Origin of the sequence: Burkholderia sp. HAN2018, from assembly GCF_024704855.1 — a bacterium.
Lineage (GTDB): Bacteria > Pseudomonadota > Gammaproteobacteria > Burkholderiales > Burkholderiaceae > Burkholderia > Burkholderia cepacia.
The window spans coordinates 1-55330 of the sequence record NZ_QOBB01000040.1; the positions used below are offsets into that span (position 1 = coordinate 1).

Here is a 55330-nt window from a genome sequence, read left to right on the forward strand (position 1 = left end):
GGCCGCGCAACGCGCGGACGCGCCGTCGGTCGCGCGCGCCGCGCACTGACTGCCGCGCGGCGCGGCGCGCATTACGCGCGTGCGCTGCTCATCCACACGTGCGGGATGCCGTCCTCGTCGTGCACGTCCGAGCTCGGCGCGAAGCCGAATGCCCCGTAAAAACGCTGCAAGTGAGCCTGCGCATGCAGGCTCACCGGCGTATCCGGCCACTGCGCGCGAATATGCTCGAGCGCGCGCGACAGCAGCCCGTTGCCCAGGCCGGCGCCGCGAAACGCGGCGGTCGTCAGCACGCGGCCGATGCGGACATCGGTGTTCTGCGCATCCGGCAACAGCACGCGCAGATAGCCGGCGAGGCGCCCGGCCGGATCGAATGCAGCCAGGTGCCACGCGGCCTGGTCCGCGTCGTCGATGTCGCGATACACGCAATTCTGCTCGACGACGAACACGGCGCTGCGGGCTTCGAGGATCGAATAGACTTCGCGCGCCGTCAGCGCGTCGAAGGATTTCCAGCGCCAGTCGAGATCGGCGGCGCTCGGGGATGCGGCGGATGCGTTCATGGTCGGTCCTGATTCGGGCGCGCCGGCCGGCGCGCGGCAATCGTCGATTATGCCCCGAAGCGCACGCGCCGCGCGACCGGCTGCCCGCCCCCGAAAAAAAGGCCCCGCATTGCGCGGGGCCTGTCCGTCATGCCGGCATCTGGCCGAAGCGGCCGTTGTTGAAGTCCTCGATCGCGGTGCGGATCTCCGCTTGCGAGTTCATCACGAACGGCCCGTATCCGACGACGGGCTCGTCGATCGGTTCGCCGCTCAGGATCAGCAGCTTCGCGTCGCCGTTCGCTTCGATCTCGACGTCGCTACCGTCGCGACCGAGCTGCACGAACTGCGCTTCGCGGGCGACCGTCTCGCCGTTCACCTGCACGGTACCGCTCAGCACGACCACCGCGAGCGTGCGCCCTTCGGCGACCGGGAACCGCGCATGGCCGCCGGCCACGAGCCGCACGTCCCATACGTCGATCGGCGTATGCGTGCGGGCCGGGCCGCGCCGCCCGTCGAGCTCGCCCGCGATGATCCGCGCACGCCCCGCGCCGTCAGGCAGCTCGACCACGGGGATGTCGGCATCCAGCAGCGTCTGGTAGCCGGGCGCCCCCATCTTGTCCTTGGCGGGCAGGTTCACCCACAGCTGGACCATCTCGAGCGGGCCGCCACGCTTGGTGAACCCCTCCGAGTGGAATTCCTCGTGCAGGATCCCGCTCGCGGCCGTCATCCACTGCACGTCACCCGGGCCGATCACGCCGCCCGCGCCGGTCGAGTCGCGGTGCGCGACCTCGCCGTCATAGACGATCGTCACCGTCTCGAACCCGCGGTGCGGATGCTGGCCGACACCGCGCGGCGCCGAGGCCGAGCCCGGCTCGAACGTGGCCGGGCCGGCATAGTCGAGCAGCAGGAACGGGCTCAGATGCGCGCCGTGAGACTGGTAGCTGAACATCGAACGCACCGGGAAACCGTCGCCGACCCAATGGCCGCGCGGCGCACTGTACACACCCTGGATCTTCTTCATTGCCTTCTCCGAATTGCGGCGAAACACGTGTTTCGCATCCTGGACAGGAATATAGAGGTGGAACGATCGATCCGGTAGACTGCCAAAATCGCACTCAGCGTTCCATTTCATGAACGATAAAGCGCGGGATCTGAACGATCTCTATTATTTCGTGCAGGTCGTCGAACACGGCGGCTTCGCACCGGCCGGGCGTGCGCTGGACATGCCGAAATCGAAGCTGAGCCGCCGCATCGCGCTGCTCGAGGCGCGGCTCGGGATGCGGCTGATCCAGCGCTCGACGCGCCGCTTCACCGTTACCGACGTCGGCCAGACCTACTACGCGCATTGCCGCGCGATGCTCGTCGAGGCCGATGCGGCCGACGAGGCGATCGCGCTGCTGCACGAGGAGCCGCGCGGCATCGTGCGCGTCAGTTGCCCGATCGTGCTGCTCGATTCGCTCGTCGGCGAGATGATCGCCGCGTTCATGGTCGCGTGCCCGCGCGTCGAGATTCATCTGGAAGCGACCAACCGGCGCGTCGACGTGGTCGGCGAAGGGATCGACGTCGCGATCCGCGTACGCCCGCCGCCGCTCGAGGACAGCGATCTCGCGCTGCGCGTGCTGGCCGAGCGCGGCCAGTGCCTCGTCGCGAGCCCCGCACTGCTGCGCGAGCATGGCGCACCGGCCGTTCCCGCCGATCTCGCGCGCCTGCCGAGCCTCGATCACGGCGTCCCGCAGTCCACGCACGTGTGGCGGCTGCGCGGGCCCGACGGCGCGCATGCGGAAATCCACCACCTGCCGCGCTTTGTGACCGGCGGCATGCTCGCGTTGCGCGCAGCGGCCGTCGCGGGTGTCGGCATCGTGCAGTTGCCGACGATGATGGTGCGCGACGAGGTCGCGCGCGGCGCGCTGGTAACCGTGCTGCCCGACTGGGCACCGCGCCGCGAGATCGTGCATGCGGTGTTCGCGTCGCGCCGGGGGTTGCTGCCTGCGGTGCGCGCGCTGCTCGATTTTCTGGCCGCGCGGTTTGCCGAACTCGAACCCGACTGAGCTCGCCGCGTCACGCGCAACCGCGCGCTGCAAACCGTGCGTGCGTGCCGTAGACTGCGGTACGCGCATCGCGCATTCCACAACCCTGATCGCTTTTCCGCCATGTTCACGCTGTCCAACGACCCCAACGCCTCCAAGGCCGATCAATACGCGACGCTCGTCGAGCAAGCACGCGCGCTCGTCGAATCCGAACGCGACCTGACCGCGAACGCGGCCAACTTCGCCGCGCTGGTCTACCACTCGCTCGACCGTCTCAACTGGGCCGGCTTCTACTTCTTCGACGGGACGGAGCTCGTGGTCGGGCCGTTCCAGGGCAAGCCCGCCTGCGTGCGGATCGCGCTCGGCAAGGGCGTGTGCGGCACGGCTGCGCAGACGCGCGAGACGCAGGTCGTGCGCGACGTGCATGACTTCCCCGGCCATATCGCGTGCGACGCCGCGTCGGAATCGGAAATCGTCGTGCCGCTGGTGGCCGGCGACGGCACGCTGATCGGCGTGTGGGACGTCGACAGCCCGGTAGCCGCGCGCTTCGACGAAGAAGACCGCCAGGGGATGGAGGCGCTCTGCCGCGTATTCGTCGAATCCGCCTGGCAGAAGGCGCGCGGTTGAGCAACGGCTGAGCCGCGTTCATCCACCGCGCGGCGCGCGGCAGGTCGCCGCGTTCACGCATGAATCGCGCCGCATGACCTCGAACGAAACGGGCTCCGCAAAGGAGCCCGTTTCACTGTGCCGCCGCACCGCCCTTCGCGGCGCACTTTACGCGTCAGGCAGCATGCGTGCCGGACAGCGCCGGGAACGCTTGCGGCTTCACATCCTCGGTCAGCACCTCGAAGCCCGTTTCCGTCACCACGACCATGTGCTCCCATTGGGCCGACAACGAATGGTCCTTCGTGACGACCGTCCAACCGTCCGCCAGCATGCGCGTGTCGCGCTTGCCCGCGTTGAGCATCGGCTCGATCGTGAAGATCATCCCCGGCCGCAGCGGTACACCGGTGCCCGGGCGGCCGTAGTGAAGCACCTGCGGCTCGTCGTGATAGACGTCGCCGATGCCGTGCCCGCAGTACTCGCGAACCACGCTGAATCCTTCGCGATGCGCGACCTGCTGGATCGCGTAGCCGACGTCGCCAAGCGTGGCACCCGGGCGTACCGCGCGGATGCCCGCATGCATCGCCTCATAGGTCGTCGCGACGAGGCGCCGCGCGAGTTCGTTCGGTTCGCCGACGTAATACATGCGGCTCGTATCGCCAAACCAGCCGTCCTTGATCACCGCGATGTCGAGGTTCACGATGTCGCCGTCGCGCAACGGCCGCGACGTCGGGATACCGTGACACACCACGTGGTTGACCGACGTGCACAGCGTCTTCGGATAACCGTGGTAGCCGATGTTCGCCGGGATCGCCCCGAGCACGTCGACGATGTATTCGCGGCAGCGTGCGTCCAGTTCGTCGGTGGTGACGCCCGGCTTCACGTGCTCGGTGATCATCGTCAGCACCTGTGACGCCAGCTTCGCGGCTTCGCGCGACTTGGCGATTTCCGCCATGCCGCGGATCGGGATGTCTCGCTTCGCCATTACGCCACCTGCTCGATGCCGTGTTCGACCGGTTCCGCCGGCCCCGCGTCGCCGCCCCGTGCTTCGGCCTCGATCAGCATCCGGCAGATGTCGCCGTAGGACAGCGCCGGATTGAGTTCCGCCAGCATCCCGACGCGCAGCCAGTGCTCGGCCTGTGCGTTGATCGAGCGGCTCAGCGCCGTGCTGGTCGAGCGCAGCCGCTCGTGCATGTGCTCGGAAATCTTGATGATGCCCATATATCCCCAATTAAACGAAACGTAGCCGGTTCGTATATTACGCCGCGGTCGGCTGGCGGGCAAGCCATGCGGATTCCGTTGATACGTCCGCCAGCCCGTCACCAGCGTTGACACTGAATTCCAGTTTGCTGGAAAATAAATCCACCATGAAAGAATCCGTCACCGCCGCTGCCGACGACACCGGCATCAACGAACGCATCGCCCGGCGCGTGCGCGACCTGCGCACCGTACGAGGCTACACGCTCGATGCACTGGCTGCGCGCTCCGGCGTCAGCCGTTCGATGATCTCGCTCATCGAACGTGCATCGGCCAGCCCGACGGCCGTCGTGCTCGACAAGCTGGCAGCCGGTCTCGGCGTGTCGCTGGCCGGGCTGTTCGGCGGCGACCACGACGACGCGCCCGCGCAGCCGCTGGCACGCCGCGCGCAGCAGGCCGAATGGCGGGATCCGGCGTCCGGTTATGTGCGCCGCAACCTCTCCCCGGCTGGCTGGCCGTCGCCGATCCAGCTCGTCGAGGTGGATTTCCCGCCCGGTGCGCGCGTCGCGTACGACAGTGGCGGGCGCGAAAGCGCGTTGCATCAGCAGGTGTGGATCATCAGCGGCCGCGTCGACGTCACGCTCGGCGAAACGCTTCACGAACTTCACGAAGGCGACTGCCTGGCCATGCGGCTCGACCAGCCGCTGATTTTCAGCAATCCGTCGCCGCACGCCGCGCGTTATGTCGTCGTGATCTGCGACGCGTCCGCCGCCGGTATGCGCACCCTCTGATGAACGCGTCGTCGCAGCAGCCGTGCGCGCGACCCACTTACTGCCCACAGGAGTCCGTATGAATTCCCCGAAACAGCGCGACGACGTGCGCCTGACCGATTGCAGCGAGGCCGAGCATGCGCCGGCCATTCTCGAGATCCTGAACGACGCGATCGCGAACTCGACCGCGCTGTACGACTACAAGCCGCGTCCGCCGGAAGCGATGGTCGCGTGGTTCGCGGCGAAACGCGCAGGCGGCTTCCCGGTCATCGGCGCGGTCGACGCGTCGGGCACGCTGCTCGGCTTCGCGAGCTGGGGCACGTTCCGCGCGTTTCCCGCGTTCAAGTACACGGTCGAACACAGCGTGTACGTGCATCGCGACCAGCGTGGCCGCGGGCTTGGCGAAGTGCTGCTGCGCGAAGTCGTCCGGCGCGCGCGGGAAGCGGAAGTACACGTACTGGTCGGCTGCATCGATGCGGCCAATGCGGGGAGCATCGCACTGCATGCGAAGCTGGGATTCGTGCACTCGGGCACGATCAAGGAAGCGGGCTTCAAGTTCGGCCGCTGGCTCGATGCGGCGTTCTATCAGTTGACGCTCGACACGCCTGCGCAACCGGTGGACGGCTGAGCGGATGTCGCGATGGACGAGCGGCATCGCATGGCCGAAGCCTGCTCGCAGCGGGCTTTCGTATTTCTGGACGCCAGATCCCGCCACCGGAGTTGCAAAGCAACTTGCAGTGCCGAACGACGCAGTCATGTCTGCTCGCGTGGGGCATTCAAATAGACTTGGGCCAAGCGACGCTACCGTGTGACAAAAGAGACTTTGCCGGCGCATATGCTCGTCATCCGACATCAGGTCGTCGCCTCCTATCTGCGATGCGCATATCGCGAGCAACGAAGAAACAATCGCTCCTGGGTTCGCACGCTGCCATCCGAAGCGACACCAATCCCGGTAAAAATTGACCGATCAAACAGAATGTTACTGTTGGTTTCAAAGATGCCCCAATAGTAGGCTGGAGTGCCGCTATTCTTCTGTCACCCACAATAACGATCCCAACTTGGGGGGTGACATGAACAACATCATCAAAGGCGCCCTTTGCGCCGCCTTCGTACCATTCATCCTCGCCGGTTGCGGCGGCGGCGACGACGGTGGCGGCACGCAAACCGGTACGCTGCACGTCGCGATGACGGATGCGCCATCCTGTGGCTTCGACCATGTGTACATCACCGTCTCGCAAGTCCGCGTCAACGCAAACGCGAACGCCGCAGACAACGACGCCGGCTGGTCGACCGTATCCCTCGCTACACCGCAGAAAATCGATCTGCTGTCGCTGACCAACGGCGTGCTCGCCGATCTCGGGCAGACCGCCCTGCCCGCCGGCCAGTATCAGCAAGTCCGCCTGGTTCTCGCACAGAATCAAGGTAACAACCTCGCGAACTCGGTCGTCCCGACCGGCGGCAGCGAACAGGCGCTCGCCACGCCGAGCGCGACGCAAAGTGGCTACAAGATCATCCACCCGTTCACGGTCCAGCCCAACACGCTCGTCGATCTCGTGCTCGACTTCAACGCATGCAAGTCGATCGTCCAGCGCGGCAACGGCTCGTATGCGCTGAAACCCGTCGTCACTGCGGTCCCGACAGTTGTGAGCGGCGCGATCTCCGGTTACGTCGCCTCGGCCGAAGCCGGCGCGACGGTCTATGCCGAGCAAGGCGGCAAGGTCGTCCGCGGCACAGTGGCCGACAGCACCGGCAAGTTCGTGCTGTCGCCGCTGATCCAGAGCTCGACGCAAGGCAATTACGATGTCGTGATCGTGCAGAACAACTTCGCGTCGGGTATCGTGCGCTCCGTCCCGGTCGTCGTGAACACGACCACGGCGGTGTCGGCGTCGACCGCACCGATCACGCTGCCGGCGTCGACGATGAGCACCGTCAGCGGTGCGGTGACTGCCAGCGCCAATGCATTCGTGCGGGCGCTGCAGACGATCGACGCGAATGCCTACGAGATCACGTCGATCAACGCGAACCTGGATACGGGCGCCTATGCGCTCAACGTACCCACTGCCGCGCCGATCGTCGGCACTTACTCGGGTTCGCTACCGGTCGCGCTCGCCGCATCGCCGGCCGCCGCCGCACAATATACGATCGAAGCGGACGCAGCGTCGGGGGCAACGCAATCGACGAACGTCAACGCAACGACCAGCCAGTCGAACGTCAATTTCAGCTTCTGACGCGTCGGCAGCGCACCGAAAGGGCCGTTGGGCCCTTTCATCAATAACGGGAGAACGAAGTGAAAAAAGGGGTTATCGCGTTGCTTGCAGCGGCGAGCATGGTCGGCACGCTCAGTGGGTGCGTCGCATACGTTCCGGGTGCGCCGGTAGTTGTTGCACCGCAGGGTGGCCCGGGGAACGGATTCTGCCCACCGGGACAGGCGAAGAAAGGCAATTGCTGATTGCACAGGGGCCCGCATTCAGCGGGCCTGTCCAGACTTTGTTTGCGAATTACAGGCCATGGGAACTGGTTGCTGCGCCCCCAACCGGCGTATCGGCTCCGTTTCGTCAAGAGCACCGATGTCCGCAAGACACTCAACGAACCGGACGTAGAGTTCATCCTGTACTAGGCCGTTTGATCGCATCCATTCCATGGCTGCGTTTGGGTTCAGTAGCAAGACATGATGGAACTGCCCAGACGGCCCAGGCTTGGTTCGGATGAAATTCAGTTCGCGTAGCCCACTCATCCTGCGACGCCAGGTGTCGACAGCGCACTCGCCGGTGAATCCGACCTCTGCCGCCAAGGTCAAGGGATCGGCAATTGACAGCACTGGATAATTCCACGCCCTTGCCCACAGGCAGAAAAGTGTTTGACCTGCTGGCTGTCTCTTTGACTGGGCGTCGACGGCTTGCATCGCAATCGGTAGCGTACGAGGAATAGTGACGAACCCAACGTTTCGATGTGGGTGCCAAAGCCAAATTTCAGGTATGCCGGGAAAATGAAGATCCAGCAGTTGCTGGGCACGGTCAGCCATTTTCAGACGACGAGGAATTGTATGTTGAATGTTCGCCATGGTCGTCCCCTGGATGCCGCTTATTTGTCTGATGTTTTAATTGGGATCGCCTGCCAGACCACAAGTTTCGATGCTGCGTTTGGCCTCGCAACGACGCAACTTCGTCCGGACGCGCCCCCTTTTCCGTGGCAGTGGAGAGCGACCGCACCACGTTTCGGACGCCCTCCCGAGACGCATGCAAGTTGAATCGTCGGGTGATCGTGAATGGGCAACGACTATCGTTCCCAACGCAACTGATGAAGCGAACAACGTGCCAGCCTCACGACTGCACCGCCCGAACAGTGCTCGGCGATGCCGAGCATCAAGTACGGGCGAGTCCTGGCAAATGCGTTGCAGCGTCGATACACCGTGCGGGTGGTCAATGGGACGAAATCGGCGAAAAGTGTCGAGACTGACGATGTGAGAGGCGCCGCATCACAACGGTTCCGCGCTCGCCAAATGCCTTTACTGGAACTCGGCGAGTGTGCCAGTACGTCACCGAATAATGATTCGAACATGCAACACCGGCGCTGCATGCATGGCACCGCCCAAGTTACTTTGGCTCTGCGGCCATCTGTTCCGCCGGATAGAGCTGCAGCATCATGCGCGCAGCTTCCGCATTCTTCTTGTGCAACCGTTCGTGATAGTCAAAAGAAAAAGCCCTGATTTCTCAGGGCTTTTTCTTTTCTTACTTGGAGGCGCGAGCCGGAGTCGAACCGGCCTAAACGGCTTTGCAGGCCGCTGCATAACCGCTTTGCTATCGCGCCAAAAGCGGACTGTCCGGATGCCGTGAGGCAAGAGACAGATTTTTTATTCGAGGACCGGAGGTCCATCAAATAAAAAGGGAAGCGTGGCTTCCCCATTACTTGGAGCGGGAGACGAGTCTCGAACTCGCGACCTCAACCTTGGCAAGGTTGCGCTCTACCAACTGAGCTACTCCCGCATTGTCCTGCATCTGCAGCGCTTCGCCGTACCACACGCTGCCAGAAAAATCTGGAGCGGGAGACGAGTCTCGAACTCGCGACCTCAACCTTGGCAAGGTTGCGCTCTACCAACTGAGCTACTCCCGCATGTGTCCTGCATCTGCAGCGCTTTGCCGTACTACACGCTGCCAGAAAAAATCTGGAGCGGGAGACGAGTCTCGAACTCGCGACCTCAACCTTGGCAAGGTTGCGCTCTACCAACTGAGCTACTCCCGCATGTTGCTGCGCTACTGCTTCCCCGTCACACACTTACTTCGTCGTGCAGCGGAGAAGCGAGATTATGTCGAAGGCACATTCGTGTGTCAAGGGCTTTTCCAGCCCTTTTTCCAAAAAACCTGCTCGACCGAACGCGTGACACGCATCACGCGCCGCCGCGCTCGCGAATTTGCGGCCACGCGAGCTTCATGTAGTACAGCATCGACCAGATCGTCAGCACCGCCGCGAGATACATCAGCCACTCGCCCCACACGCGCGTATCGATCGTGGCGATGCCGAGCGGCAGCGGCCCGTAGAACAGCAGCATCGGAATCGCGACCATCTGGCATGCGGTCTTGAACTTGCCGAGCTGATTCACCGCCACGCTCTTCGACGCGCCGATCTGAGCCATCCATTCGCGCAGCGCCGAAATCGCGATCTCGCGGCCGACGATCACGAGCGCGATCGCCGCATCGACGCGCGAAATCTGCACGAGGATCAGCAGCGCCGCCGTCACCATCAGCTTGTCCGCCACCGGATCGAGAAAGGCGCCGAACGACGACGTCTGGTTCCACTTGCGGGCTAGAAACCCGTCGAACCAGTCGGTCAGCGCGGCGAGAATGAAGATCGCCGCCGCCGCGAGATTGCGGTGCGCGCCGCCCATCACCGTGTCCGGCAGATAGAACACGCCGACGACGAGCGGAATCAGCACGATCCGTACCCACGTCAGGAAAATCGGGAAATTGAACGGCATGGCATGCGGGACAGTAAAGGATTCGCAATTGTGCCGTGTCGACCGGCCTGCCACAAGAACGCTGGCAAGGCAGCCGGCCGCACGGCCGCGTCAGTGAAGCTGCTTGTAGATCTGCTCGGCGAGCGCATGCGAGATGCCCTCGACGCTCGCGAGTTCCTCGACGCTCGCGGCAACGACACCGCGCAACCCGCCGAACCGCGCGAGCAGCCGCTGCCGGCGCTTCGCGCCCACGCCCTCGAGCTCCTCGAGCCGTGACGTCTGGCGCGCCTTCGCCCGCTTCGCGCGCATGCCGGTGATCGCGAAGCGGTGCGCCTCGTCGCGAATCTGTGCGACGAGCATCAGGGCGGCGCTCTCCTTGCCGAGCTCGAGCGGCGTGCGGCCGTCCGCGAACACGAGCGTCTCGAGGCCGACCTTGCGCCCCTCGCCCTTCGCGACGCCGACCAGCATCGACGTATCGAGGCCGAGCTCGGTGAACACCTGGCGCGCGATTTCGACCTGACCCTTGCCGCCGTCGATCAGCACGATGTTCGGCAGCAGGCTCGACGCCTCGGCCTGGCGCGTCGACTCGCCGTCGATGCCGGCCGCTTCGTCGACAGCCGCCGCCTGGGCCGCCTGCTCGACCATCTTCTCGTAGCGGCGCGTGAGCACCTGCCGCATCGCCGCGTAGTCGTCGCCCGGCGTAATCCCGGTGATGTTGTAGCGGCGGTACTCGCCCGACTGCATCTTGTGATGGTGGTAGACGACGCACGACGCCTGCGTCGCCTCGCCCATCGTATGACTGATGTCGAAGCATTCGATCCGCAGCGTCGCGAGATCGTCGCATTCGTAGCTGAGCGTCTCCGCGAGCGCACGCGTGCGCGCCTGCTGCGAGCCCTGCTCGGACAGCAGCCGCATGAGCGCGATCTGCGCATTCTGCTCGGCCATCGACAGCCACGCGCGCCGCTGCCCCTGCGGCTGCCGCACCAGCGACACCTTGTGGCCGGCCTGCTCGGACAGCAATTCGAGCAGGTCGCGGCTCGCGGGCGCATGGCTCACGACCAGCACGGGCGGCACGCGATTGCCGAGATAGTGCTGAGCGATGAACGCGTCGAGCACCTCGGCCTCGACCGACGCCGCCGCGTCGCCGCGCGTGCGACCGGTTTCTTCGGCGGGCAGGTCGGGTAATGCTTCGGCCGGTGCAGCGGCCACCTCCGCCAGTTCGGACTCGTCGCCGAGACCGCCTTCGGCGAGCGTCAGCGCGCTTTCGACGTGCGTCGGGAAATACGCCTTGTCGCCGAGATGCCGGCCGCCGCGCACCATCGCAAGGTTCACGCACACGCGCCCGCCCTGCGCGACCACCGCCAGGATGTCGACGTCGCTGTCGCTGCCGACCTCGATCGCCTGCTGGTGCAGCACCGTCGCGAGCGAGCTCATCTGGTTGCGCACGGCCGCCGCCTGCTCGAATTTCAGCTCGGACGCGAACGCGTGCATCTTCTGCTCGAGCTCCTTCATCACTTCGGACTGCCGGCCAAGCAGGAAACGCGCGGCGTTCGACACGTCGATCGCGTAATCCTCGTCGGAGATCGCGCCGACGCACGGCGCCGTGCAGCGCCCGATCTGATGCAGCAGGCACGGCCGCGTGCGGTTGTTGAAGACCGAATCCTCGCAAGTGCGCAACTGGAACACGCGCTGCAGGATCTGGATGCTCTCGCGCACGGCCCAGGCGCTCGGGAACGGCCCGAAATACTGGTTCTGCTTGTCGACCGAGCCGCGGTAATAGGCCATGCGCGGAAAGCGGTGCGCGGTGAGCTTCAGGTACGGATACGACTTGTCGTCGCGAAACAGGATGTTGTAGCGCGGCGCGAGCGCCTTGATCAGGTTGTTCTCGAGCAGCAGCGCTTCGGCCTCCGAACGCGTGACGGTCGTCTCGATGCGCGCGATGCGCGTGACCATCATCGCGATGCGCGGCGACAGCTGCGTCTTCGTGAAATAGCTCGATACGCGCTTCTTCAGGTCGCGCGCCTTGCCGACATAGAGCACGGCGCCCGTCGTGTCGTAATAGCGATAGACGCCCGGCATGTGCGGCAACTGCGCAAGGATCTTCTTCGGTTCGAACGGGGTATCGGGAGCTTCAGGGGATGTCATGCGTGATCCGGGCGCCTTGTAACGCGGAACGGGTCTATTAGAATCGCCAGTTTAGAGCATTCACCGGCCCGCTTCGATGCCACGCACCACCGCTGCCCCCCTGCCCGCCGCGCCGGGCGAACCGATCGCCTGCGACCTCTTCTGTACCGTGATCGACAATTTCGGCGACATCGGCGTCTGCTGGCGCCTCGCGCGCCAGCTCGCGCACGAGCACGGCTGGCAGGTTCGCCTGTTCATCGACGACCTGCGCACGTTCTCGCGCCTGCTGCCCGGGGTCGATCCCGACGCGGGTCGGCAGACGGTCGACACGATCGTGGTCGAGCACTGGCATGCGGAAGTCGGCGACGCGCTGGAGATCGCCGATGTCGTGATCGAAGCGTTCGCGTGCGAGTTGCCCGGCGCGTATCTCGCGGCGATGGCGCGCCGCACGCGCCGCCCGGTGTGGATCAACCTCGAATACCTGAGCGCCGAGGACTGGGTCGCCGACTTCCATCTGCGCCCGTCGCCGCATCCGCGCTACCCGCTGCTGAAGACGTTCTTCTTCCCCGGCCTGTCGGCCGGCACCGGCGGCGTCCTGAAGGAGCACGACCTCGATTCGCGCCGCACGGCCTTTGAAGCCGACGCGGCAGCGCGCGACGCATGGTGGCGGCGCGCGACCGGCGGCGCGCCGCCGGCCGCCGGCACGACGGTCGTCAGCCTGTTCGCGTACGAGAATCCGGCCGTCGACGCGCTGCTCGCGCAGTGGCGCGACGGCCCGTCGCCGGTCGTCGCGCTCGTGCCGGCCGGCCGCGTGTCGCCTGCCGTCGCGCGTTTTTTCGGGGTCGAGTCGTTCGACGCGGGCACGCATGCGCACAGCGGCAACCTGACGGCTCACGGGCTCGCGTTCGTCCCCCAGGCTGACTACGATCCATTGCTGTGGGTGGCCGACATCAATTTCGTGCGCGGCGAGGATTCGTTCGTCCGCGCGCAGTGGGCACGCAAGCCGTTCGTGTGGCACATCTATCCGCAGGCCGACGACGTGCACCTGCCGAAGCTCGACGCCGCGCTCGCGCACCTGTCGGCCGGCCTCGCCGACGCGCCGCGCGCGGCGCTCGAGCGGTTCTGGCATGCCTGGAACGGCGCCGGCACGCCCGACTGGGCGGATTTCTGGCAGCACCGCGCCGCACTGGACGCCAACGCGGCCCGCTGGGCCGATGCGCTCGCGGCCGTCGGCGATCTCACGGGAAAGCTGGCGGAATACGCAAAATCTCAGTTAAAATAAGCGGTTATCCGACGGCCGACCGCGCAAGCGCTTGCTTTTGGCGCCCACCGGAACGCGTCTGCTTGGCGCCTCACCCGTTGTGCAACGCTCAGGCACCTATTTATTTGATTTGATCAGGACAGTTTTTTATGAAAACCGCACAGGAACTCCGCGTAGGCAACGTCGTGCAGATCGGCAGCGACGCATGGGTCATCGCCAAGGCTGAATACAACAAGTCGGGCCGTAACTCCGCCGTCGTCAAGATGAAGATGAAGAACCTGCTGACGAATGCAGGCCAGGAAGCGGTCTACAAGGCTGACGACAAGTTCGACGTCGTCGTACTCGACCGCAAGGAAGTGACGTACTCGTACTTCGCCGACCCGATGTACGTGTTCATGGACGCCGACTACAACCAGTTCGAAGTCGAAGCCGAAATGATGGGCGAAGCGCTGAACTACCTCGAAGACGGCATGGCTTGCGAAGTCGTGTTCTACAACGAGAAGGCGATCTCGGTCGAACTGCCGACGGTCCTCGTTCGCGAGATCACCTACACGGAACCGGCAGTCAAGGGCGACACGTCGTCGGGCAAGGTGCTGAAGAACGCCAAGCTCGCAACGGGCTTCGAACTGCAAGTGCCGCTGTTCTGCAACACCGGCGACAAGATCGAAATCGATACGCGCACGAACGAATACCGCAGCCGCGCGTAATCGCCGGCGATGCCCGCATCGAACAAAGCGCCCTTCGGGGCGCTTTTTGTTTGTCCGGCGCCAACAAGCGAGCGCGGGCCAGGCTCATGTAAAGCACAAAAGCCACCGGTAAAGATATTCAATTTGTATCATCGGTAACTGTTTTATAGCGCCGGAGAAATAATGCTCGTTACGCGTTCAGCGGGGCATAAAATCAGTCTTTAATCTGACATGCGGCTGCGGCCCCGATGACCGACAGCCCGCCTCTCTTGACTCGACTCGCGTCCACCATGCCACACGCCCTGATTGTCGAAGACGATCCCAACAGTCTGTCCGGCCTCACCGCGCTGCTCGCCGCGGACGGCTTCTCGGTCGACACGGCCACGTCGCTCGCCGAAGCGCGCACGGCGCTCGGCCGTTCGATTCCCGATGTCGTGCTCGTCGACCTGAACCTGCCGGACGGCAGCGGGTTCGACCTGCTCCAGCACCTGCCGCAGCAACAGCCGAACGGCTCGCTGCCCGTCATCGTGCTGACGGGCAATGCGACGGTCGAGAGCGCCATCGAGGGCCTGCGTCACGGCATCTGGGACTACCTGCTGAAGCCGATCAACATTCCGCGCCTGCGCAGTCTGCTCGCGCGGATTCCCCGCCCCTACGAACTGATCGACGAAGTGCAGTCGTTGCGCGCATCGCTACGCCATCTCGGCCGCTTCGGCGCGCTGGTCGGCCGCAGCGACGCGATGCAGCACGTGTACGACATGATCGAGCACAACGCGCGCACCGAAACGGCCGTCCTGTTCTCCGGCGAAGCCGGTACCGGCAAGAAGCTGGCCGCGCGCACGCTGCACGACCTGAGCCGGCGCCGCAAGGGGCCGTTCGTGTCGTTCGACTGCAGGACGATCGCGCAGGCCGGTCGGCACGGCGCATCGCTCGACAGCGTACTGTTCGGCCATGAGCGCGGCGCGTTCGACGGCGCCGAGCGCCGCGAATCGGGCCTGTTCGAGCAGGCCGGCGGCGGCACGCTGTTCCTCGACGAAATCACCGCGCTGCCGCTCGTGCTGCAGGAAGCGCTGCTGCATGCACTCGATTCGCAGAACTTCATGCGGATCGGCGGCACGAGTTCGATCACGAGCGATTTCCGGCTGATCGCGACCACGCGCCGCCCGGCACGCGAAGCGGTCGCGAACGGTACGCTGCGCGAGGATCTGTGGTTGCGCCTCGACGCGGCGTCGATCACGATGCCGCCGCTGCGCGAGCGCGACGGCGATGCACTCGCGATCGGCGACGCGCTGATCGACGAGTTGAACCGCGAAGCGCGCGCAACCGGCCGCAGCACGACCGACAAGCGCGCGGCACCGGGCTTCGTGCGCGAATGCCTGTCCTACGAATGGCCGGGCAACGTGCGCGAACTGCAGGAACGCGTGCGCTTCGCGTACGACGCATCGGGCGATTTCATCGAGACGCTGCGCGCGGGCGAGCCGAGTTTCTCGGCCGGCGCCGCGCTGAACGGCAGCAGCGTGCAGATCAAGGTCGGCACGCCGTTGTCTGACGTCGAGGATCTGCTGATCCGCGCGACCCTCGATGCGGTCGGCGGTACGCGCCACCGCGCGGCTACGCTGCTCGGCATCAGCCCGAAGACGCTGTACAACAAGCTGCAGCGGATGAAGGTGAACTGAGCGGGCGCGTCGATGCTTGCAGGCACTGGCGGAATCAGACCGTTAGTTGCACCAAGAGAATCACCGTCCCGGCCCGCTTGACTCGTGACGCTACCCGGTTCGCACCTGCAGTAACCCATGAAAAAGCCGCGCAACTGCGCGGCTTTTTGTTTCGGCGACCGGGGAATGGCACACGTCGCGCCATCCCCTCCCCGTTCATGCCAGTGCGCTGCTCAACAGCGCCTGCGCCTGCAGGTATTCGGGCTGCGCGATCAGCTTGTCCCACTTGGGTGCCTTGCCGCGCGCGCGCATCCGCTTGAGGCGTCGCACCGACTCGTCCGTTGCCCGCGCTTTCAACCCGTTCAGCACGACCTCGGCCGCGTCCGGCTGGTTGCAGACGAGCACCATGTCGCAACCGGCAGCGAGCGCGGCGTCGGCCGCCTGCGTGAGCGTGCCGCCTTCGCGCGCGGCTTCCATCGACAGGTCGTCGCTGAAGATCGCGCCGGTGAAGCCGAGCCGCCCGCGCAGGATGTCCTGCAGCCACACGCGCGAGAAACCGGCCGGCCGCTTGTCGACCTGCGTGTAGATCACGTGCGCGGGAATCACCGCGGACAGCGACAAGCCGAGCCAGTCGTAAGGCGCGACGTCCTGCTTGAGGATCGCATCGAGCGTGCGGTCGTCGGTCGGCAGCGCCACGTGCGAGTCGGCCTCCGCGAAACCGTGCCCCGGGAAATGCTTGCCGCAGTTCGCCATCCCGGCGAGCGACAGCCCGTGGTTCAGGCTCTTCGCGAGCAGCGTGACGACGCGCGCATCGCGATGGAACGCGCGATCGCCGATCACTTTCGAGTGCCCGTAATCGAGGTCAAGCACGGGGGTGAAACTCATGTCGATCCCGCATGCGCGCAATTCCGCGGCCAGGATATAGCCGACGGCCGTCGCGACCTTCGTCGCGAGCAGCACGTCGCGATCCCACAGCTCGCCGAGGCGCCGCATCGCGGGCAGCACGGTGAAGCCGTCGGTGCGGAAACGCTGCACGCGCCCGCCTTCGTGATCGACGGCGATCAGGATGTCTTCGCGCACCGCGCGGATCGAGTCGGTCAGCGCGGTCAGTTGCGCACGGTTCTGGAAGTGCCGCGCGAACAGGATCACGCCGCCGGTATTCGGATGCGCGAGGCGCCGCGCATCGTCGCGCGACAGGGCCGTGCCGACGACGTCGAGCATGACCGGGCCGGGAGTCGTTTTCATCGAATCGGGAATTCCGTCAGGAGGAGGTTCGGGAAACAGGGGCAGGCGCGGCGTCCGTCTCGGCGATCACGAACGACACCGCGTAGTCGCGCTCGTCGCTGACCGTCACGCGTGCCGTGATGCCGCGGGCGGCAAGCCAGTCGGCCAGCTCGCCCGACGCGACCACGTACGGCTCGCCGCTCGGGTGATTGAGGGTCTGCAGCGCACGCCACGTCATCGGCCAGTGCATGCCGAGCCCGATCGCCTTCGAGAACGCTTCCTTCGCGGAAAAGCGCGTCGCGAGGAACGCGATGCCGCGCGCCTCGGAGCGGGCGCGGCGCGCATGGAACACGCGCAGCTCGTCGGGGCCCAGCACCTTCTCGGCAAACCGGCCGCCCGTGCGTTCGAGCACGGCCGCGACGCGGCTCACCTGTGCGATGTCGGTACCGATGCCGTAGATCGCCATGTCAGTACGCGCCGGTGTGGCCCGGCTGAGCCGGGTCAGGCATGACGTGCGATGCGCAGCGGCCTTTCATCTTCAACGCGCGCCGCCATGCAGCGCGGCAACGCGTGCAGCGACCATGATCGCCTTCATTTCGCGCACCGCATTGTCCCAGCCCGCGAAAATCGCGTGCGCGACGATCGCATGGCCGATGTTCAGCTCGACGATGCCGTCGATCGCGGCGATCTGCTGCACGTTCGTGTAGTGCAGCCCGTGACCGGCATTGACCTTCAGGCCAAGCTGCGCACCGGCCTGTACGCCCGCGACGATGCGCTCGTATTCGCGCTGCTGCTCGGCTTCGTCGTGCGCTTCGGCATAACGGCCCGTATGCAGCTCGATCACCGGCGCGCCTGCTTCGTGCGCGGCACGGATCTGCGTCTCGTCCGGGTCGATGAACAGCGACACGCGCACGCCCACGTCGGCAAGCTGCTTGCACGCCGCACGCACGGCCTCGAAGCGGCCGGCGACATCGAGACCGCCTTCGGTCGTCAGTTCCTCGCGCTTCTCGGGCACGAGGCACGCGTCGTGCGGGCGCACTTCGCAGGCGATATCGAGCATCTCGGCCGTCACCGCGCATTCGAGATTCATGCGCGTCTTCAGCAGCGGGCGCAGCTTGCGCACATCCGCATCGACGATGTGGCGACGATCCTCGCGCAGATGCAGCGTGATCGCGTCGGCGCCGGCTTCCTCGGCGGCGAGCGCGGCGCGGATCGGATCGGGATAGGTCGTGCCGCGCGCATTGCGCAGCGTCGCGACGTGGTCGATGTTCACGCCGAGGTCGATGGCGGTGGGCGTTGTCAGGAAGAAGCTCATAGGTTTTGCAGGTCGATCAGGATCTGACGCGTGGCAAGCGGCGTACCGCCGAGATAGGTGTTCAGCAGGAAGCGCATCAGCGTCTTGCTTTGCGCAACCGTCTGGGCTCGATGGTAATCGTCCTGCTCCATGTCGAGCAACGTCTGCCCGGAAATGACCGGCCAGTGCGACGGTACTTCGTCGTCCGCGTTGCGCACGCCACGCTCGGGATCGAACACGTAGCGGCGGTCAGGCTCGACCGCGCGGCGCGCGACCGTGCGGTTCAGCGCCATCGCGTAGCCGGTCTCGCGCAACAGCACGCGCTCGAACGAGCGCAGTACCTGCACCGCGGGCTCGCCGTGGGCGAGGCGCGTGAGGGTCAGCACGTAGTGATTGAAAAGCGGCGGCTGGGGATCCTCGCGCGCGCAGAATTTCACGAGCAACTCGTTCGCGTAGAAGCCGCACAGCAGCCCGTCGCCGCCGAGCGGCAGCATCCCGCCTACCCACTCGGCGCCCGTCAGCGTGCGCACCTCGGATTTGCCCGACCACGACAGCAGCAGCGGCTGGAAAGTCTGCAGTACGCCGCGCAGCGCGGAGTGCGGGCGCTTCGCGCCCTTCGCGACGAGCGCGAGCCGGCCGTGATCGCGCGTCAGCACGTCGACGATCAGGCTCGTTTCACGATACGGGTAACTGTGCAGCACGAACGCCGGCTGCTCGGCGACGCGGAAATCGGACGTGCGAGACGTCGCGCGCCGCGCCTTGCGCGGCGGTTCGGGCGGTGCCGGCAGCGGCGCGTCGTTCGCGCCGGCCGTCACCGCGTCTTCGGTCGACGTCAGCGCGTCATTCGTACCCATAGGCGCGCAGCCCCGCCTCGTTGTCGGCCCAGCCGCTCTTCACCTTCACGAAGGTCTCGAGATACACGGGGCCGTCGAACAGCTTCTCCATGTCCATCCGCGCCTCGGTGCTGATCTGCTTGAGCTTCTCGCCCTTCTTGCCGATCACCATCGCCTTGTGCGAATCGCGCTCGACGAGGATCGTCGCGAAGATGCGCTTCAGGCGCCCTTCCTCCTCGAACTTGTCGATCAGCACGGTGCTCGTGTACGGCAGTTCGTCGCCGGTCCAGCGGAACACCTTCTCGCGCAGGATTTCGGCGGCGAGGAAACGCGAGCTGCGATCGGTCAGCTCGTCCTCGCCGTAGATCGGCTCGCCTTCCGGCAGGTACGGCTTGATCGTGTCCAGCAGGCGCTTGATGTCTTCCGGACGCTGCGCCGACAGCGGCACGAGCTCGGTGAATTCGCGCAGCGTGCTCATCTGCTGCATGAACGGGAACAGCGACGCCTTGTCGGTCACGCGGTCGATCTTGTTCGCGATCAGCAGCGTCGGCATGCCCGGCGGGATCAGGTCGAGCACCTTCTGGTCGTCGGGCCCGAAACGGCCGGCCTCGATCACGAACAGGATCACGTCGACCGACGTGAGCGTCGACGTGACCGCGCGGTTCAGCGAACGGTTCAGCGCGGTGCTGTGGCGGGTCTGGAAGCCCGGCGTGTCGACGAACACGAATTGCGCGTCGTCGAACGTATTGATGCCGGTGATGCGGTGGCGGGTCGTCTGCGCCTTGCGCGACGTGATGCTGATCTTCTGGCCGACGAGTGCGTTCATCAACGTCGACTTGCCGACGTTCGGGCGGCCCACGATCGCGATCATGCCGCAACGGAAACCGGTAGGAGCGGGAGTGTTCATATCGTTTGGGAGACAGGTTCGGAAACGGCCGCGCGGCGCGCGGCACGATCGATGGGCAATTCAGTGGTCGGCATCGGCCACGCGCGCCTGCGCGGCAGCGAGGCTCACGCCGCCCGGCGGCGTCTCGGAATCCGGTGCCGCCGTGTCGCGCGTGCGCGCAGCCGTGCGCGAAGCGGAGTCGGTACCGGCGGAAGTCTTGTCGGCAGACGCGGGGGCCGGATCGGCGGCCTGCGCAGCCGGCTTGTCGGCTGCGCGTGCGGCGGGCACGGCTTCAGCGGGCTTCTCCGCGGACTTGTCGGGTCGCTCGGCCGGCTTTTCAGCTGGCTTCTCGGCAGCCTTGTCGACCGCCGGCTTCGCCGCCCGTTCGCCCTTCTCGGCAACTGCGTCGACATGCGCCGCGCGAATCGCGGCCATCGGCGCCGCGGCCGGCTCATTACCGGTCGCCGCGGTTGCCGCGGGCGCTGCACCAGCCGCCCTCGCCTCGCGCGCCGCCGCGCGTTCCTTGCGCTCCGGCGAGCGCAGGTCGAGTGCTTCCTGCACGCCCTTCACGCCCGGTACGATTTCGGGTTCGACATGCTTCGACCCGCGTGCGTTTTTCGAGCGCTTCGGCTTGGTGGCCAGCATCGGCGCGGCCGCCATCACCTCGTCGAGCGCCTTCTTCGCGGCGGCCTGCTCGGCCGCGCGCCGGCTCGCCCCGGAGCCCGACACCTTCACGTCGAGCTTCGGCACCGTACATTCGACTTCGAATTGCTGATTGTGCGCCGCACCATGCGTGGCGACCACCGTGTAGGTCGGCAGCGCGATCTTGTGCCCCTGCAGGTATTCCTGCAGCAGCGTCTTCGCGTCCTTGCCGAGCGTGCGCGGATCGATGTGGTCGAGAATCGGGATATAGAGGCGCTTGATGACCCCTTGGGCGGCTTCGAAGCCGCCATCGAGGAACACCGCCCCGATGATGGCTTCGAACGCGTCCGCGAGGATCGACGGGCGGCGAAACCCGCCGCTGCGCAACTCCCCCTCGCCGAGCCGCAGCCCGTCCGAGATATTCAGGGCCTGAGCAATTTCGTACAGCGACTGCTGTTTGACGAGGTTGGCGCGTACGCGCGACAGATCGCCTTCGTCCAGCTTGCTGAAACGCTGGAACAAAAGGGCAGCCACCGCGCAATTCAGAACGGAATCGCCGAGAAACTCGAGCCGTTCGTTGTGCGTGGCACTGTGACTACGATGGGTCAAAGCCTGGCGCAACAATTCCGCATTGCGAAATTCGTAGCGCAGCCGGCTTTCCAACTGGGATAAGGGCATGTGCAGGAGTATAACGCGGGCGCCGGTCGGGCCGAAACGGCACGGCCGGACGCGAAAAGGCGTGACGAGGCGGTGTTACCGCCGGTTCTTAAAGTAGTTCGGCAATACGCGACGCGGCCCGTGCGTCGCGTATTGCGAGTGACCCGGATGCGATCAGTTGAAGGAACCGATGCGCTTGAGGTCGCTGAAGTTCATCCAGATGAAGAACGCGCGGCCGACAATGTTCTGGTCCGGCACGAAACCCCAGTAGCGGCTGTCCGCACTGTTGTCGCGGTTGTCGCCCATCATGAAGTAGTGACCGGGCGGCACCTTGCAGATCACGCCGCGGCTGTTGTACGTGCAGTTGTCGCGAAACGGATAGTCGTATGCGCCCATCACGAACGGCGGCACGGCCGGGTTGTTGAGGATCGCGTTCTTCTTGTTGCCGATCGTTTCCTCGAACTGCTTCGCGTAATTCTGGCGCTCGTCGTCGAAGAAATCGGGCAGCGGCGTTTCGGGCACCGGCTGGCCGTTGATCGTGAGCTGCTTGTCCTGGTATGCGACGGTGTCGCCCGGCAGGCCGATCACGCGCTTGATGTAGTCGACCGACTCGTCCTTCGGATAGCGGAACACGACGACGTCGCCGCGCGACAGCGGGCTGCCCTGCGTGATCTTCGTGTTCGTCACCGGCAGGCGCAGCCCGTATTCGAACTTGTTGACGAGGATGAAGTCGCCGACGAGCAGCGTCGGCACCATCGAGCCCGACGGAATCTTGAACGGCTCGACGACGAACGAACGCACGACGAACACCGCCAGGATCACCGGGAAGAAGCTCGCGGTGTACTCGAGCCACCACGGCTGACGCAGCTTTTCGTCGCGCAGCTTCGAACGCGTCTGCACCGCGTTTTCATCCGCGAAACGCTTGTCGATGCGCGACTGCTGGCGATCGAACTCCTCGATCGCCGAGTCGGCCGCCTTGCGTCGCTGCGGCAGGAACACCAGTTTGTCCAGCACCCACGCTACGCCCGTCAAGATGACGAGCACAAAAAGAATCAGCGCAAAATTCATAAAAGGAACAGTCCTGTTATTTGTCTTCGACGCGCAAGATCGCAAGGAACGCTTCCTGCGGGATCTCGACCGAACCCACCTGCTTCATCCGTTTCTTGCCTTCCTTCTGCTTTTCGAGCAGCTTCTTCTTTCGCGTGATGTCGCCGCCGTAGCACTTCGCAAGCACGTTCTTGCGCAGCGCCTTGATGTTCTCGCGTGCAACGATGTGCGCGCCGATCGCGGCCTGGATCGCCACGTCGTACATCTGGCGCGGGATGATCTCGCGCATCTTCGCGGCCACTTCGCGGCCGCGGTATTGCGACTGCGAGCGGTGCACGATGATCGACAGCGCATCGACCTTATCGCCGTTGATCAGCATGTCGACCTTCACGACGTCCGACGAACGGTATTCCTTGAACTCGTAGTCCATCGACGCGTAGCCGCGCGACACCGACTTCAGGCGATCGAAGAAATCGAGCACGATCTCGGCCATCGGGATCTCGTACGTGAGCTGCACCTGGCGGCCGTGATACTGCATGTTGATCTGCGAGCCGCGCTTCTGCTCGCACAGCGTGATCACCGAGCCCACGTAGTCCTGCGGCATGTACAGGTTCACGGTGACAATCGGCTCGCGCACTTCGGCGATGCGGCCGGGCTCCGGCATCTTCGCCGGGTTCTCGACCATGATCGTCGAGCCGTCGCTCTGCACGACCTCGTAGACGACCGTCGGTGCGGTCGTGATGAGATCCATGTCGAACTCGCGCTCGAGCCGCTCCTGCACGATTTCCATGTGCAGCAGCCCGAGGAAGCCGCAGCGGAAACCGAAACCGAGCGCCTGCGACACTTCCGGCTCGTACTGCAGCGACGCGTCGTTCAGCTTCAGCTTCTCGAGCGATTCGCGCAGCGCGTCGTACTGGTTCGCCTCGACCGGATACAGCCCCGCGAACACCTGCGGCTTCACTTCCTTGAAGCCCGGCAGCGGCTCGGCAGCAGCCTTGGTCGCATGCGTGACGGTATCGCCGACCTTCGCGGCCGTCAGTTCCTTGATACCGGCGATGATGAAGCCGACCTGCCCCGCCGACAGCGATTCGAGATTGCGCGATTTCGGCGTGAACACGCCGACGTGCTCGACCGGATACTGCGCGCCGGTCGCCATCATCTTGATCTTGTCCTTCGGACGCAGCGTGCCGTTGACGATGCGCACCAGCATCACGACGCCGACGTAGTTGTCGAACCACGAGTCGATGATCAGCGCCTGCAGCGGCGCGGCCGGATCGCCCTTCGGCGGCGGCACCTTCGCGATCAGCGCTTCGAGCACGTCCTCGACGCCGAGGCCCGTCTTCGCGCTGCAGCGCGTCGCGTCGGTCGCGTCGATGCCGATCACGTCCTCGATCTCCTCGATCGCGTTCTCGGGGTTCGCGGCCGGCAGGTCGATTTTGTTCAACACGGGAACGACCTCGACGCCGAGCTCGATCGCCGTATAGCAGTTCGCGACCGTCTGCGCCTCGACGCCCTGGCTCGCATCGACGACCAGCAGCGCGCCTTCGCACGCGGACAGCGAACGGCTGACTTCGTACGAGAAGTCGACGTGCCCCGGCGTGTCGATCAGGTTCAGGTTGTAGACCTTGCCGTCGCGCGCGCGATAGGACAGCGCGGCTGTCTGCGCCTTGATCGTGATGCCGCGCTCGCGCTCGATATCCATCGAGTCGAGCACCTGCGCTTCCATTTCACGGTCGGCGAGGCCGCCGCATACCTGGATGATGCGATCCGCGAGCGTCGACTTGCCATGGTCGATGTGCGCGATGATCGAGAAATTGCGAATATGATCCATTCAGTGCCGATCAAGCGAAAAAGGCGCGCTCGACGACCGCTGAGCACGCCTTGTGTAAGTCGGTGAAAAAACGGCTTATTTTAGCCGAAAAGGCCTTCGCCGGGCGGTATTTCCAACGCCGGCCCGCGCGGCACCCTGCCGGGGCCGCCCGCCGGGCAAAGCCCGGTGCCAGGCGCCGCCGCAAGGCGGCAGCCCGGCTTCAGCGCCGGGCCGCGAGCGCGTCGTGCACCTTCGCGGCGTCGAACCGGTGGCGGCACACTTCCGCACCGTCCAGCAGCAGCACGGGCACGTCCTCGTCGTAGCGGGCGACGAGTGCCGCATCGGTATCGATGTCGATGTAATCGACCGCAACACCGAATTCGGCCGCCACCGGCGCCAGGGCGTCGCGCATGTCGTCGCACAGGTGGCACCAGCCGCGGCCGTAGAGCGTGAACATCGGCGCGTTATTTCTGGCGCGGCCGCACGGGCACGAACTGCGTGTTGTCGCCGCGCCGCACGAGTACCGCGACCGCCTTCTGCGGATCGAGCTGCGCGGTCACTTCGGCGAACTGCTTCGCGTTCGTGATGTCGGTGTCGCCGACACGCAGCACGATGTCGCCGCGCTGCAAGCCCGCACGGGCGGCCGGGCCGTCGACGCCGTCGATCTGCACGCCGTTCTTCAGCTTCAGCGTCTTCATCTGCTCCGCCGTCAGGTCGCTGACCGTCAGACCGAGCGAGTTGGCCTGGCGCGGCTTCTGCGGCGCGTTCTTGCGCTGCTCGGCCTTCGCCGTCGATTCGGCCGGGGTTTCCGCGATCGTGATCGGCAGATCACGTGCCTGACCCTTGCGCCACACGCTGACCGTCGCCTTCGTGCCCGGCTTCGTGTCGCCGACCATGCGCGGCAGATCCGACGCCGTGTCGACCGAACGGCCATTGAACTTCAGGATGATGTCGCCCGGCTGGATGCCCGCCTTGTCGGCCGGACCGCCCGGCTCGACGCTGCTGACGAGCGCGCCCTCCGCCTTCGGCAGCCCGATCGAGTCGGCCACGTCCTTCGTCACTTCGCCGATCGCCACCGCGATCCGGCCGCGCGTGACCTTGCCCGTCGCCTTCAGCTGGTCGGCCACGCGCATCGCCTCGTCGATCGGAATCGCGAACGAGATGCCCATGAAGCCGCCGGTACGGCTGTATATCTGCGAGTTGATGCCGATCACCTCGCCCTGCATGTTGATCAGCGGGCCGCCCGAGTTACCGGGGTTCACGGCGACGTCGGTCTGGATGAACGGCAGGTAGTCGCCCGTGTTGCGGCTCTTCGAGCTGACGATGCCGGCCGTCACCGTGTTGTCGAGGCCGAACGGCGAACCGATCGCGACGACCCACTCGCCGACACGCACCTTGTTCGAATCGCCGATCGCGACGACCGGCAGGTTCGACGCCTGGATCTTGACGACCGCGACGTCCGTGCGATCGTCGACGCCGATCAGCTTCGCCTTGAATTCGCGCTTGTCGGTCAGCGTCACGTAGATGGTGTCCGCATCGTCGACGACGTGCGCATTGGTCATCACGTAACCGTCGGCCGACACGATGAAACCCGAACCGACGCCACGATTCTGTTCGGTGTCGGGCGGATTGTCCGGCGCCGGCGCGTTCTTCGGGTTGCCGCCGCCATTGCCGCCACCGTTGCCGGGCGCCTGCGGCAGCGGAATGCCGAAGAAGCGCCGGAAGAATTCCGACATGTCGCCGTTGTCGAAGCCCGGCGGGAGCATCCCGCGCGGGCCGCTGCTCGTCGGCACGTTGGCGGTGGTCCGGATGTTCACGACGGCCGGCCCGACCTTTTCGACCAGATCGGCGAAGTCGGGCAGGCTGGCAGCGGGAGCCGTCACCGCGACCGCGGTATGTGGCACGAGCGGCAGGCAGGCAGACAGCGCCGCCGCCGCGAGCCATTTGCGCAGCGTGAGTTTCATCATGTCGGAAGCCGTAGCGTTACTTGGAAGCCTTGTATTCTATGGCAGACGCGAACTGCTGCAACGTAGCCGGCGGCACTTCGCCGAGCACGGTGATCCAGTAGTCGCCGCGGCGCTTCACGAGAACGTTCGTTGCACCGGTGCTGCCCGCGCCTTCCTTGCGCGTATTCTTTTCGGCCGGCTCGATGAAAACCGAAATCGTCGCGAGACCGTCGGTGAAGACGGCTTGATCGACCGGAATCGGCGGCTCACCCGCATCGCGCGCGGCCATTGGCCGGCGCACTTCGCGAATCTTCTGGAAACCGGCGACACTCGGTGCGAGTTGCCAGCCCTGCGCTTCCATGTCGACCGTCGCGACCGGCGGACGTACGACCGTCCAGCCGCTCAGGTTGCGCATGCCGGCCGCGATCGCGGCCTTGTCGCCGCTTGCGCCGCCCGTCTGCAATTGCGAGAACGCGATCTGCTCGAGCACATGATCGTTCGCATCGAGCGTCTGCGAACGCAGCAGCAGCCCCGTGCGCGCATCGGCCCACAGCTTGTACGTGAAGCGGTATGCGTCCTTCGGCACGAGCTCGACGACCTGCGCGTCGATCCCCGCGACACGATCCTTGCCGAGCGACTTCGCGTCGTAGACGGACATCACGTGCTCGCCGCTCGCGCCGAGCAGCGCGGGGAACGAGTCGCGCGTCTGACGGCGCTCGACCACGCACAGCTTGCGCTCGGGTACGAACGTGTACAGCTCGTCGTTGTGGCGCAGCAGCTTGCGCGGCCTGCCGTCGAGCGTCTCGATGCGTTCGAACTCGCCGTCGCGGGACGCGACGTGCGCAATGCGCGACGACTGCACATACCCGCCGCGCTGATAGACGAACGTGCCTTCGTAGCTCTGCTGCTGCGCCGCTTGCTGGACGCGGTCGAGCCAGTCCGCGGCACCCTTGCGGGTCGCGACGGGATCGTCCGGTTGCTGGGCGCTGGCAGGAAGGGATTGAACGGACAACAGGGCGGCTGCGCAAAGCAGGAGGGCCGGCAGCCGCTTCCATCCGGAGATGGCTTGATTCAACTGCAATGTCCGCATCGGGTTTATTGGCCTGGCGTGGTGGTCACGGCAGCGCGGATCAGCGGCATCGAACCCGTGACGACGGGCTGCTGCGCGAATTGCTGGTGCGCTTCAAGGTATTGGTCGAGGCTGGCGTCGCGGATGATGTTGACGTCCTGCAGCCCCGGCTGGGCCGATGCCTGCGCAACCGTCACACGCTGCAGGTTGCCGCCTTGCGGCGCACCGGCCGACGCGACCTGGACGGCGCCCGGGGCACCGGCCGTCTGCATTTGCGGGACGACGATCCACGTCAGCGTGGCCGCCGCGGCGGCAACCGCGAACGCGGGCACGACGCGCCGGCGCAGCGACAGCAGCTTGCGCGCGACGGGCGCGGCCGCCGGCGCGAGCAGGTGCGGCTCGCTTTCGAGCGCAGCCGACATGCGCGCGGTGAACGCTACGCTCAGCGCGGGCGACAGCGCCAGTTCGTCCGAGCGCAGCGCATCGCCGATCAGGTGGTAATGGGCCCACGCAGCGCGATCCGCGCGGTTGAGCTCAGCCAGAAACTGCCCGTTGTCCGGGCCATCGAACATTTCGCCGTCGACCAGCGCGGAAAGGCGCTCGCCGCGCGAGCACGCTTGCGACTGCGTATTGACCGACCCCATGATGCTCCCCATCTTGCACACCCCGTCGTGACTTCACGACTCTACGTAACTAGACCCCGACCCGCGTCGCTCCGCCTGTCGCGCTTACCAGCGCTTGCCTTCGGGCGTATCGAGCAGCGGACGCAATTTGGCAGCGATTGCCTCGCGTGCACGGAAGATCCGCGACCGGACCGTCCCGATCGGACAGCCCATCATTTCCGCGATCTCTTCGTAGCTCAGGCCCTCGATCTCGCGCAGCGTAATTGCCTGGCGCAGTTCCTCGGGCAGCAGAGCCATGGCAGCGTTGACCGTCTCGGCAATCTGCTTGCTCATCAACATCGACTCAGGCGTGTTGATATCCCTTAGTTGGTCTGCGTCGGAGAAAGTTTCCGCTTCCTCCGCATCGGCCTCGGTCGAGGTCGGCGCCCGGCGGCCTTGCGTCGCAAGGTAGTTCTTCGCCGTGTTGACGGCAATTCGGTACAACCACGTATAGAACGCCGATTCGCCGCGGAATTGCGGCAGCGCACGATACGCCTTGATGAACGCGTCCTGGGCCACATCCTCGACCTCGGCGGGATCCCGCACGAGGCGCGAGATCAGCCGAATGATCTTGCGGTGGTATTTGGAGACCAGGAGTTCGAACGCCGCCTTGTCGCCCTTCTGTACGCGTTCGACCAGAGCCTGATCGATTTCTTTTTCACTCACCTGACAAATCCGTTAACTAGGGATGCAACGCGGAGCGTCATTGTAACGTTCCCGCGCCGGACGCTGGTTACGGTACGTAACCGCGCCGCCGTCATGCCCGCCCCGCCGCGCCCGCCGTCTTCGCCAGCACGGAAAGCGCACTGAACGATGCGGCGTCGAGCGCATCGGCCGGAATCAGCAGCGGCCGGGCCCGCCGGGCACCCTGTCCGACCGACAGCACCAGCAGCAGGCTGCTCCAGTGCGCATGCCCCGTCACGCGGCCACGGGCCAGCAGGCGCCCGGTGCGGCCAAACGCCGCAATTTCCCCGAACGCGTCGATCCGCAGCTCGGCCGGCAGCCGGCGGGCACAGGCCCGTGCGGCGCATACGGCCAGCAGCGCAGCCGTCACGGCTGACACGCATGCGCCCGCAGCAGCGCCCGCGCGCGGCGCCCAGAACAGGTAGGCCGACGCGGCAGCCGACGCGACGAACGCGGCCAGCACGACATATGACACGGCCGAGGCCCGCAACGCAAAGCGCTGCGGACGCCCGGCCGGCGCATCGAATGGACTCGTCAAGTGACTGCGGCGTCAGACGCGCTTGAACACCAGCGTGCCGTTGGTACCGCCGAAGCCGAAGTTGTTCTTCACGGCCACGTCGATCTTCATGTCACGTGCGGTGTTCGCGCAGTAATCGAGATCGCACTCGGGATCCTGGTTGAAGATGTTGATGGTCGGCGGCGACACGTTGTTGTGCAGCGCGAGCACCGTGAACACCGACTCGAGGCCGCCCGCGCCGCCCAGCAGGTGGCCCGTCATCGACTTCGTCGAGTTCACGACGATCTTGTACGCATGCTCGCCGAAAGCCGCCTTCACCGCATCGGACTCGTTCTTGTCGCCCAGCGGCGTCGACGTGCCATGCGCGTTCAGGTACTGGACCTCGTCCGCGTTCACGCCGGCGTCGCGCAGTGCCGCGACCATGCAGCGGCGCGGGCCGTCCATGTTCGGCGCGGTCATGTGGTACGCATCGCCCGTCATGCCGAAGCCCGAGACTTCCGCGTAGATCTTCGCACCGCGCGCCTTCGCCGCTTCGTATTCCTCGAGCACCATCACGCCCGCACCTTCGCCCAGCACGAAGCCGTCGCGGTCCTTGTCCCACGGTCGGGACGCGGTGGCCGGATCGTCGTTGCGGGTCGACAGCGCGCGCGCTGCCGCGAAACCGCCGATGCCGAGCGGCGACACCGTCGATTCGGCGCCGCCCGCGACCATCACGTCGGCGTCGCCGGCCTGGATCAGGCGCGCCGCGAGGCCGATGCTGTGCAGGCCGGTCGTGCAGGCCGTGACGGCCGCGAGGTTCGGGCCCTTCAGGCCGAACATGATGCTCAGGTGACCCGAGATCATGTTGATGATCGAGCCCGGCACGAAGAACGGCGAAATCCGGCGCGCGCCGCGATCGACGTAGGTCTGGTGCGTATCTTCGATCATCGGCAGGCCGCCGATGCCGGAACCGACCAGCACGCCGATGCGTTCCGCATTGGTTTCGTTCACTTCCAGCCCGCTGTCCTTGATGGCCTGGACGCCGGCGGCGATGCCGTAATGGATGAACGTATCCATGTTCCGGGCTTCCTTCGCCGGGATGTACTCCTCGGCGCTGAACCCCTTCACTTCGCCCGCGAAATGGACGGCGAGGTTCGACGGGTCGAACTTCGTGACGGTGGCAATGCCGGACTTGCCGGCGACGAGATTGGCCCAGCCGTCGGCAACATTATTGCCAACAGGCGAAATCAGCCCCAGGCCTGTAACAACAACACGACGGCGGCTCACGGTAACCTCTTTTCCATTATTGGATGACAAAAACAAAAGCCACAGTGGCCACAGGAACCAGCCCTGCGAGCCCTGTGGCTGTTAGTCCGTCCGGCGCGAGGCCGGCAGGATGGCGCGTCAATCGCGAAGATCGCGGCGACGTGGCGGACAAGCGCGAAAGGCGCCTGTTACGCCTTGACGTTTGCGCGAGCGTAGTCGATCGCTTGCTGAACGGTCGTGATCTTCTCTGCTTCTTCGTCCGGGATTTCCATGCCGAACTCGTCTTCGAGAGCCATCACCAGTTCGACGGTGTCGAGCGAGTCGGCGCCCAGGTCGTTCACGAACGAAGCTTCGTTCTTGATCTCGGCTTCCGCGACGCCCAGTTGTTCAGCGACGATCTTCTTGACACGTTGTTCGATGTTGTCCATTACCCCTCCGAGGGAAAGTTCAGATTTACAAGTGCGCGCATTTTATCAGGTTTGCTGACGCCAAAACGCGCGTTGGCTTGATGGTCGATCAAGCGCCGATCCGCCTGAAAAACGGGATACGGCGCGGATGGTAAACGAAAATCGTTACGACATGTACATGCCGCCGTTCACGTGCAGCGTCGTACCGGTGATGTAACCGGCCTGCGGCGATGCGAGGAACGCGACGGCATGGGCAATGTCTTCCGGGCTGCCGAGGCGGCCGAGCGGAATCTGGGTCTTGAGCGCGGCCTGCTGTTCTTCCGGCAGCGTCTTCGTCATGTCGGTGTCGATGAAGCCCGGCGCCACACAGTTCACGGTGATGCCGCGGCTGCCGATTTCGCGTGCGAGCGCACGGGTCATGCCCGCGACGCCGGCCTTCGCGGCCGCGTAGTTGACCTGACCCGGGTTACCGGCCGAGCCGACCACCGACGTGATGTTGATGATGCGGCCGCCACGCGCCTTCATCATCGGGCGCAGCACCGCGCGCGACAGGCGGAACACCGACTTCAGGTTGGTGTCGATCACCGCGTCCCAGTCCTCGTCCTTCATCCGCATCGCGAGCTGGTCCTGCGTGATGCCCGCGTTGTTGACGAGCACGTTCAGCGCGCCGAATTCCTTCACGGTCGCGTCGATCAGTGCCTCGGCGGCTGCCGCGTCGTTGACGTTCAGCACCGCACCGCGACCCGTGACGCCCGCTTCCGCGAACGCTGCGGTGATCGCTGCGGCGCCCGACTCACTCGTCGCCGTGCCGATCACCGTCGCGCCCAGGCGCGCGAGTTCGAGCGCGATCGAACGGCCGATGCCGCGCGATGCGCCGGTAACGATCGCAACCTGTTTATCGAGAGTCTTGTCCATGAATCGAATATCCGTCTCTTGAGAAAAGGCGCCGCGTCAGGCGGTCACCAGCTTGAGCGCTTCGTCGAGCGACGCCGGATCGAACACCGACGCACCCGTCAGGTTACCGTCGATGCGCTTCGTCAGGCCGGCGAGCACCTTGCCCGGACCGCATTCGATCACGTGCGTGACGCCCGTGCCTGCGATGTACTGCACGCACTCGACCCAGCGCACCGGGCCCGCGGCCTGGCGCACCAGCGCGTCCTTGATCGCGGCCGGATCGCTGACCACGGCGACGTCGATGTTGTTGACGACCGGAATCTGCGGCGCCTTCACGTCGACGTTCGCGAGGTAGTCGCGCAACTGATCCGACGCCGGCTTGAGCAGCGACGAATGGAACGGCGCCGACACCGGCAGCGGCAGCGCGCGCTTCGCGCCCTTCGCCTTCGCGATCTCGCAGGCCTTTTCGACTGCGGCCTTGTTGCCTGCGATAACGACCTGTGCAGGCGCATTGAAGTTCACTGCTTCGACGACGCCCGCTTCCGCGGCTTCCGCGCATACCGCACGCACCGTGTCGTCATCGAGCCCCAGGATCGCAGCCATGCCGCCCTGGCCGACCGGCACGGCCGTCTGCATCGCCTGCGCGCGAAAGCGCACAAGCGGCACGGCATCCTTGAACGCGAGCGCGCCGGCGGCGACGAGCGCCGTGTATTCGCCGAGGCTGTGGCCGGCGACGATCGACGGCGCCGGGCCGCCCGCCTGCTGCCACGCGCGATAGCACGCATAGGCCGCGGTCAGCATCACGGGCTGCGTGTTGGTGGTGAGGTTCAGCTCTTCGGCCGGGCCTTCGGCGATCAGCTTGCCGAGATCCTGATTGAGTGCATCGGACGCTTCCTGGAGCGTCTCGCGCACGACGGCCAGATCGGCGAATGCGTTGAGCATGCCGACCGCCTGCGAGCCCTGCCCCGGAAATACGAATGCAAATTTCATATCGTCCCCAATTGAATCGATTCGGACGGCGCGCACGAATGGCGCGCCGGTGGGATCCGCGCGCAGCAGTCGCGCGCCGCGGATCAGTAGCGGAAGACCGACGCGCCCCAGGTGAAGCCGCCGCCGACGCCTTCGATCAGCACGTGCTGGCCACGCTGGATGCGACCGTCGCGTACCGCGGTGTCGAGCGCCAGCGGGATCGACGCGGCCGACGTGTTGCCGTGCTGGTCGACCGTCACGACCATGCGCTCCTGCGGCAGGCCGAGCTTGCGGCAGGTGCTGGTCATGATGCGGATGTTGGCCTGGTGCGGAATCAGCCAGTCGATCTGCTCGGGCGCGAGATTCGCCTTCGCGAGCGCCTCGATCGCGACCTTCTCGAGCACGTTGACCGCGAGCTTGAACACGGCCTGCCCGTCCATATACAGGAACGCGCTGCCTTCGATCACGCCGCGGTTGACGTTGCCCGGCGTGCAGAGGATATGCGAGTAGCTGCCGTCCGCGTGCAGCGCGCTGCCGAGCACGCCCGGCTCTTCCGACGCGGACAGGATCACCGCGCCCGCGCCGTCGCCGAACAGCACGCAGGTCGTGCGGTCCTTGAAGTCGAGAATGCGCGAGAACGTCTCCGCGCCCACCACGAGCGCGGTGCGGTGCTGGCCGCTGCGGATGAAGCTGTCGGCCGTCGCCATCGCGTACGCGAAGCCCGAACACACGGCCTGCACGTCGAAGGCCGCGCCGCCGTTCTTGATGCCGAGCTTGTTCTGCAGCAGGCACGCGGTGCTCGGGAACACGAAATCGGGGGTCGAAGTCGCGACGATGATCAGGTCGATCGACTGCGGATCGATGCCGGCGGCCTCGATCGCGCGACGCGACGCCTCGAGCGCGAGGTCGCTGGTCGTGACGTCCGGTGCGGCGAAATGGCGCGCATGGATGCCCGTGCGCGCAACGATCCATTCATCGCTCGTCTCGATGCCTTCCTTCGCAAGACGATCGGTCAACTGCTGGTTCGTGACGCGGTCAGGCGGCAGGTAGCTGCCCGTGCCGAGCACGCGGGAATAGAGAGTCGATTGGGCCATTTATGCTTTAGAGGATTGCGCAGCGGAAGGTTCGGCGTGATGGCCTGCGGCGGGGCTTGCATGGCCCGCGCCGCCCGCGTTGTGTTCGCCGTCGCCGAGCGACACCGAATTATCCGCCATCGCACGCGTGAGGCGCTCCAGCACGCCGTTTTTGACGGCATCATACCCGCGTTTGATTGCCCACTCAAACGCGTAGGCATCGGCCGAACCATGGCTCTTGATCACGAGGCTCTTCAGCCCCAGCAGCGCCGCGCCGTTGTACTGGCGGTGATCGACGCGCTTCTTGAAACGCATCAGGACAGGCAGCGCGAGCAGCGCCATCAGCTTCGACATCAGCGAACGGCCGAACTCTTCGCGGATGATGTCCGACAGCATCTGCGCGAGCCCCTCGGACGTCTTCAGCGCGACGTTGCCGACGAAGCCGTCGCACACGATCACGTCGACCGTGCCCTTGTAGATGTCGTTGCCTTCGACGTTGCCACGGAAGTTGAGCGTGCTGGCGCGCAGCAGTTCGCCTGCGCGCTTGATCGTCTCGTTGCCCTTGATCATCTCTTCGCCGATGTTCAAGAGGCCGATCGTCGGACGCTCCTTGCCTTCCAGCGCAGCCACGAGCGCGTGCCCCATTTCCGCGAACTGCAGCAGGTGCTGCGGTTCGCAGTCGACGTTCGCGCCGAGGTCCAGCATCATCGTGTAGCCGGTCGGGTTCGGCAGCGCGAACGCGATCGCGGGCCGCTCGATGCCGGGCAGCGTCTTGAGTACGTAACGGGAAACGGCCATCAGCGCGCCGGTATTGCCGGCGGAGATGCAGGCCTGCGCCGCGCCTTCCTTGACGTGGTTGAGTGCGACGCGCATCGAAGAATCCTTCTTCTTGCGCAGCGCCACTTCGACAGGGTCGTCCATCGCCACGACTTCGGTGGCGGGAACGATGGTCAGCGCGGGATCGTCGAGGACTTTCAGCTTTTTCAGCTGAGCGCGGATCGCGCTTTCGATGCCGACGAGCATCAGGTGCGCATCGGGATGCGCGCGGACGAACTTGACTGCCGCGGGAACGGTCACGGACGGGCCGTGGTCGCCTCCCATGCAATCGATTGTGAGCTTTACGGTCATGGAATGCGACGAATTTCAGGCACAAAAAAGCGGCAGTTGAATGCCGCCTTTTTGTTGAGCCAGGAAAGTGTCAAGCGAACCAGTTGTCACGCGAACGGCAAACGTAGCGCGCAACGCGTGACTTGACGCTTAGTCGTTCTTCGTCTTGACGACTTTCTTGCCGCGGTAGTAGCCGTTCGGGCTGACGTGGTGACGCAGGTGCACTTCACCCGTGCTCGGCTCGACTGCCAGCGGCGCTGCCGTCAGGAAATCGTGCGAACGATGCATGCCGCGCTTCGACGGCGACTTCTTGTTTTGCTGGACTGCCATGACTAACTCCTAAATAATTTTCCGGATTCTAACACAGCCCGATCCGGCGCTTAACTACCCTGGCCCAAAGCCTTTACGCCTTCCCGCGCCACAACTGCTTAGTGTTTCTTGGTGCCGTCACCGCCCTTCTTCAGCGCTTCCAGCGCCGCGAACGGATTCGGCCGTTTGCCTTCGTCCCCGGCTTCGTCGGACTCCTCGTCCGTCTCTTCCGCGGGACCGCTCGCACCCGACACGAGGCTTTCGTGAACTGCCGGGCAAACCTCGTGCTTGGGCACGAGCGGCAACGAAAGCAGCAATTCCTCTTCGATCAAGTCGACGAGATCGAACTGGCGTGAGCCCACGATCACATCGGCTTCATCGTCGTCGAGCGGAAATTCTTCAGCTTCTTCTTCGGTCGCGACGACCCGGTACGTCATGTCGACGTCGAACGTCTGGTCGTACGGGGTCATGCAGCGCTGGCACGTGAGCCACGCATGACCGTGCACCGCGAGGCGCAGATACGGCTGCTGCCCGTCGGCGCCGTCGTCCTGCAACTCCTTCTGGGTGAACCCTTCTGCCTGCCATGTGAAGACCGTGTCGCGATCTGGCGCGTCCGCGGGCACTTCGTTTAACATGCGCGGCAGTTGCGAGAGGTGCACCGCGCCTGCTGCCTGCCGCCCGCTGCGGGCAAACTCGAACAGGTCGACTGCATGCGGATCAAGTGGCGCCGCAGCAGGTTTGCCAGAAGAAGTGTTCATGTGCGCTCCTGCCTACAGGCTGACTTGCGGATCCGGCTTGGCACCGCTCGCGTACGGGTGACCGTACTTTACTTCCGAAGACCCGGCAGGCGCCACCACAACGGAAGCCTGCCGACGAAAAGCGGGAAAGCATACCTGTTTTACCTTTTGCAGTCAATCACTTAAGCTTGCGTCCGCAGCAACGCTGCGCAACACCCGACGACTCACCGATCCCACCGACCATGCCGGATACCGTTTGCCGCCCGCCGCGGCTGATTCTTGCCTCCAGTTCACGCTACCGCCGCGCGCTCCTCGAGCGCCTCGGCATCCCCTTCGACGTCGTGTCGCCCGACCTCGACGAAACCCCGCACGACGGCGAAACGCCGGCCGCGACCGCACTGCGCCTTGCGGGCGCGAAAGCGCGCGCCGTCGCCGCGACGATCGACGCGCCGGACGGCGTGCTCGTGATCGGGTCCGACCAGGTCGCGACCTTCGACGGGCTCCAGATCGGCAAACCCGGCACGCATGAGCGCGCGCTCGCGCAACTCGTGTCGATGCAGGGCCGCGAAGTCGAATTCCACAGCGCGCTCTGCCTGTATGACAGCCGCACGGGCGAAGCGCAGGTCGAGGACGTCGTCACGCGCGTGCGTTTCCGCTCGCTGCCCGAGGCCGAACTCGATGCGTACCTGCGCGCGGAAACGCCGTACGACGTCGCCGGCAGCGCCAAGTCGGAAGGGCTCGGCATCGCGCTGCTCGACGCGATCGACTCGAACGACCCGACGGCACTCGTCGGCCTGCCGCTGATCGCGCTCACGCGGATGCTGCGCGCCGCCGACTATCCGCTGTTTGCAACCATCCGTGGAGACCGCACATGACGGCCGGCACGCTCTATCTCGTTCCGAACACGCTCGGCGAGGGCGACGAATCGATGCTCGCGGCGGTCCTGCCCGCGGCCGTGCAGGCACGCGCCGGCACGCTCGGCTATTACATCGGCGAGAACGCGAAGACGACGCGCGCGTTTCTGAAGAAGATCGGCACGACGCGCCCGATCCAGGAAATCGAGATCAGCGAACTGAACGTCAATACGCCGGCCGGCCAGATCGACCGGCTGCTCGCGCCCGTGCTGGCCGGTGCGGACGCCGGCCTCGTATCCGAAGCCGGCTGCCCGGCCGTCGCCGATCCCGGCGCCTTGCTGGTGCGCCGCGCACACGAGCGCGGCGTGAAGGTCGTGCCGCTCGTCGGGCCGAGCTCGATCCTGCTCGCGCTGATGGCATCGGGCCTGAACGGCCAGAGTTTCGCGTTCAACGGCTACCTGCCGGTCGACGCGGCCGCGCGCGCGAAACGCCTGCGCGAACTCGAGCAGCTGTCACGCAAGGCGCGCCAGACGCAGATCTTCATCGAAACGCCGTACCGGAATCAGGCGATGCTCGACACGCTCGTCGCGACCTGCGCACCGTCGACGCAGATCTGCGTCGCGGCCGACCTGACCCTCGCGACCGAGACGATCGCGAGCCGCACCGTGACGGACTGGAAAAAGGCGCCTGCGCCGAATCTGCACAAGCGCCCTGCGATCTTCCTGCTGCTGGCGAACTGAAGCCGCGACCGGGGCTGCCCGGCAGCCGATCGGCGGGCCATCGCGGCCCGCCCGCTTCCGGTCAGCGCAGGCTGACCGACGCGCCGCCGGCCGTCAGCGCCTTCATCGCGGCGCCGCCGACGGCTGCGCCGAACTTGCGCGCGACACGGTTCGTCAGGCTTTCCTTCACCGTATAGTCGACGAGATCGGGCGCCTTCAGCACGTCGCGCGCGACCGTGTCGGTCGTGCCGAAGCCGTCGGCGAGCCCGAGCTCGACGCTCTTCTCGCCGGTCCAGAACAGGCCCGAGAACATGTCGGGCGTCTCGTGCAGCCGCTTGCCGCGGCCATCCTTCACCGCCTTGATGAACTGCGCGTGCACCTGATCGAGCAACGCCTGCGCATGCGCGTCCATCTTCGGCGTGTCCGGAGAGAACGGGTCGTAGAAGCCCTTGTTTTCGCCCGAGGTATGCAGGCGCCGCTCGACGCCGAGCTTGCCCATCAGGCCGGTAAAGCCGAACCCGTCCATCAGCACGCCGATCGACCCGACGATGCTTGCCTTGTCGACGAAGATCTTGTCGGCCGCGGACGCGATGTAATAGCCGCCCGATGCACACATGTCGGTCACGACGACGTACAGCGGCTTGTCCGGATGCTTCGCGCGCAGCCGCCGGATCTCGTCGTAGACCATCCCGGCCTGCACCGGGCTGCCGCCCGGGCTGTTGATCCGCAGCACGACGCCGGCCGTACCGTCGTCGTCGAACGCGGCGTCGAGCGCCGTGTTGATGTCGTCGGCGTTCGCGTTGACGCCGGCGGCGATCTCGCCGTCGATCGTCACGAGCGCCGTATGCCGCCCGCTCGCCGAGAACTTCGCATCGCTCGAGAAATCGATCAGCGCGAACGCAAGCAGCACGAACACGCCGAGGAACGCGAAGCGGAAGAAGATCTTCCAGCGCCGCGCCGCGCGCTGCTCCTTGACGGCCGCGAGCGCGATCCGCTCGAGCGCCGCACGCTCCCAGTTCGGTTCACGGCTGTCGGGACGGGAGGAGGAATCCGGGGAATTCGGTTGGTCGGCCATGCGGTGTTGTCGTCAGTCGGTCGTGGCGGAAACGGCGGGACGCAGGTCGGCGTCGGGCACCCAGAATACCGCACGCCCGTCGGCCGTGTCGCGCTCGTCGACCTCGACCGGCCGCAGCCGGCCGCCACGGCACGGGCCGCCGACGCACTTGCCTGTGTTCGGCTCGTAGATCGCGCCATGCGTCGCGCACATCAGGTAGAGGCCCGACGATTCGAAGAACTGCCCTTCGGCCCAGTCGAGCTCCATCGGCACATGCGCGCAGCGGTTCAGGTAACCGTATGCGCGCCCCTCGTAGCGCACGAAGAACACGACGGCCTGCTCGCCGCGCAGCGTCGCGTCGACGCGCACGCCGGCACCGCCGTCGGCCAGGGCATCCGATGCGCACACGCGCATCGCGTCCGGCGCCGCGCTCATGCGTGCTCCCGCAACCACGCGGCCAGCGCTTCGACGTCCGGCGCGACGAAGCGCGGCGTGAGCGCAGCCAGCGCATCGGCCGTGTGCGCGCCGTAAGCGACACCAACGCCGGCCGCCCCGGCACTCGCGGCCATCTGCAGGTCGTGCGTCGTGTCGCCGATCATCACGGTGCGAGAAAGATCCTGCCCCAGTTCCCGGGACAGCTCGTGCAGCATCGCCGGATGGGGTTTGGAGAAAGTCTCGTCCGCGCAGCGCGTCGCATCGAACAGGCTCGTCAGCTTCGACTGGTCGAGCACGCGATTCAGCCCGACCCGGCCCTTGCCGGTTGCCACCGCGAGCAGATAACCGGTGTCGCGCAGCTCGGCGAGCAGTTCGCGCACGCCGGCGAACAGCTCGATGCGCTGGTCGTCGAGCAGATAGTGATAGCGGTAGCGCTCGGCGAGCCGCGAATAGTCGGACGGATCGAGGGTCGGAGCGGTAATCTGCAGCGCGTCGCGCAGGCCGAGGCCGATCACGTAGCGCGACGCCTCGTCGGACGGCGTGGGCAGGCCGAGATCGCGGCATGCGGCCTGGATGCTGTGCGCGATGTGCGCAGTCGAATCCATCAGCGTGCCGTCCCAGTCGAAGACGATCAGGTCAAATTGCTGTCGAGCCATGCGGTTCAGGTTCAGGCGGTATCGCGCAATGCGCTGAGTTGGTCGAGGAAGCGCCGGCATTCGTCCGGCAGCGGTGCATCGAACTGCAGCGCCTCGCCGGTCAGCGGGTGGGCGAGCCGCAGCCGGTGCGCATGCAGGAACATCCGTTTCAACGACGGCTGCGCATTCGCGCGCGCCAGCGCCTTGTTCAGTGCGAAATCGCCATACTTGGCGTCGCCGGCGATCGGCAGGCCGAGATGCGCGAGATGCACCCGGATCTGATGGGTCCGACCCGTTTTGAGTTCCGCTTCGACGAGCGCGTAGTCCGGCCAGCGGTCGACGAGGTTGAACACCGTATGCGACGGCAGCCCGTCGTCCTGCACGCGCACGCGGCGCTCCCCTTCCGGGGTCGAATACTTGAACAGCGGCGCCTTCACCGCGCGACGGCGGCCCCAGTCGGGCTGCCATTCGCCGTGCACGCACGCGAAGTAGCGCTTGTCCATCCGGTTCTCGCGAATCTGCTCGTGCAGGCCCACCAGCGCCGTGCGCTTCTTCGCGAGCATCAGGATCCCGGACGTCTCGCGGTCGAGCCGGTGCACGAGTTCGAGGAACTTCGCACGCGGGCGCGCCTGGCGCATCTGCTCGATCACGCCGAACGCGACGCCGCTGCCACCGTGGACCGCGACCCCCGCCGGCTTGTCGATGACGAGCATCGCGTCGTCCTCGTACAGCACGTGGAAATTCGCGGGCGGCACGACGGGCGTGTCGGCGCGCGCGAGGTCCGCCGCCGCCACGCGCACGGGCGGCACGCGAACGATGTCGCCAAGGGCCAGACGGTACTGCGCGTCGATCCGGCCCTTGTTCACACGCACTTCGCCGCTGCGCAGGATCCGGTAAATATGGCTTTTGGGCACGCCTTTACAGACGCGCAACAGGAAGTTGTCGATCCGCTGACCGGCCGAGTTTTCGTCGATCTCGATCATCGATACCTGGCCGCTTGCGACCGAATTCTGGGATATTTTGCCTAACTCATTCATACTGAATATAATTTTGCCCAGCTTGACGTTGTGGGTGGCCTGACCGGCCGGCCCCGACCGAATCGGGCAAGGCGCAAGCGCAAACCGCTATTTTACTTGCGCCGGGGGTCCGCTGCTCGCCCCTAATCAAAGAGATGCAGCAAGTTGCACGCACGGCACCGCTCGCCGGCAAGGATCGCGCCCACAGGCGGATTCGGTCGGCAAGGTGCCGCGGTAACGGAAAGTTGGTTGAAAAGAATTTGATCGGCAGCCAGACGGCGCGAAGTGCGTCCGCAAGCTGCCGGTTGCGAAAATTACGGCGTTGCGCCCGATTTGGTTCCGCGAAGCGTGCGGGACTTGGCGACGTCAAACCAGGGAAGTACACCCCAAGCGGGAAAGTCGGGCTGGATTCGATACTCCCCGCTGCGGCCCAAGCCGCAGCATCTGCCGCCCGTCGGCGCGCGCGACGCATTGCGCGCGCCCGTGGCAATGCCCGGACTCAGGCTTAGCGCGCTTGTGCAGCGTGCGGTGTGTGAACGCCGTGCTTTGAAGCCGTATTCGCAGGTGCCCTACGGCCGCCGGCCCCGTCTTTCGGGGCCCAAGCGCCTCTTCAGGCAATTCTCCCCGCCATCGTTCCCGCTCCAGCGTGCTTGTGACAACACAACAAGGTGCGGCCTGCCGTCGTTCCCGCCCTCGCGACTGACAACCGCGAGGCGCCGGCAGCGGAGCCGCCTGGAGCCGTTCATGAAACGCATGCTGTTCAATGCGACGCAGCAGGAGGAGCTGCGCGTCGCCATCGTCGATGGGCAGAAGCTCATCGACATCGACATCGAAACCGCCGGGCGCGAACAGCGCAAAGGCAATATCTACAAAGGTGTCATCACCCGTATCGAGCCGTCGCTCGAAGCGTGCTTCGTCAATTACGGCGAAGACCGCCACGGGTTCCTGCCGTTCAAGGAAGTCGCCCGCCAGTATTTCAAGGAAGGCATCGACATGCGCTCCGCGCGCATCCAGGATGCGCTGCGCGAAGGCCAGGAGCTGATCGTCCAGGTCGAGAAGGAAGAGCGCGGCAACAAGGGCGCCGCCCTCACCACCTTCATCTCGCTCGCCGGCCGCTACCTGGTGCTGATGCCGAACAACCCGCGCGGCGGCGGCGTGTCGCGCCGGATCGAAGGCGACGAGCGTCAGGAACTGCGCGAAACGATGGCGCAACTGCAGATTCCGGACGGCATGAGCATGATCGCCCGTACCGCGGGCATCGGCCGCAGCGCCGAGGAACTGCAGTGGGACCTGAACTACCTGCTGCAACTGTGGCGCGCGATCGAAGCGGCGTCGCAAAGCGGCAACGCCGGCCAGCCGATGCTGATCTACCTGGAATCGAGCCTCGTGATCCGCGCGATCCGGGACTATTTCCAGCCCGATATCGGCGAAATCCTGATCGATACGAACGAGATCCACGATCAGGCCCGTGCATTCATGGACATCGTGATGCCGGACAACGTCGCGAAGGTGAAGCGCTACCACGACGACGTGCCGCTGTTCTCCCGCTTCCAGATCGAGCACCAGATCGAGACCGCGTACTCGCGTACGGTGCCGCTGCCGTCGGGCGGCGCGATCGTGATCGACCACACCGAAGCGCTCGTCGCGATCGACGTGAACTCGGCGCGCGCGACCAAGGGCGCGGACATCGAGGAAACGGCGACCCGCACGAACCTCGAAGCGGCCGACGAAGTCGCCCGCCAGCTCCGCCTGCGCGACCTCGGCGGCCTGATCGTGATCGATTTCATCGACATGGAATCGGCGAAGAGCCAGCGCGAAGTCGAGCAGCGCCTGAAAGACGCGCTCAAGCATGACCGCGCGCGTGTCCAGATGGGCAAGATCTCCCGTTTCGGCCTGATGGAGCTGTCGCGCCAGCGCCTGCGTCCGGCCCTGTCGGAAGGCAGCCACGTGACCTGCCCGCGTTGTAACGGCACCGGCCACATCCGCGATACCGAATCGTCCGCGCTGCAGGTCCTGCGGATCATTCAGGAAGAAGCGATGAAGGAAAACACCGCGGCGATCCACTGCCAGGTGCCGGTCGAGGTGACCGCCTTCCTGCTCAACGAAAAGCGTCAGGAAATCAACAAGATCGAGTCGCGCTTCAAGGTCGGCATCGTGCTGATCCCGAACAAGCACCTCGATACGCCGCACTACAAGCTCGAGCGCCTGCGCCACGACGACGCACGTCTCGACGATCCGCGCGCATCCTGGAAGATGGCCGAGGAAGCGGCCCGCGAACTCGAGTCGGAAACCGGCTACAGCAAGCGCGCGGCGGAAGTGAAGCCGAAGCAGGAAGCCGCGGTCAAGGGCATCACGCCCGAGCGTCCGGCGCCGAGCCCGGCACCTCAGCGTCCGGTCGAACCCGTTGCCGCGCCCGCGCCCGTCGCGCCGGCAAGCGGCGGTTTCATCGGCTGGCTGAAGGGCCTGTTCGGTGTGGCGCCGGCTCCGGCGCCCGCACCGGTTGCCCCGGCACCGGCGAAGGAGCAGGCAGCCCGCCCGGCTCGCGGCGAACGCGCCGAGAAGTCCGAGCAACGCGGCGAACGCGGCGGCGATCGCAACCGCAACCGTCGCGGCGGCGCCCAGCAGGCACAAGGCGGACGCGACCAGGCTGCGGCAGGCCGCGGCCAGCAGCAACGCCAGGAACGCGAAGGCAAGGAAGTGCGTGAAGCACGTGAGCCGCGCGAGAACCGCGAACCGCGCGAGGGCCGTGAGCCGCGTGAAGGTCGCGAGATCCGCGAAGGCCGTGAGGGCCGCGAAGGTCGCGAGGGCCGTGGCCCGCGCGAAGGCCGCGAGCCGCGTGAAAGCCGCGAACCGCGCGAGAACCGCGAACCGCGCGAACGTGCCGAGCAGCCGGAAGGCGTCGAAGCCGCCGGCCGTGGCGAGCGTCAGGAACGTCGCGAGCGCGGCGAGCGCCGCAAGCCGACCCAGCATGCGGCTACGCTCGAAACGGTCAACCGTGGCGAAACGCATCCGGAACCGGACGCCGACAAGGCCGTCGCCGAGGCCCTGCCCGGCGCCGAACTGGCAGCCGACGCGGAAGCCGGCGCGCGTGATGGCGAGGAACGTCGCCGTCGCCGTCGCGGCCGCCGCGGCGGTCGCCGCGAGCGCGAGGAAGACGGCGCAGTCGTCGACCACGCCGAGCAAGGCGCAGATGGCGAAACCGCCGTGCAAGCCGTGACGCCGGAAGCACCGGCTGCTGCCGAACCGGCCCACACGGCCGCACCGGCAGTCGTCGTGGCCGCGGCTGCGGCAGGCGCCGTCGTCGCCGAAGCAGCGGTCGAGCACCACGCCGAACCGGTTGCGCCGGCCGCTGCCGAGCCGCAGCCGGCACCGGTACACGTCGAAGCGGCTCCGGTCGAACCGGCGGTTGTTGCCCACGCGGCAGAACCGGCTCCGGTCGCACCGGCCGTCGAAACGGAAGCCGGTCCGGCTCCGGTCGCGGTTTCGCCGACGGACGCGTTCGAAGTGCCGGCAGCGCCTGCCGCGGTCGAAGCACCGCAGTCCGCGCCCGTCGAGCAAGTCGCGCCGGCCGTGGCGATCGAAGCCGCTCCGGCGGCTGTCGAGCCGGCACCGGTCGAAGCTGCGCCGGTCGAGGCCGTCGCAGCACCGGCACCGGTTCCCGCACAACCGGCAGCCGCGCCCGCTTCGGCGAGCCTGGATGTCGTGCTGGAGCAGGCCGGTCTCGTCTGGGTGAACACGGACGCCGACAAGTTCGCCGCCGCGCAGGAAGCCGCGTCGCGACTCCCGCGTCCGGCTCGCGTGCCGCGCGAACGCAAGGCACTGCCGCCGGTCGATACGGCCCCGATGCAGCAGGTCGAAACGACGCATCACTGACCGGCACATCGCCCGACCAGGAAAAGCCCGCCTCCGGCGGGCTTTTTCACGTCCCGCTGCGGGTTTCCGCCCACCGGCCCGGCCCGCCGCTTGCGGCTAAAATAGAGGCTTGGTTCGCACTTCTTTCAACATGTCCCGACGCATCATTCCTCTCGCCGACGTCAGCGGGATGCCGGACGTCTCCGGCGTCGCGCACGCCCCGGACGGCACGCTGGCCGACACGCTCGCCAGGCCGCTGCGCGACCTGCGCATTTCGGTGACGGATCGCTGCAACTTCCGCTGCGTGTACTGCATGCCGCGCGCCGTCTTCGACAAGGACTACCCGTTCCTGCCGCACAGCGCGCTGCTCACGCATGAGGAAATCGAACGCGTGGCGCGACTCTTTGTCGCACACGGCGTCGAGAAGATCCGCATCACGGGCGGCGAGCCGCTGCTGCGCAAGAATCTCGAATTCCTGATCGAGCGCCTCGCCCGCCTGACCACGCATGACGGACGCCCGCTCGACCTGACGCTCACGACCAACGGTTCGCTGCTCGCCCGCAAGGCGCGCGCGCTGAAGGACGCCGGGCTCACGCGCGTGACGGTCAGCCTCGACGCGCTCGACGATACGCTGTTCAAGCGCATGAACGATGCCGAGTTCGCGAGCGCCGACGTGCTCGACGGCATCTTCGCCGCCCAGGCCGCGGGCCTCGCGCCGGTCAAGGTCAACATGGTCGTGAAGCGCGGCACCAATGACAGCGAGATCCTGCCGATGGCGGAGCGTTTCCGCGGTACCGGCGTGATCCTGCGCTTCATCGAGTACATGGACGTCGGTACGTCGAACGGCTGGAACATGACCGAGGTGCTGCCGTCGGCGGACGTCATCGCACGCATCGCCGAACACTTCCCGCTCGTACCGCTCGAGCCGCACACGGCGGCAGAAACCGCGCAACGCTGGGGCTACGCGGACGGCAGCGGCGAGCTCGGCGTGATTTCGAGCGTCACGCAGGCCTTCTGCGGCGACTGCACGCGCGCGCGGCTGTCGACCGAAGGCAAGCTGTACCTGTGCCTGTTCGCGTCGACGGGCCACGACCTGCGCGCACTCGTGCGCGGCGGCGCGAGCGACGCCGAGATCGCGACCGCGATCGCCCGCATCTGGCAGGCCCGCACCGACCGTTATTCGCAGCTGCGCGGCAGCGCGTCCGCCGACACCGTGCCCGACGGCGCCGGCAAGCGTGTCGAGATGTCGTATATCGGCGGCTGACGCACGCTGCCCTCCGCCTTCTCGCGATGCCTGCTTCCACCTCTCCCTCGATCGCCGGCCTGCTGCTCGCAGGCGGGCGGGCCACGCGCATGGACGGCGTCGACAAGGGCCTGCAGTTGCTCGACGGCACGCCGCTCGCGTTGCACGTGCTGCGCCGTCTCTCGCCACAGGTCGACGAAACACTGATCAGCGCGAATCGCCATGCCGATCGTTATGCCGAACTCGGTGCGCCGTTCGACGCGCGCATCGTCGCGGACGAAACGCCCGACTTCCCCGGCCCGCTCGCGGGCCTGCTCGCCGGCATGCGGGCGGCACGCGCGCCGCTCGTCGCGTGCTCGCCATGCGATACGCCCTACCTGCCCGCCGACCTCGTCGCACGGCTGCACGCGGCGCTCGACGCGCAGCAGGCCGACATCGCCATGGCGGTGACCGTCGACGCGCAACAGGCGCGCTCGCCGCAGCCGACGTTCGCGCTGCTGCGCACGTCGCTGGCCGACGATCTCGCCGCCCGGCTCGCGGCCGGCGACCGCAAGGTGCGTGCGTGGTACGCACGCCACAAGACGGTCGAAGTCGAGTTTCACGACGAGCGTGCGTTTTACAATGCCAACTCCTGGCAGGAACTCGCCGCGCTGGCCCGCCGCTGACGGCACTCGCGCGGTTCCCGCCCGCCGCACGCGAAACCCGCGCCCAGGCACCCTCCTCGCGCCACCGGCCACGAACCCGATACGCCTTGCGGCGCAGTCCGACTGATGATCACGCAATCCTCGCCCGCCTCCCGAAGCGCCCCCGATTCCGATGCCCCGCTGTCGCTCGCCGACGCGCAGGCACTCGCGTGCCGCTTTGCGGTGCCCGTCGCGGCGTGCGAGACGGTGGCGCTGCGCAATGCGCTCGACCGCGTGCTCGCGGCCGACGTGAACGCACCGTTCGACATTCCCGCGTACGACAACTCGGCGATGGACGGCTACGCGTTCGACGGCAGCACCGGCACGCACGCGGCGCCGCAAGCGGATGTCGCGCTGACGGTCGCCGGCACCGCGCTCGCCGGCCATCCGTTCGACGGCACCGTGGCGGCCGGATCATGCGTGCGCATCATGACGGGCGCGCCGATGCCGGCCGGATGCGACACGGTGATTCCGCAGGAACGCGTGCGCGCCGACGGCGACACGATTCGCTTCGTCGCGCATGACATCGCGCGCGGCGCGAACTGCCGCAAGGCCGGCGAGGATCTCGCGCGCGGCGCCTGCGCGCTCGCCGCGGGCCGCATCCTGCGACCGTCCGATCTCGGCCTGCTCGCGTCGTTCGGCATCACCGAGGTCACGGTGCGCCGGCGCGTGCGCGTCGCCGTGTTCTCCACCGGCGACGAACTGCGCGAGCCCGGCGAGCCGCTCGGCCCCGGCGCACTGTACGACAGCAATCGCGGGATGCTGATCGCGATGCTCGAACGACTGCATGTCGACGCGGTCGACCTCGGGATCGTCCGCGACGACCCGGCCGCGCTCGAAGCCGCATTGCGCGACGCCGTCGCCGCGCAGGCCGACGCGGTGATCACGTCCGGCGGCGTATCGGTCGGCGAAGCCGACTTCACGCGCGACGTGATGGCACGGCTCGGCGACGTGACGTTCGCCAGCCTCGCGCTGCGTCCCGGCCGGCCGCTCGCGTGCGGCACGCTCGCACGCGCGCCCGGTGGCACCGGTCACGCGCTGTTCTTCGGCCTGCCCGGCAATCCGGTCGCGTCCGCCGTGACGTTCTACGCGATCGTGCGCCCCGCATTGCTGACGCTGGCCGGCGCGCAGGCCCAGCCGCCGGCGATGCATACGGCACTCAGCACGCATGCGCTGAAGACGCGCCCGGGCCGCACCGACTATCTGCGCGGCATCGCGACACGCGCCGCCGACGGCCGCTGGCACGTCGCACCTGCCGGCTCGCAGAGTTCCGCGTCGCTGAGCAGCCTCTCGGCCGCCAACTGTTTCATCGTCCTGGGCCACGATACCGCGGCAGTCGACGCGGGCACCCCGGTCGACATCCTGCCGTTCGACGGCCTGATCTGAATTCCACTATCGGTATATCTCTACGGGGGCAATCCGCACATGAAGAAACAAATTTCGTCGATCGCCGCGGGGCAGACCGCAAAGGCGCTGATCCTCGTCTACCTGACGTTCAGCGTGCCGATCGTGCTGCTCGGCATTCTCGTCGCCTACGTTCGTTACGGGATGGTCGAACTGAGCACGATCCTGAGCGCGCTGCTGCTGAACGCCATCCTCGGCTTCGTGTTGCTGTGGATCGCGTGCCACGCGTACAACTGGGTCGCATCGCGCTTCGGCGGCATCGAGATCGTGCTGTCCGATCCGCCGGAGGAAGCGTGAGCGGCACGCCGCTGATCCGTGCGGCGCAAGCGAGCGACGTCGGTGCGATCCTCGCGCTGATGCGCGAGCTCGCCGAATTCGAGAAGCTCACGCACCTGTTCGTCGCGACCGAGGCCGACCTCGCCGACGCACTGTTCGGCGCGCGGCCTGCCGCCGAGGCACGGGTGGCCGAACACGACGGCGCAATCGTCGCGTATGCGCTGTTCTTCCACAATTACTCGACGTTCCTCGGCCGCCGCGGCCTCTATCTCGAGGATCTGTACGTGCAGCCGTCGCAACGCGGCACGGGCCTCGGCACCGCGATGCTGCGTCACCTCGCGGCCCTGGCCGTCGAGCGCCGTTGCGGGCGCTTCGAATGGTCGGTTCTCGACTGGAACCAGCCTGCGATCGATTTCTACGAGAAGATGGGCGCCACCGTGCTGCCCGACTGGCGCATCGTTCGCGTGACGGGCGACGCGCTGGACACGCTCGCCGGGCATTGAGCGCATCGCGGCCGCACCGACAATCGCTGAATGAAAAAACGGGCGCCGCGGCGCCCGTTTTCGTTCCGGCCGGTATCGGCAACACGCGTCACGCGTCGTCCGCATCGGCGCCGTCGCTACCTTCCGCACCGAGCAGCCCGGCCGCCGCGTCGCCCGGCAGCGCCTCGACCTGCTTCAGCTTGCGGTTCATCACGCGCGTACGCTGCTCGGCGGACTCGATCGAGCGCGTGACCGTTTCGAGCTGCGCCTTCGTACGTGCGAGCACGTCGCCGAACTTGCCGAATTCCGTTTTTACCGCGCCGAGCACCTGCCACACCTCGCTCGATCGTTGCTCGATCGCGAGTGTGCGGAAACCCATCTGCAGGCTGTTCAACAGTGCGGTGAGCGTCGTCGGGCCGGCCACCGTCACGCGATAGTCGCGCTGCAGCAGGTCGGTCAGCCCCGGGCGACGCAGGATCTCCGCATAGAGCCCTTCGGTCGGCAGGAACAACAGCGCGAAATCGGTCGTGTGCGGCGGCGCGACGTATTTCTCGGCGATCGTGCGCGCCTCGAGCCGCACGCGCGCTTCGAGCGCGCGGGCCGCTTCCTCGACCGCCGCCGCATCGGCGCGCTCCTGCGCGTCGATCAACCGCTCGTAATCCTCGCGCGGGAATTTCGCGTCGATCGGCAGCCACACGGGCGGCGCGTCGCGCGTACCGGCATCGCGCCCCGGCAGCCGGATCGCGAACTCGACGCGCTCGCTGCTCTTCGGCACCGTCGCGACGTTCTTCGCGTACTGCTCGGGCGTCAGCATCTGCTCGAGCAGCGCCTCGAGCTGCACTTCGCCCCAGGTGCCGCGCGTCTTCACGTTGGTCAGCACTTTCTTCAGATCGCCGACGCCCGCCGCGAGCGTCTGCATCTCGCCGAGCCCGCGATGCACCTGCTCGAGCCGGTCCGACACGAGCTTGAACGATTCGCCGAGCCGCTGCTCGAGCGTCGCGTGCAGTTTCTCGTCGACGGTGCGGCGCATCTCCTCGAGCTTCGCCGCATTGTTCGTCTCGATTTCCTTCAGCCGCTGCTCGAGCGTCGCGCGCACTTCGCCGATCCGGCGATCGTTCGCCTCGGTCAGTTGCGTGAGCTGCCGGTTCAACGTGTCGCCGAACAGCCTGAGCGCGCCCGTCTGCTCCTCGCGCGCCTGCTGCGCCTGACGCTGCAGGCTCTCGCGCATCGCGTCGAACTGCTGCGCATTGCCGGCGACGAGCTTGCCGAGCTGCTGGGCGAAGCCCTCGACCTGGTTGTTCTGCACGGTCGCCACGCTCGTCAGCTGCGCGGCGAGCGTCTGCTGAAGCTGGGCGAAACTGCCGGCCAGCTCGGTGCGCGAGCCGCGCGCGTTCTCGACGATCTCGCCGCGCAATTCGCGTTCGAGCCGCTCGACCGCGCGCGCCTGCGCGTGCGCGGCGTCCTCGATCTGGTCGCCCAGTACAGCCGTATCGTCGTGACGGCCAGCGCCACGCATGAGCGCGACGATCGCCACCGCGAGCGCGACGGCCAGCACGACGACCGCCGCAAGCAACAACGTCATCGTCATGCGCGCGGCTTCCCGATCACGTCAGGGTTGATCGGATTCGGCGGCCGCCCCGCGCGCGGCCCTTCGCCCAGCGCGGCGATCAGGTTGTCGGCGGCGAGGTTCGCCATCGCGCGGCGCGTTTTTTCGGTCGCGCTCGCGATATGCGGCGTCAGCACGACGTTCGGCACCTCGAGCAACGCCGGATGCACCGTCGGCTCGCCTTCGTACACGTCGAGGCCGGCGGCGGCGATCGTCCCGTCGCGCAGCGCGACGGCCAGCGCCGCGTCGTCGACGATCCCGCCGCGCGCGATGTTGGTCAGCGTCGCGGTGGGCTTCATCTTCGCGAGTTCGGCCGCGCCGATCGTATGGTGATTTTCCTGCGTGTACGGCAGCACGAGCACGACGTGATCGGCGCGCGCGAGCAGCGCATCCTTCGATACGTATTCGGCGTTCAGCTCGGCCTCGATCTCGGGCGCGACACGCGACCGGTTGTGATAGATCACCTGCATCCCGAAGCCGCGCGCGCGGCGCGCGAGCGCCTGGCCGATGCGCCCCATTCCGATCACGCCGAGCGTCGAGCCGTAGATGTCACTGCCGAGGAACCCGTCGTAAGCCCACTTCTGCCAGTGGCCGGCGCGCAGCCAGTGCTCGGATTCGGCGATCCGGCGAGCGGCGGCCATCATCAGCGCCCAGCCGAAATCGGCGGTGGACTCGTTCAGCACGTCGGGCGTGTTGGTGCCGAGCACGTTCGCCGCGTTGAACGCAGCCATGTCGAAGTTGTTGTAGCCGACCGCCATGTTCGCCACGACGCGCAGGCGCGGCGCGGCGGCGAGCTCGGCCGCGCCGACCGGATCGCCGGCCGTCAACGCACCGTCCTTGTCGGCCAGACGCGCGGCGAGCGCGCCGGGCGCGAGTGCGTCGCCGTTGTTCCAGTCGACGTCGAAATATTGCTTGAGCCGCTCGATCACGTCCGGAAAGATCGGACGCGCGACCAGGATCTTCTGCATCGCCATCTCCGCATGCCGCGGGCGGATCGAAGCGCGCCGTGCGCCGCCGGGACCGCCCGCTCAAGGTTGAAAATCGTCAGCTTACGCCGTGAAGAAAAGCCACGACGTCAGCAGGAATACCGGTATCAGTACGACCAGCGCCCAGCCGAGATACGCGAAGAAGCTCGGCATCTTCACGCCGCGCGATTCGGCGATCGCCTTCACCATGAAGTTGGGTGCGTTGCCGATATAGCTGTTCGCGCCCATGAACACCGCGCCCGCGGAAATCGCGGCGAGCGTCGACGCGCCGGTCGTCATCAGCGACTGGGCATCGCCGCCCGCGAGGTTGAAGAACACGAGATAGGTCGGCGCGTTGTCGAGGAACGACGACAGGATGCCCGTCGCCCAGAAGTACATCGCGTCGATCGGCTTGCCGTCTGGCCCCGTGACGAGGTGGACGATCTGCGCGAACGCGCCGTCGGCGCCGGCGCGCAGGATCACGATCACCGGCGCGATCGTCACGAAGATCCCCGCGAACAGCTTCGCGACTTCCTCGATCGGCGCCCAGTTGAACGCGTTGCCCTCGCGCGCGGAGCGCGGCGTCAGCGCGAGCGACGCGAGCGTCACGCCCACGAGCGCGACATCGCGCACGAGGTTCTGCAGCGCGACGTGCGTGCCCCATACGTCGAACGCGATGCCCGGCTTCCAGATGCCGCTCATCAGCACGAGCGCAACCACGGCCGCGAGCAGCACGAAGTTGATCTTCCCGTCGATCGACAGCGCCGCGCCGTCCGGCGTCGGGTCGAGCACGGCCGGCCGCTCCTCGCCGCCCTTCCGGTAGAAGTACGTATCGAGCACGAAGAACAGCGTCAGCAGCACCGCGCAGATGAACAGCATCGGCAGCGCGAGGTGCGTGGTCGTCCAGAAGAAGCTCACGCCGTTCAGGAAACCGAGGAACAGCGGCGGATCGCCGAGCGGCGACAGCGAGCCGCCCGCGTTCGCGACGAGGAAGATGAAGAAGATCACGACGTGCACGACATGCTTGCGGTTGTCGTTGGCGCGCAGCAGCGGCCGGATCAGCAGCATCGCGGCGCCCGTCGTACCCATCACGCTCGCGAGCAGCGTGCCGAGCGCGAGGATCGCGGTATTGAGCTTCGGCGATCCATGCAGATTGCCGTTCACGCAGATGCCGCCCGCGACCGTATAGAGCGCGGTGAGCAGCACGATGAACGGAATGTATTCCTCGAGCAGCGCATGCACGAGCGTGCCGAACGCGGTGCCCGCACCGAACGCGAATCCGAACGGGATCAGGAACACGACCGCCCACGCGGCGGCAATCTTGCCGAAGTGGTGATGCCAGAAGACGGGGGCGACGAGCGGGAACAGTGCGATGGACAGCAGGATCCCGGCGAACGGGATACCCCAGAGGGCAGACAGCGCGGCACCGTCGAGCGTTGCGGCCGATGCAAGCGCGGGAACGGCGCCAAGCGCGATCCCCGACGCCATGCCCGCCCAGGCGGCATGTCGTTTCATGCAGAACTTCCTTGTTCGAATGGTGGTGGATGCAGCGGGCGCGTCATGCGCCCCGTACGACGATCACGTGAACGCGGTACGGGCCGTGCGCGCCCAGTACGATGGTCTGCTCGATATCGCCCGTGCGCGACGGGCCCGACACGAAATTGACCGCGCGCGGCAATTCGCCGCGCTCCGCGCGGATCAGCGCAAATGCGTCTTCATGACCGGCGACGATCCGCGACGCGGGAACGATCGCGATGTGCGTTTCCGGCAGCAGGCCCGCCGACGCATAGGTGTCGGGGCCGGACAGCAGCACCAGCGAGCCCGTTTCGGCGGTCGCGCAAAAACAACCGGTAAGGCCGACCAGATCGCCGTCGCGCGGCTTGCGGAACTCGACCGACAGGCCTGCGCCCGCCCAGTCGAAATCGGCCAGCGTGCGCCATGCGACGGCCTGCGTCGGCAGGCCATGAGCGGACAGGTAGCGGGCCGCGGCGGCCGGCACATCGGCAAGCGCCGCGACTTCGTCGACCGTCGTCGACAGACGGGCCGCTTCGTCGACGAATGCCGCGACGAGGTCGGCCGGCGCCGGCGGGCGCGGGCCCTCCGGATGACGGGCGAGATAGTCGGCAACGCCGTCGCGCTCGGCCGCATCGGGTTCGGCCGCACGCCCCTGCGCCGCGCGAATGCGCGCGAGGATCTGGCGACGGGCAGCGGAAGTGTCCATGAACGGTCCTCGTGACGTTGGCGGGCGATACCGTCGGATTATACCGGCCGGCCCCGCCGCAACGCAGTTTTGGCCGTTCGGCCGACGCTTACTTCGACGCGCCTTCCTCGACCGGCTGCGCGATGCCGAACACCTGGCGCAGGTACGCGAGATACGCCTTGTCGTCGCACATGCTCTTGCCCGGCGTATCCGACAGTTTCGCGACCGGCTGCCCGTTGCAGCGAACCATCTTGATCACGATCTGCAGCGGCACGTAGCCGAGGTCGTTCGTGAGGTTGGTGCCGACGCCGAATGCGAGCTTGCAGCGGCCGCGGAACCGTTCGTACAACTGCATCACCTTCGGGATGTCGAGCGCATCCGAGAACACGAGCACCTTGGTGCGCGGGTCGCAGCGGTTCGCCTCGTAGTGGCGCAGCATGCGCTCGCCCCACTCGAACGGATCGCCCGAATCGTGGCGCGCGCCGTCGAACAGCTTGCAGAAGTACATGTCGAAGTCGTTCAGGAACGCGTCCATCCCGTAGACGTCCGACAGCGCGATCCCGAGGTCGCCGCGATATTCCTTCGCCCACATCTCGAAACCGTAGATCTGCGAATCGCGCAGCCGCGGGCCGAGCGCCTGGCACGCCTGCAGATACTCGTGCGCCATCGTGCCGAGCGGCGTGATGCCGTGCTTCATCGCGTACAGCACGTTGCTCGTGCCGGCGAACTGCGGGCCGAGCCCGTCGCGCAGCGTGAGGGCGACTTCCTCGTGCCACACCTTCGAGAAGCGCCGGCGCGTGCCGTAGTCGGCGATCTTGCAGTCGGCGAACTCGGGCTTCGCGCCGAGCAGCTTGATCTTCTCGCACAGCCGCTCGCGACCTTCGCGATAGTCGGGCTCGCGCTGCGTGTTGCGGAAATAGACTTCGTTGACGATCGCGAGCACCGGGATCTCGAACAGGATCGTGTGCAGCCACGGCCCCTCGATCACGATGTCGATCTCGCCGTTGCCCTTCGGCGATGGCGTGATCGAGATGTATTTCTCGTTCAGGTGGAACAGCGCGAGGAAGTCGACGAAATCGCTCTTGATGAAGCGCATGCGCCGCAGGTAGTCGAGTTCGACGTCGGTGAAGCGCAGCGAACACAGGCCGCGCACCTCGTCGCGGATCTCGTCGATGTACGGCACGAGATCGACGCCGGGCGTACGGCACCGGAAGCGGTACTCGACGTTTGCGGCAGGAAAGTGATGCAGGACGACCTGCATCATCGTGAACTTGTAGAGATCCGTGTCGAGCAGCGAAGTGATGATCATGATTACGGCACCGCCAGTATCGTGACAGGGCCCCGGCGCACCGCGCGCCGCCCGGTCTGCCGGCCATGTTACCCGAATGCGGGCCCGACCATCGCGAAACCGCCCGCCGCCCTGCCCGGCCACGCCGCCGTACGGCACACGCGCCCCGTCGGCGAGTCCCTTCTGCGGGCCGCCATAAACTAATCACGAAACGATATAAGCCGGATAGCCGACCACGCCATGCGGGTTTTGCGCTTCAGTTACAATGCCGGTTTTGGCGCAAACGCCACCCCATATATACCGCCAAGCAGGAGCGTTTTAATGACTCACGTTGTGACCGAAGGCTGCATCAAGTGCAAATACACGGACTGCGTGGATGTGTGCCCGGTGGATTGCTTCCGTGAAGGTCCCAACTTTCTCGCCATCGATCCGGACGAGTGCATCGATTGCGCCGTGTGCGTCGCCGAGTGCCCGACCAATGCGATCTATGCCGAAGAAGACGTTCCGGGCGACCAGCAGCAGTTCACCGCGCTGAACGCCGAGCTGGCAAAGGACTGGCCGTCGATCACGAAGACCAAGCCGGCACCGGCCGACGCGGACGAGTGGAAGGACGTGCAGGACAAGCTGCACCTGCTCGAGCGCTGATCGCGCAGCGGCCGCAAAAAAATTTTTGTGCGCCGCGGCCCAAAAGTGTTGACAGGTTGATCAACGCTCCATACAATCTCGTTTCTCTGCTGTTGTTGTTTGTTCCCCGATAGCTCAGTCGGTAGAGCGCCGGACTGTTAATCCGTAGGTC

At 66.3% G+C, this 55330-nt stretch carries 55 protein-coding genes and 5 tRNA genes (1 of these 60 cut by a window edge); 18 read left to right on the top strand and 42 right to left on the bottom strand.

Going from position 1 to position 55330, the window contains the following annotated elements:
- Positions 1-71: 71 nt before the first annotated feature.
- The gene (locus tag DPV74_RS12835; protein ID WP_027787991.1) at positions 72-557 is read right to left on the bottom strand and encodes a GNAT family N-acetyltransferase; all 486 of its coding nucleotides are present in this window, start codon (positions 555-557) and stop codon (positions 72-74) included.
- Between the two features lie 127 nt (positions 558-684).
- Positions 685-1557, bottom strand: coding sequence for a pirin family protein (locus DPV74_RS12840; RefSeq protein ID WP_060196103.1), 873 nt, complete (start codon positions 1555-1557; stop codon positions 685-687).
- 109 nt (positions 1558-1666) lie between these two features.
- Between DPV74_RS12840 and DPV74_RS12845 the strand changes: the two genes are divergently transcribed.
- The gene (locus DPV74_RS12845; RefSeq protein ID WP_021163092.1) at positions 1667-2584 is read left to right on the top strand and encodes a LysR family transcriptional regulator; all 918 of its coding nucleotides are present in this window, start codon (positions 1667-1669) and stop codon (positions 2582-2584) included.
- Positions 2585-2686: 102 nt separating this feature from the next.
- The gene (locus DPV74_RS12850; protein ID WP_021163091.1) at positions 2687-3190 is read left to right on the top strand and encodes a GAF domain-containing protein; all 504 of its coding nucleotides are present in this window, start codon (positions 2687-2689) and stop codon (positions 3188-3190) included.
- 154 nt (positions 3191-3344) lie between these two features.
- Here the strand turns inward: DPV74_RS12850 and map are convergent, their stop codons facing one another.
- Together map and DPV74_RS12860 are read right to left on the bottom strand one after the other, a co-directional pair.
- On the bottom strand, positions 3345-4151 hold the full coding sequence (gene map / locus DPV74_RS12855) for a type I methionyl aminopeptidase (protein WP_119337342.1): 807 nt from the start codon (positions 4149-4151) through the stop codon (positions 3345-3347).
- Entirely contained in the window at positions 4151-4387 is a 237-nt protein-coding gene (locus tag DPV74_RS12860; protein WP_021163089.1) for a ParD-like family protein, read from the bottom strand. The genes map and DPV74_RS12860 overlap by 1 nt, the downstream gene beginning before the upstream one ends.
- Before the next feature lie 146 nt (positions 4388-4533).
- Between DPV74_RS12860 and DPV74_RS12865 the strand changes: the two genes are divergently transcribed.
- The 3 genes from DPV74_RS12865 to DPV74_RS12875 all read left to right on the top strand — a co-directional run bounded on the left by DPV74_RS12865 (position 4534) and on the right by DPV74_RS12875 (position 7361).
- Positions 4534-5154 carry a helix-turn-helix domain-containing protein gene (locus DPV74_RS12865; protein ID WP_027787996.1) on the top strand — a complete coding sequence of 207 codons (621 nt, stop codon included), beginning with the start codon at positions 4534-4536 and terminating at the stop codon, positions 5152-5154.
- A 58-nt stretch (positions 5155-5212) separates the two neighbouring features.
- Complete coding sequence (locus tag DPV74_RS12870) at positions 5213-5761, top strand: GNAT family N-acetyltransferase (protein ID WP_119337343.1); 549 nt, start codon at positions 5213-5215, stop codon at positions 5759-5761.
- Positions 5762-6203: 442 nt separating this feature from the next.
- Positions 6204-7361: a DUF4382 domain-containing protein gene (locus tag DPV74_RS12875; protein WP_119337344.1), complete on the top strand. Its 1158-nt coding sequence runs from the start codon at positions 6204-6206 to the stop codon at positions 7359-7361.
- Between the two features lie 239 nt (positions 7362-7600).
- Here DPV74_RS12875 and DPV74_RS12880 read toward each other — a convergent pair whose 3' ends face one another.
- The 7 genes from DPV74_RS12880 to uvrC form a co-directional block, all read right to left on the bottom strand.
- Entirely contained in the window at positions 7601-8194 is a 594-nt protein-coding gene (locus DPV74_RS12880) for a hypothetical protein (RefSeq protein WP_119337345.1), read from the bottom strand.
- A gap of 672 nt (positions 8195-8866) precedes the next feature.
- Positions 8867-8940: transfer RNA gene (locus DPV74_RS12885), tRNA-Cys, on the bottom strand.
- A 100-nt stretch (positions 8941-9040) separates the two neighbouring features.
- A tRNA-Gly gene (locus DPV74_RS12890) sits at positions 9041-9116 on the bottom strand.
- A gap of 51 nt (positions 9117-9167) precedes the next feature.
- Positions 9168-9243 (bottom strand) — tRNA-Gly (locus DPV74_RS12895).
- Between the two features lie 53 nt (positions 9244-9296).
- Positions 9297-9372 (bottom strand) — tRNA-Gly (locus DPV74_RS12900).
- A 145-nt stretch (positions 9373-9517) separates the two neighbouring features.
- Positions 9518-10105: a CDP-diacylglycerol--glycerol-3-phosphate 3-phosphatidyltransferase gene (gene pgsA / locus DPV74_RS12905; protein WP_021163085.1), complete on the bottom strand. Its 588-nt coding sequence runs from the start codon at positions 10103-10105 to the stop codon at positions 9518-9520.
- A 90-nt stretch (positions 10106-10195) separates the two neighbouring features.
- Positions 10196-12229, bottom strand: coding sequence for an excinuclease ABC subunit UvrC (uvrC, locus tag DPV74_RS12910; protein WP_119337346.1), 2034 nt, complete (start codon positions 12227-12229; stop codon positions 10196-10198).
- Between the two features lie 76 nt (positions 12230-12305).
- Between uvrC and earP the strand changes: the two genes are divergently transcribed.
- From earP to DPV74_RS12925, 3 genes are all read left to right on the top strand, one after another.
- Complete coding sequence (gene earP / locus DPV74_RS12915) at positions 12306-13490, top strand: elongation factor P maturation arginine rhamnosyltransferase EarP (protein ID WP_060086481.1); 1185 nt, start codon at positions 12306-12308, stop codon at positions 13488-13490.
- Between the two features lie 128 nt (positions 13491-13618).
- Complete coding sequence (gene efp / locus DPV74_RS12920) at positions 13619-14176, top strand: elongation factor P (protein ID WP_011351421.1); 558 nt, start codon at positions 13619-13621, stop codon at positions 14174-14176.
- A gap of 269 nt (positions 14177-14445) precedes the next feature.
- On the top strand, positions 14446-15831 hold the full coding sequence (locus DPV74_RS12925) for a sigma-54 dependent transcriptional regulator (protein ID WP_027788001.1): 1386 nt from the start codon (positions 14446-14448) through the stop codon (positions 15829-15831).
- A gap of 195 nt (positions 15832-16026) precedes the next feature.
- Here the strand turns inward: DPV74_RS12925 and nagZ are convergent, their stop codons facing one another.
- The 22 genes from nagZ to DPV74_RS13035 all read right to left on the bottom strand — a co-directional run bounded on the left by nagZ (position 16027) and on the right by DPV74_RS13035 (position 35843).
- The gene (gene nagZ, locus DPV74_RS12930; protein WP_021159684.1) at positions 16027-17055 is read right to left on the bottom strand and encodes a beta-N-acetylhexosaminidase; all 1029 of its coding nucleotides are present in this window, start codon (positions 17053-17055) and stop codon (positions 16027-16029) included.
- Between the two features lie 16 nt (positions 17056-17071).
- Complete coding sequence (acpS, locus tag DPV74_RS12935) at positions 17072-17500, bottom strand: holo-ACP synthase (RefSeq protein ID WP_021159685.1); 429 nt, start codon at positions 17498-17500, stop codon at positions 17072-17074.
- A 72-nt stretch (positions 17501-17572) separates the two neighbouring features.
- On the bottom strand, positions 17573-18349 hold the full coding sequence (pdxJ, locus tag DPV74_RS12940) for a pyridoxine 5'-phosphate synthase (RefSeq protein WP_021159686.1): 777 nt from the start codon (positions 18347-18349) through the stop codon (positions 17573-17575).
- Positions 18346-19182, bottom strand: a complete 837-nt coding sequence (recO, locus tag DPV74_RS12945; RefSeq protein WP_021159687.1) for a DNA repair protein RecO — start codon at positions 19180-19182, stop codon at positions 18346-18348. Before recO ends, pdxJ begins: the two co-directional genes overlap by 4 nt.
- Complete coding sequence (gene era / locus DPV74_RS12950) at positions 19169-20068, bottom strand: GTPase Era (RefSeq protein WP_027788003.1); 900 nt, start codon at positions 20066-20068, stop codon at positions 19169-19171. Before era ends, recO begins: the two co-directional genes overlap by 14 nt.
- A 60-nt stretch (positions 20069-20128) precedes the next feature.
- Positions 20129-21367 carry a ribonuclease III gene (gene rnc, locus DPV74_RS12955; protein WP_060371714.1) on the bottom strand — a complete coding sequence of 413 codons (1239 nt, stop codon included), beginning with the start codon at positions 21365-21367 and terminating at the stop codon, positions 20129-20131.
- Positions 21368-21520: 153 nt separating this feature from the next.
- Positions 21521-22414, bottom strand: a complete 894-nt coding sequence (lepB, locus tag DPV74_RS12960; protein WP_027788005.1) for a signal peptidase I — start codon at positions 22412-22414, stop codon at positions 21521-21523.
- A 16-nt stretch (positions 22415-22430) separates the two neighbouring features.
- Entirely contained in the window at positions 22431-24224 is a 1794-nt protein-coding gene (gene lepA / locus DPV74_RS12965; RefSeq protein ID WP_021159691.1) for a translation elongation factor 4, read from the bottom strand.
- 199 nt (positions 24225-24423) lie between these two features.
- Entirely contained in the window at positions 24424-24660 is a 237-nt protein-coding gene (locus DPV74_RS12970) for a glutaredoxin family protein (RefSeq protein WP_027788006.1), read from the bottom strand.
- Between the two features lie 7 nt (positions 24661-24667).
- Entirely contained in the window at positions 24668-26170 is a 1503-nt protein-coding gene (locus tag DPV74_RS12975; RefSeq protein WP_021159693.1) for a DegQ family serine endoprotease, read from the bottom strand.
- A gap of 16 nt (positions 26171-26186) precedes the next feature.
- Positions 26187-27239 carry a MucB/RseB C-terminal domain-containing protein gene (locus DPV74_RS12980; RefSeq protein ID WP_119337347.1) on the bottom strand — a complete coding sequence of 351 codons (1053 nt, stop codon included), beginning with the start codon at positions 27237-27239 and terminating at the stop codon, positions 26187-26189.
- 5 nt (positions 27240-27244) lie between these two features.
- Positions 27245-27862, bottom strand: coding sequence for a sigma-E factor negative regulatory protein (locus DPV74_RS12985; protein WP_027788009.1), 618 nt, complete (start codon positions 27860-27862; stop codon positions 27245-27247).
- An 84-nt stretch (positions 27863-27946) separates the two neighbouring features.
- Positions 27947-28546, bottom strand: coding sequence for an RNA polymerase sigma factor RpoE (gene rpoE / locus DPV74_RS12990; RefSeq protein WP_006490873.1), 600 nt, complete (start codon positions 28544-28546; stop codon positions 27947-27949).
- Positions 28547-28637: 91 nt separating this feature from the next.
- Entirely contained in the window at positions 28638-29102 is a 465-nt protein-coding gene (locus tag DPV74_RS12995; RefSeq protein ID WP_021159696.1) for a hypothetical protein, read from the bottom strand.
- A gap of 12 nt (positions 29103-29114) precedes the next feature.
- Positions 29115-30347 carry a beta-ketoacyl-ACP synthase II gene (gene fabF, locus DPV74_RS13000; protein ID WP_021159697.1) on the bottom strand — a complete coding sequence of 411 codons (1233 nt, stop codon included), beginning with the start codon at positions 30345-30347 and terminating at the stop codon, positions 29115-29117.
- Between the two features lie 167 nt (positions 30348-30514).
- A complete protein-coding gene (gene acpP / locus DPV74_RS13005; RefSeq protein WP_004197638.1) occupies positions 30515-30754 on the bottom strand; it encodes an acyl carrier protein in 240 nt (79 codons plus the stop codon).
- A gap of 144 nt (positions 30755-30898) precedes the next feature.
- A complete protein-coding gene (gene fabG, locus DPV74_RS13010) occupies positions 30899-31648 on the bottom strand; it encodes a 3-oxoacyl-ACP reductase FabG (protein WP_006476504.1) in 750 nt (249 codons plus the stop codon).
- Positions 31649-31684: 36 nt separating this feature from the next.
- Entirely contained in the window at positions 31685-32617 is a 933-nt protein-coding gene (gene fabD, locus DPV74_RS13015; RefSeq protein ID WP_119337348.1) for an ACP S-malonyltransferase, read from the bottom strand.
- Positions 32618-32700: 83 nt separating this feature from the next.
- Complete coding sequence (locus tag DPV74_RS13020; protein ID WP_027788011.1) at positions 32701-33690, bottom strand: beta-ketoacyl-ACP synthase III; 990 nt, start codon at positions 33688-33690, stop codon at positions 32701-32703.
- Positions 33691-34797, bottom strand: coding sequence for a phosphate acyltransferase PlsX (gene plsX, locus DPV74_RS13025; protein WP_027788012.1), 1107 nt, complete (start codon positions 34795-34797; stop codon positions 33691-33693).
- 129 nt (positions 34798-34926) lie between these two features.
- Positions 34927-35106, bottom strand: a complete 180-nt coding sequence (gene rpmF / locus DPV74_RS13030) for a 50S ribosomal protein L32 (protein ID WP_006051932.1) — start codon at positions 35104-35106, stop codon at positions 34927-34929.
- Between the two features lie 98 nt (positions 35107-35204).
- A complete protein-coding gene (locus DPV74_RS13035) occupies positions 35205-35843 on the bottom strand; it encodes a DUF177 domain-containing protein (RefSeq protein ID WP_021159702.1) in 639 nt (212 codons plus the stop codon).
- A 221-nt stretch (positions 35844-36064) separates the two neighbouring features.
- On the opposite strand from DPV74_RS13035, the gene DPV74_RS13040 reads away from it, so the two are divergent.
- On the top strand, positions 36065-36697 hold the full coding sequence (locus DPV74_RS13040) for a Maf-like protein (RefSeq protein ID WP_119337349.1): 633 nt from the start codon (positions 36065-36067) through the stop codon (positions 36695-36697).
- Complete coding sequence (locus DPV74_RS13045; protein WP_027788014.1) at positions 36694-37416, top strand: SAM-dependent methyltransferase; 723 nt, start codon at positions 36694-36696, stop codon at positions 37414-37416. Before DPV74_RS13040 ends, DPV74_RS13045 begins: the two co-directional genes overlap by 4 nt.
- 61 nt (positions 37417-37477) lie before the next feature.
- Here the strand turns inward: DPV74_RS13045 and DPV74_RS13050 are convergent, their stop codons facing one another.
- From DPV74_RS13050 to DPV74_RS13065, 4 genes are read right to left on the bottom strand one after another with little or no spacing between them, the layout of a single operon-like run.
- Positions 37478-38470 carry a S49 family peptidase gene (locus DPV74_RS13050; protein WP_027788015.1) on the bottom strand — a complete coding sequence of 331 codons (993 nt, stop codon included), beginning with the start codon at positions 38468-38470 and terminating at the stop codon, positions 37478-37480.
- A 12-nt stretch (positions 38471-38482) separates the two neighbouring features.
- A complete protein-coding gene (locus DPV74_RS13055) occupies positions 38483-38884 on the bottom strand; it encodes a Rieske 2Fe-2S domain-containing protein (RefSeq protein WP_021159704.1) in 402 nt (133 codons plus the stop codon).
- Entirely contained in the window at positions 38881-39540 is a 660-nt protein-coding gene (locus DPV74_RS13060; RefSeq protein ID WP_027788016.1) for an HAD-IA family hydrolase, read from the bottom strand. The genes DPV74_RS13055 and DPV74_RS13060 overlap by 4 nt, the downstream gene beginning before the upstream one ends.
- Positions 39541-39551: 11 nt before the next feature.
- Positions 39552-40556 (bottom strand): RluA family pseudouridine synthase, encoded by a 1005-nt coding sequence (locus tag DPV74_RS13065; protein WP_027788017.1) that lies wholly within the window; start codon positions 40554-40556, stop codon positions 39552-39554.
- A gap of 723 nt (positions 40557-41279) precedes the next feature.
- Between DPV74_RS13065 and DPV74_RS13070 the strand changes: the two genes are divergently transcribed.
- The 6 genes from DPV74_RS13070 to DPV74_RS13095 all read left to right on the top strand — a co-directional run bounded on the left by DPV74_RS13070 (position 41280) and on the right by DPV74_RS13095 (position 48496).
- Entirely contained in the window at positions 41280-44408 is a 3129-nt protein-coding gene (locus DPV74_RS13070; protein WP_119337350.1) for an Rne/Rng family ribonuclease, read from the top strand.
- Positions 44409-44538: 130 nt separating this feature from the next.
- Entirely contained in the window at positions 44539-45651 is a 1113-nt protein-coding gene (moaA, locus tag DPV74_RS13075) for a GTP 3',8-cyclase MoaA (protein ID WP_021159709.1), read from the top strand.
- A gap of 26 nt (positions 45652-45677) precedes the next feature.
- Positions 45678-46295, top strand: coding sequence for a molybdenum cofactor guanylyltransferase MobA (gene mobA, locus DPV74_RS13080; RefSeq protein ID WP_048022956.1), 618 nt, complete (start codon positions 45678-45680; stop codon positions 46293-46295).
- Between the two features lie 105 nt (positions 46296-46400).
- Positions 46401-47699 (top strand): gephyrin-like molybdotransferase Glp, encoded by a 1299-nt coding sequence (gene glp, locus DPV74_RS13085; RefSeq protein ID WP_119337351.1) that lies wholly within the window; start codon positions 46401-46403, stop codon positions 47697-47699.
- Between the two features lie 39 nt (positions 47700-47738).
- Positions 47739-48014, top strand: a complete 276-nt coding sequence (locus tag DPV74_RS13090) for a hypothetical protein (protein WP_006401288.1) — start codon at positions 47739-47741, stop codon at positions 48012-48014.
- Positions 48011-48496: a GNAT family N-acetyltransferase gene (locus DPV74_RS13095; RefSeq protein WP_027788021.1), complete on the top strand. Its 486-nt coding sequence runs from the start codon at positions 48011-48013 to the stop codon at positions 48494-48496. Before DPV74_RS13090 ends, DPV74_RS13095 begins: the two co-directional genes overlap by 4 nt.
- A gap of 88 nt (positions 48497-48584) precedes the next feature.
- Here DPV74_RS13095 and rmuC read toward each other — a convergent pair whose 3' ends face one another.
- The 5 genes from rmuC to pncB all read right to left on the bottom strand — a co-directional run bounded on the left by rmuC (position 48585) and on the right by pncB (position 54555).
- A complete protein-coding gene (gene rmuC / locus DPV74_RS13100) occupies positions 48585-50063 on the bottom strand; it encodes a DNA recombination protein RmuC (RefSeq protein WP_021159713.1) in 1479 nt (492 codons plus the stop codon).
- Positions 50060-51049, bottom strand: coding sequence for a D-glycerate dehydrogenase (locus DPV74_RS13105; RefSeq protein ID WP_021159714.1), 990 nt, complete (start codon positions 51047-51049; stop codon positions 50060-50062). Before DPV74_RS13105 ends, rmuC begins: the two co-directional genes overlap by 4 nt.
- Before the next feature lie 81 nt (positions 51050-51130).
- Complete coding sequence (locus DPV74_RS13110; protein WP_027788023.1) at positions 51131-52561, bottom strand: sodium:proton antiporter; 1431 nt, start codon at positions 52559-52561, stop codon at positions 51131-51133.
- A gap of 43 nt (positions 52562-52604) precedes the next feature.
- Positions 52605-53267, bottom strand: a complete 663-nt coding sequence (locus DPV74_RS13115) for a lactate utilization protein C (RefSeq protein WP_060196080.1) — start codon at positions 53265-53267, stop codon at positions 52605-52607.
- A gap of 88 nt (positions 53268-53355) precedes the next feature.
- Positions 53356-54555, bottom strand: coding sequence for a nicotinate phosphoribosyltransferase (gene pncB / locus DPV74_RS13120; protein ID WP_021159717.1), 1200 nt, complete (start codon positions 54553-54555; stop codon positions 53356-53358).
- Positions 54556-54855: 300 nt separating this feature from the next.
- Between pncB and fdxA the strand changes: the two genes are divergently transcribed.
- Complete coding sequence (fdxA, locus tag DPV74_RS13125; RefSeq protein WP_011351384.1) at positions 54856-55179, top strand: ferredoxin FdxA; 324 nt, start codon at positions 54856-54858, stop codon at positions 55177-55179.
- A 103-nt stretch (positions 55180-55282) separates the two neighbouring features.
- Positions 55283-55330, top strand: a tRNA-Asn gene (locus DPV74_RS13130); it runs 28 nt beyond the window's last position.

What these genes read in the sequence shown, in the direction of transcription:
- DPV74_RS12835 (WP_027787991.1), bottom strand. Translation starts at nt 557, where the DNA reads ATGAACGCATCCGCCGCATCCCCGAGCGCCGCCGATCTCGACTGGCGC.
- DPV74_RS12840 (WP_060196103.1), bottom strand. Translation starts at nt 1,557, where the DNA reads ATGAAGAAGATCCAGGGTGTGTACAGTGCGCCGCGCGGCCATTGGGTC.
- DPV74_RS12845 (WP_021163092.1), top strand. Translation starts at nt 1,667, where the DNA reads ATGAACGATAAAGCGCGGGATCTGAACGATCTCTATTATTTCGTGCAG.
- DPV74_RS12850 (WP_021163091.1), top strand. Translation starts at nt 2,687, where the DNA reads ATGTTCACGCTGTCCAACGACCCCAACGCCTCCAAGGCCGATCAATAC.
- map (WP_119337342.1), bottom strand. Translation starts at nt 4,151, where the DNA reads ATGGCGAAGCGAGACATCCCGATCCGCGGCATGGCGGAAATCGCCAAG.
- DPV74_RS12860 (WP_021163089.1), bottom strand. Translation starts at nt 4,387, where the DNA reads ATGGGCATCATCAAGATTTCCGAGCACATGCACGAGCGGCTGCGCTCG.
- DPV74_RS12865 (WP_027787996.1), top strand. Translation starts at nt 4,534, where the DNA reads ATGAAAGAATCCGTCACCGCCGCTGCCGACGACACCGGCATCAACGAA.
- DPV74_RS12870 (WP_119337343.1), top strand. Translation starts at nt 5,213, where the DNA reads ATGAATTCCCCGAAACAGCGCGACGACGTGCGCCTGACCGATTGCAGC.
- DPV74_RS12875 (WP_119337344.1), top strand. Translation starts at nt 6,204, where the DNA reads ATGAACAACATCATCAAAGGCGCCCTTTGCGCCGCCTTCGTACCATTC.
- DPV74_RS12880 (WP_119337345.1), bottom strand. Translation starts at nt 8,194, where the DNA reads ATGGCGAACATTCAACATACAATTCCTCGTCGTCTGAAAATGGCTGAC.
- pgsA (WP_021163085.1), bottom strand. Translation starts at nt 10,105, where the DNA reads ATGCCGTTCAATTTCCCGATTTTCCTGACGTGGGTACGGATCGTGCTG.
- uvrC (WP_119337346.1), bottom strand. Translation starts at nt 12,229, where the DNA reads ATGACATCCCCTGAAGCTCCCGATACCCCGTTCGAACCGAAGAAGATC.
- earP (WP_060086481.1), top strand. Translation starts at nt 12,306, where the DNA reads ATGCCACGCACCACCGCTGCCCCCCTGCCCGCCGCGCCGGGCGAACCG.
- efp (WP_011351421.1), top strand. Translation starts at nt 13,619, where the DNA reads ATGAAAACCGCACAGGAACTCCGCGTAGGCAACGTCGTGCAGATCGGC.
- DPV74_RS12925 (WP_027788001.1), top strand. Translation starts at nt 14,446, where the DNA reads ATGCCACACGCCCTGATTGTCGAAGACGATCCCAACAGTCTGTCCGGC.
- nagZ (WP_021159684.1), bottom strand. Translation starts at nt 17,055, where the DNA reads ATGAAAACGACTCCCGGCCCGGTCATGCTCGACGTCGTCGGCACGGCC.
- acpS (WP_021159685.1), bottom strand. Translation starts at nt 17,500, where the DNA reads ATGGCGATCTACGGCATCGGTACCGACATCGCACAGGTGAGCCGCGTC.
- pdxJ (WP_021159686.1), bottom strand. Translation starts at nt 18,349, where the DNA reads ATGAGCTTCTTCCTGACAACGCCCACCGCCATCGACCTCGGCGTGAAC.
- recO (WP_021159687.1), bottom strand. Translation starts at nt 19,182, where the DNA reads ATGGGTACGAATGACGCGCTGACGTCGACCGAAGACGCGGTGACGGCC.
- era (WP_027788003.1), bottom strand. Translation starts at nt 20,068, where the DNA reads ATGAACACTCCCGCTCCTACCGGTTTCCGTTGCGGCATGATCGCGATC.
- rnc (WP_060371714.1), bottom strand. Translation starts at nt 21,367, where the DNA reads ATGCCCTTATCCCAGTTGGAAAGCCGGCTGCGCTACGAATTTCGCAAT.
- lepB (WP_027788005.1), bottom strand. Translation starts at nt 22,414, where the DNA reads ATGAATTTTGCGCTGATTCTTTTTGTGCTCGTCATCTTGACGGGCGTA.
- lepA (WP_021159691.1), bottom strand. Translation starts at nt 24,224, where the DNA reads ATGGATCATATTCGCAATTTCTCGATCATCGCGCACATCGACCATGGC.
- DPV74_RS12970 (WP_027788006.1), bottom strand. Translation starts at nt 24,660, where the DNA reads ATGTTCACGCTCTACGGCCGCGGCTGGTGCCACCTGTGCGACGACATG.
- DPV74_RS12975 (WP_021159693.1), bottom strand. Translation starts at nt 26,170, where the DNA reads ATGATGAAACTCACGCTGCGCAAATGGCTCGCGGCGGCGGCGCTGTCT.
- DPV74_RS12980 (WP_119337347.1), bottom strand. Translation starts at nt 27,239, where the DNA reads ATGCGGACATTGCAGTTGAATCAAGCCATCTCCGGATGGAAGCGGCTG.
- DPV74_RS12985 (WP_027788009.1), bottom strand. Translation starts at nt 27,862, where the DNA reads ATGGGGTCGGTCAATACGCAGTCGCAAGCGTGCTCGCGCGGCGAGCGC.
- acpP (WP_004197638.1), bottom strand. Translation starts at nt 30,754, where the DNA reads ATGGACAACATCGAACAACGTGTCAAGAAGATCGTCGCTGAACAACTG.
- fabG (WP_006476504.1), bottom strand. Translation starts at nt 31,648, where the DNA reads ATGGACAAGACTCTCGATAAACAGGTTGCGATCGTTACCGGCGCATCG.
- fabD (WP_119337348.1), bottom strand. Translation starts at nt 32,617, where the DNA reads ATGAAATTTGCATTCGTATTTCCGGGGCAGGGCTCGCAGGCGGTCGGC.
- DPV74_RS13020 (WP_027788011.1), bottom strand. Translation starts at nt 33,690, where the DNA reads ATGGCCCAATCGACTCTCTATTCCCGCGTGCTCGGCACGGGCAGCTAC.
- plsX (WP_027788012.1), bottom strand. Translation starts at nt 34,797, where the DNA reads ATGACCGTAAAGCTCACAATCGATTGCATGGGAGGCGACCACGGCCCG.
- rpmF (WP_006051932.1), bottom strand. Translation starts at nt 35,106, where the DNA reads ATGGCAGTCCAGCAAAACAAGAAGTCGCCGTCGAAGCGCGGCATGCAT.
- DPV74_RS13035 (WP_021159702.1), bottom strand. Translation starts at nt 35,843, where the DNA reads ATGAACACTTCTTCTGGCAAACCTGCTGCGGCGCCACTTGATCCGCAT.
- DPV74_RS13040 (WP_119337349.1), top strand. Translation starts at nt 36,065, where the DNA reads ATGCCGGATACCGTTTGCCGCCCGCCGCGGCTGATTCTTGCCTCCAGT.
- DPV74_RS13045 (WP_027788014.1), top strand. Translation starts at nt 36,694, where the DNA reads ATGACGGCCGGCACGCTCTATCTCGTTCCGAACACGCTCGGCGAGGGC.
- DPV74_RS13050 (WP_027788015.1), bottom strand. Translation starts at nt 38,470, where the DNA reads ATGGCCGACCAACCGAATTCCCCGGATTCCTCCTCCCGTCCCGACAGC.
- DPV74_RS13055 (WP_021159704.1), bottom strand. Translation starts at nt 38,884, where the DNA reads ATGAGCGCGGCGCCGGACGCGATGCGCGTGTGCGCATCGGATGCCCTG.
- DPV74_RS13060 (WP_027788016.1), bottom strand. Translation starts at nt 39,540, where the DNA reads ATGGCTCGACAGCAATTTGACCTGATCGTCTTCGACTGGGACGGCACG.
- DPV74_RS13065 (WP_027788017.1), bottom strand. Translation starts at nt 40,556, where the DNA reads ATGAATGAGTTAGGCAAAATATCCCAGAATTCGGTCGCAAGCGGCCAG.
- DPV74_RS13070 (WP_119337350.1), top strand. Translation starts at nt 41,280, where the DNA reads ATGAAACGCATGCTGTTCAATGCGACGCAGCAGGAGGAGCTGCGCGTC.
- moaA (WP_021159709.1), top strand. Translation starts at nt 44,539, where the DNA reads ATGTCCCGACGCATCATTCCTCTCGCCGACGTCAGCGGGATGCCGGAC.
- mobA (WP_048022956.1), top strand. Translation starts at nt 45,678, where the DNA reads ATGCCTGCTTCCACCTCTCCCTCGATCGCCGGCCTGCTGCTCGCAGGC.
- glp (WP_119337351.1), top strand. Translation starts at nt 46,401, where the DNA reads ATGATCACGCAATCCTCGCCCGCCTCCCGAAGCGCCCCCGATTCCGAT.
- DPV74_RS13090 (WP_006401288.1), top strand. Translation starts at nt 47,739, where the DNA reads ATGAAGAAACAAATTTCGTCGATCGCCGCGGGGCAGACCGCAAAGGCG.
- rmuC (WP_021159713.1), bottom strand. Translation starts at nt 50,063, where the DNA reads ATGACGATGACGTTGTTGCTTGCGGCGGTCGTCGTGCTGGCCGTCGCG.
- DPV74_RS13105 (WP_021159714.1), bottom strand. Translation starts at nt 51,049, where the DNA reads ATGCAGAAGATCCTGGTCGCGCGTCCGATCTTTCCGGACGTGATCGAG.
- DPV74_RS13110 (WP_027788023.1), bottom strand. Translation starts at nt 52,561, where the DNA reads ATGAAACGACATGCCGCCTGGGCGGGCATGGCGTCGGGGATCGCGCTT.
- DPV74_RS13115 (WP_060196080.1), bottom strand. Translation starts at nt 53,267, where the DNA reads ATGGACACTTCCGCTGCCCGTCGCCAGATCCTCGCGCGCATTCGCGCG.
- pncB (WP_021159717.1), bottom strand. Translation starts at nt 54,555, where the DNA reads ATGATCATCACTTCGCTGCTCGACACGGATCTCTACAAGTTCACGATG.
- fdxA (WP_011351384.1), top strand. Translation starts at nt 54,856, where the DNA reads ATGACTCACGTTGTGACCGAAGGCTGCATCAAGTGCAAATACACGGAC.